We start from the raw sequence: 57671 nt of genomic DNA, 5'->3' as shown, positions 1-57671 counted from the left end.
AGGAATAAATTGGGCAAATACATCAAACATAAATTACGATAATGGTGGTGTGCACATTAACAGTGGAATAACAAATTACTGGTTTTATCTTTTAAGTGAAGGCGGTCAAGGTGTAAATGATCTTAATAGCAGTTATGATGTTAAAGCTATTGGTATTACCAAAGCAGAGAAAATCGCCTACATAACGCTTACAGAGTATTTATCTCCTTCTTCAAACTTTAGTGATATGCGTCAGGCAACTTTAATGGTTGCAGAAGATTTATACGGATTAGGTTCTGAAGAATACAAACAAGTTACCAATGCCTGGTACGCTATTGGTATTGGAGCAGCTTATACAGACAAACAAATATCTCTTGTTTCTGTCGAAAAACCTTCTGCTGTTTGTGGTTCTTTAAAAGGGGATGAGCCTTTTTATATTAAAATTAAAAATACAGGATCTACTGTAATTAAAGCAAATGAGAGCTTAAATTACAAATTAAGATTGATGACACAAGGTTTTGGTGGCAGATTTAATGTTCTTTACACCAACGGTAGTACTATCAGTTTTACCAAAGATCTTAGTATAGGCGAAGAAACGACTATAAAAATTCAGGACAATATTCCTTATATCATTAGTGCTACTACAGTAAACTATGTAGAAGTAAAACTTGATTTTAAGTCTATCACAGATTTTGGACCAAAAGACGGAGTTACTTTTATTGGAACTTTAGTGGTTCCTCCGGCACAAAAAGATTTTGATCTTAAACTTATGGGGCTAAATCTTCCCGTGTACTCAGGAGAAGCTTTATCTGCCAATCATCCATTAGCAGTAACTGTTTATAATTTGGGCTGTCAGGATCTACCAGCTGGATCTCAATTAAAAGTTGGATACTTGAATACACTTTCCGGAGGCGAAACTATCTGGAAAGACATTACACTGGAAGCTGTTTTTAAAGGCAATTCAGAAATGATAATTCCTTTAGGTAATATTGATCTTTCAGCAGCTGGTTTGCATAATTATGAAGCTTTTGTAACCTATAGCCAGGATCCTATAACTACGAATAACAGTATTACAAATTCGGTTTATAATGGGGTTGTAACTCAATTTCCATATTTTCAGGATTTCGAAAAAACACCAGGCGGCTGGTATTCAAAATCAATACTTACGAATCAAAAATTTGTATGGCAGCAAACTTCTGTGATTTCATTTAGAGATACTAAATCGAAATATTTATGGGGTACTGTAAATTATGGCACTTCTGAAAAAATTCCGCCAAATTCTGATTTTACATTAGAATCTCCAATATTTGATTTCACCAATATTACCTCTCCATATGTTGAGTTTGATATGATTTATTTGTTTTATAAAGGATATGACGGATTAATTGTTGAATATTCTGAAGATAAAGGTCAAAACTGGAAAAAAGCTACAGGGATTGATTATCCAGAAACTTTGCAATACAATGATTTAGTAGTTGGTCCATGGTTTAGCGGAATTAATAATAATACTGATAAAAAACCAACAGGAATACGTTTAAATGAACTTGCTGGTAAAAAGGCCGCTATTCGATTTCGTGTAGTTACAGATAGTTATCCTAGTAATTTTTTAGGTGCTTTTATAGACAATATTCGTGTAAGTAATGCACCTTATGATTTAGAAGTTACGGCTGCAAAATTAGATGCCGGTTCCTGTACTGTAAACAATGATAATGTAACAATTAGTGCAAAGATCATTAATAATTTCGCAACCGCTAAAGAGCAGGTCAATGTAACAGTTAAAATTCTTGATAAAGAAAAAAATGAAGTTTTTTCTAATACTGAAAAAATGGCCTTAGTATTTACAAAATATAGAGATACGCTAACATATTCTATTTCAAATATTAATTTAAAAAGTATTGGTAAAAATACAGTTACGGTTTCAGTTTTCCCTGAAGAAGTAGCTCAGGAAGTTAAACCAGAAAATAATTCGATAACATTTGGTTTCGATAACTGGAATAATAAAGATATGAAGATAGATTCATTGCCTTATACAATGGATTTTGAAGATATCACCCAATACAAAGGGTGGAGAACTTCTGAAAATAATAATAGCGGAGGATGGAAATATGGAACAAGTACTGATTTAGAATCTCCGGGATGGCCTCTAAAAGAGCATACACATTTTATGGCGAGCAATGATGACAAATGCAATTGTGATGCATCAAATGATATGTTGATTTCTCCAGTATTAGATTTAAGCAAGTATAAAGAAGCACATTTGTCATTTGATGGTTTTGGAGACGGACAAAGACTTTCAGACGGATATGTAAAAGTAAGTACTGATGGAGGAAAGACTTGGGAACAGGTGTTTAAAATGTCTTATATCAATAACTGGATAGAATATCACGTAAATTTAACTCCATATGCAGGGAAATCTTGTGTTCTGGTTGCATTTGTACACAATGATAACGGATTGTTTGCCAATGGTTTTGCAGTAGATAATATTAAAATCAAAGACACGGCAGATTATTTACAGCTCTCCAATTTAAGTGTACCAGAAAAGGTATATGAAAATGTGCCATCACATCAATTTTTTATAAGTGCAAAGAATTTATCTTACAGTACAGTTAATAAGGCAACTATCGAATATCAAATTACCCAAGATGATACACCTGTGGGTAAACCAATCGTACTAGAAAGAAATGATCAGATATTTCGATATCAAACTATTGTTTATACAGTAGATGGTATACCGCAGTTACCAGCAGGAAATTATGGGATTACTGTAAAAGTAATTGCAGAAGGAGAACCAAAAGCGTTGGCAGAGGAGCTTATAGGAACTTTTCAGGTTTTGGAAAAAGCACCAACTTTAGATGTTGAAACTTTTTCTACTATATCAGCGGGATCAATATTTGGATCAAAAGGATTTGTTTCTAATCAAAGTGATGAAAATTATCCATGGCGAGCAGTTGTTAAACCGGATAATGCAAATCTGGGTCTTCCTAAAAAAGATCATACTGGCGATATTGCAGCGCAAATGCTTTACAATCAACTAGAAGGTTATGCAGCTTATGGAGAATTAATCTCTCCGTTGTATAATTTATCTGAAAACACAACTGCTTTAGAATTTTATTACGGACTTGAAAGTAATTATAATAATGCCTTTATTATAGATGTTAAAACTGCAGGAGGCGAATGGAATGAAATATGGAGAGTGTCTAAACAAGGATTTTATAAAGACACTCAATGGCAAAAAGGGATAGTAAATTTAAGTAAATATGCAGGTAAATCTGTCATGCTGCGATTTAGACATGCCAAAGCAAGCGGATATTCTTATATGGTATTAGATGATTTAAAAGTAATCACGGATCCTATTTTAGATTTATCTGTACAAATATTGTCGCCAAAAGATGTATGTGGCGGGTCTGAAGTTAAAGTTAAGCTGACCAATGAAGGACAAATTGCAATTCAGGAAAAGGCAATTCAATTAAATTTAGAATATATCAATACAAATGAAACTATTTCAGAAGTGATTGAAGCAGCGATTCCGGCAGGTGAAAGCATAGAATATATTTTAAAAAAACAGCCTAAACTTGATACAAGTGGTGATTCTCATGTATTTAATATTATTGCAAAATTAGATAATGATCTTATTCCGCAAAACAATGAAATAAAAAACTATATCTATCAAGAGGTATCCGGAGATTTCAAAATATTTGATAATTCAGTAATTCATGGATATGAAGGTAAAAGTTTATACATCGATGCAGCGACGAATTTTAGGGCTAATAAATTAGAAGTTGTTTCCTATAAATGGAATACCGGTGATGTTTCTAATGGTATAGAAATCAATAAAGCAGGAGATTACACAGTAACATTAGTAATGAAAAACGGATGTAAGCTGACAGAAACCATAACTGCAACATTTGATACTTTCGAATCTGAATTGGAAAGTGGAGAGCTATGCGGTCCTGAAGTTGTTTTGTCTCCCGGAAAATACAAATCTTACGAATGGTTTGATGGCTCAACAGAACCAACTATTACGATAACAGAAAGTGGAGATTATTATGTAACGGTTTACAATGAAAATGGCATCGGTAAAATTGTTAGTACTACCATTTCAATTCTTGAAAACAATATCATACCCGAGATTCAGGTTGTAGGGAATAAAAAATTAACTGCTTCGGTTGAAGCTGTTTCCTATCAATGGTTTCTAAATGAAAGACCTATACCAAATGCAACCGAAAAATCTATAATCACAATTTGGGAAGGAAATTACAGCCTTCAGATAACCAATAATAATGGATGTAACAGTAAATCAAGTCCATTTGATTCAAAAGGTATGCTTGTTGGAAAAATAACAAATCCCTTTAGAGTATTTCCTAATCCGGCAGCTGATACGGTAAATATCTTTTTGGCCGATAAAAATGAAGGAGAAGCACAAATCAATATTTATGCAATGGATGGTAAAGCATTGTGGAATAAAACTTATGCAAGTATTCCGGCAAATATAAATGTAAGCGAATTAAATCCTGGAGTTTATGTTTTAGACTGTATCATAAATGGCAAGAAATATACAGCCAAAATCATTAAGAAGTAACAGCATTAAAGATAGATAAGGTAGCTCTCATTTTTGAGAGTTACCATTCTTAAACAAAGAAATACTATGAAAAAATACATACTAATTTTAGGCGCACTTTTTTTGGCGTGACTGTTATGGGACAAACTGAAAAAGTAAAACTAGGCGTGAAAGCAGGTTTAAATATCTCAAATCTTACTGTTGATGAAAGCGAATTGAATTCATCAGGTAAAACAGGGTTTACGGCAGGAATTATGGTCGAAATTCCTATGGCGAAGAATTTTTCTCTTCAACCTGAATTGTTATACAGCCAACAAGGAACAAAAATCACTTTTTCTGATGAAGAAGTAGCAAATTCTCACTATAAAAGTACTATTGAATTGAATTATTTAAATATTCCCGTAATGTTGAAATATTACGTAATAAAAGGATTAAGTGTACAAGCCGGGCCTCAAATAGGAATATTATTGAAAGCTAATAATAAATATCAGGATAACTTTTTGGGTTATGAAAATCAAGGGAGTTTTAATCTAAAAGAGTATTCGAGCGGTATAGATACTTCTGTAAACTTCGGTTTGGGGTATCAATTAAAAAATAAATTTTATACAGATGTAAGATATAATATTTCTTATTCTAATGTATTTAAAGATGGAAATGCAAATCGTTACATCGATAATAATATGAAAAACAAAGTTTTTCAAATAACGCTTGGTTATTTTTTACAATAATTCATTTTTCATTTTTGTTGAAAAGGAAGCCGTCTCTTTTTTGAGATAGCTTCTTTTTTTATAATTACAATTTCATTACGATCAAATAATACAACATTGTAACAGGAATATTAGACAAGAGAATTAAAATTTTAACCGCTATGTCTTTTCTCTGTTCTGTGAGTTCAATAAACTTATCAATAAGATGGAATAACATTATAGAGTTAAGTACTATTGCTGATGCCACAAATGGAAAAGCAACAATTAAAATATTCGGATTGGCATTTGTAACAATATAAAGTACAAATAAAATGGTGCTGACAATAAAACTGCCGATAGCCAATTCTGTCGATTGTTTTTCTTCAAAAGGTTTTTCAGTTGTTTTCATAAAATTAAATTTTAAATGTTTTTTGAATTGATTGAACAGGAATTAACAGCATTTTTGAAAAATCCAGATAATGAAAGGGAAGAGCTTGTTTGCCTCTTTTATATTGCTGAAAAAAATAATTGATATGGCGCAGATAAAAAGGAGTGCCCGAAAGAATAACCATAAATAAATACAAACTTCTTTTCCCGTTTCCTAAAAGATAATATTGCATTCCGATTTCATCAGCAACCGAAATTCCAGTGTTTGTTAAAACATGAATAATGTCGTGATCTTCCAGTTTTGGCTGAATATCAAAATGATTTTTGTAAAGGAAATTACCCAAACCAAACCCAAGAGAATCTACTGGATATTGTAATAATTCATCCTTATCAATTTCCCACGGAATACTCTTTTTAAAATACTTTTGATATGGTTTTCTGGACCATTCATACATTTTTTCAATAATATAATCTTTCATATAATAATTTTAAAAGTTCTTTGAAATTCAAAGTAAAATAATAAATAAAAAAGCTAATTTGAGTTTTAAATTAGCTTTGTATGTTTTTTTAATAAGTATCGATTACAGTTTTTAACAAATTAGAATCGGCTAGGTTAGAAGGTGAGACTACTTTTTCAGTAAGCGGAATATCATTTCCGTATCTTTCCTTTAATATTTTTTGAACTCTTTCATCTTTCAAATTAAAATCTTTTAATTCCTGTAATGGACACAATTCGATACCGGCTCCCGTTTTATATATTTTCCAGACCAATTCAGAACAGTAGATTCTATTATCCGTCCATTCAAAATAAGCATCATATTCTTTACCGTTAAATTGCTGTCCATAATCTTTCATCTTTTGTAAAGTACTTGCAGTCAAAATTTTTTCTGCATTTTTCAATCTTTTTACAACATATTTATTTTCCTTTCCGTGTTTTATCCATTCATCCAGCAGCGTTATTTTTACGGGCTGAACAGCTTCAAAAACAAATTTCCTGTCATTGATAAAGAAGATAATTCCGCAATGCGAAAATTTCGAGTTTGTCGCAATTCTCACCGCTTCACATTGCTTAGATTCTGAAGTTTGAAAAATAATATCTCCATCCTGAACTTTATCAGATAGCGTGGTTTGTGGTTTTGTTCCAGAAAACGGATTGTTAGGAAATACCAACGTTGCCACATACAAAGCACAGCAAAAACTAATTAAAAATGTAGTTCCTAAAAAGATGTATTTCATTTTTTTCATGTTGAATTTTTAAATCCTAAATATACTTTAAATTCCATCATTTCTTATTTCAGTTTTTTAATATTAACTAAAAAAACAAAAGCTATATAAAGTACTTTGAAATGCAAAGTAAATAATAAAAAAATAGCTGCCAAATAAAATGACAGCTATTTTATAAATATATTTTAAGAAATATTAGATTCTAAATATACCTCCAACAGCAATAATACGCTGAAAGAAGAAAAAATCTTGAGAAGCTTTATCTTCACTACTTGTTGTAGTTCTAATATCCTGCATGTTAATGTAACCACCTTTTAACTCTCCCTGAATGTAGAAGTGTTTGAAAAAAGTAACGTTGATACCTGCTTTTGCAGAAACACCATAACCAGAAACGTGAAAATCATCATGACGCTCTTTTCCTAAAAGTGTTGTATTTGTTTTAGGATATAAAACTCCTGCACCCAAACCTTCAGTTAAGTTAATTTGAACTTTATCAATGTTCGGAAGACTAAACAATTTCGAAATATCATCAAATCTTGAAACCTCAGTATTAATATAGTTCAAACCATCAGTATGTTCGTAAATTAAAAATGGAGTACCACCGTTAAGAGTACCGCCACCTTCCATAGCACCACCTTGAGACATGTCTACAGGTGTATTGTTGTAATTTCCATTGTAAATTGAACCAGCCTGATCTGCTGGCAAATTGATGTCTCCGGTAACATTTGCAATTTGATTTTGTGACATTACATATTTCATGTGGTCAACACCAATTGTAACACTATAATGATCACTAAAAAAATAACCTAATCTCAAATTAGTTTGCGGAATAGTCATGTTTGCAGGATTAATATAATCGACATGCCAGCCTTTCGGTTTGTCATGCGCCTGCATGTTATCAACAGTAAAATTATAATCTTTTCCTCTAAAAGTTACATCAGACTTTGAGTAGCTTTCTCTATTTCCACCCCACATTACAAAGAACTTTCCTTTATTGTGTGCTGTATATTTATTTTGTATTGCAATTTCTTCCTGAGCAAATGTATTTACAGCAAAACACATTAAAAAGAAAGGCAAGAATAAAAATTTATTTTTCAATGAATTGATTGTATAATAAAAATTAAAAGGCGTTTACAGTTTTTCTTATGGCAACTAACTTAGTCATTAGATCTTCAAAATAGTCTAAATGCAACATGTTAGCACCATCACTTTTTGCATTAGCAGGGTCAAAGTGTGTTTCGATAAAAATACCGTCAACACCCACAGCAATACCCGCTTTGGCAACAGTTTCAATCATATCAGGTCTTCCTCCGGTAACACCCGCAGTTTGATTAGGTTGTTGTAATGAATGTGTAACATCCAAAACGGTAGAAGCATATTGTTGCATAGTAGGAATTCCTCTAAAATCAACAATCATGTCCTGGTAACCAAACATTGTACCACGGTCTGTAACCATAACATTCTCATTCTGACAGTCTAATACTTTTTGTACAGCATGTTTCATGCTTTCTGGACTCATAAATTGTCCTTTTTTCAAGTTCACCACTTTTCCTGTATTTGCTGCAGCAACAACAAGATCAGTCTGGCGTACAAGAAAAGCAGGAATTTGTAAAACATCTACATATTGCGCAGCCATCTCAGCATCTTCATTAGTATGAATATCCGTTACGGTTGGAATATGAAAAGTTTCAGAAACTTTTCTTAAAATTTTTAATGCTTTTTCGTCACCAATTCCAGAAAAACTATCAATTCTCGAACGGTTCGCTTTTTTAAATGATCCTTTAAATACATAAGGAATCTGAAGTTTGTCGGTAATACCAACTAATTTTTCAGCAATCCTGAGAGCCATTTCTTCTCCTTCAATAGCGCAAGGTCCCGCCAATAAAAAGAAATTCCCACTATCAGTATGCTTAATTTGTGGAATATGTTGTATGTTCATAATATGATTTTTTGACAGTGCAAAGGTAGTTATGATTTATGAATACAAGATGAAGATTTAAGATTATTTTAAGAAGCCTCCCGATAGCTATCGGGACTGCCCGCTGCAATCTTTTTCTCCAAACCCTTTTTTTCTAGGTCTTTGCAGGAGCTTCCGCTGGTCGCTCTGCAAAAACCAGAAAAAATAGGCTTTCTCAAAAAAGGATTTCCGCTGCTATCAGGGCTAGAATTGTAGTGGAATTATAGGATTTGATTAGGAATATCTCTTCAAAACAGTTTCTCAATTATACCTTCAAATTAAATTCTGTTTCCAAAATAGCATCCAACTGATCATCTTCAAAAGAAATAATTTCGGCAATCCCGTTTGTCACTGATTTTAACGAATTTTTTGATAATATTTTTTTGCCCAACGGATTTTGTAACACAACAATTAATTTTTGGGTAAAAACCGAATCCGGATGCGAGTAATTGTAATAATTGGCAGGTTTAAAATCGATCCATCTTTGAGGATTAAGATCAAACGAATAGAGATTAGACCATTCTTTGCCGATTAGAATTTGCAGTAAAAATTCATTTTCTTCAGTTTTGACCAAAGTAAAAGTGTCAAAATCATGCTGAATCTCAGTTCTAATTTCACTCAGTTTTAAAGGTTTTCTAATACTGTTGCCGCCAAATCCCAAATCAATCAGATATTCTTCGTTTTCGATGGTAGCAACTATGGCCAAATGTGTTTTAGCATTCGGATCTGGATTTACCAAAGGGCGAACCGCAATATAATAATGCGGAAGACCAATTTCCTGAAGCATTAACGAAAAGATACCATTAATTTGATAGCAATATCCGCCACGTTTTTTAGTCACAATTTGGTTTACAATATCATCACCAATTAAGGAAATAACTTTTCCGGCCTGTACATCAATATTTTCAAAAGGCACACTAAATATCTGGCTTTGCATCAATTTTTTTATGCCTTTTAAATTCAATTTAATTTCTCCCTCAAAATTAATTCTCTTTAAATATTGCTGTAAATCGAAACTTGAAGCTTCAATTTTATGGTTTTTTGATTGTTCCATTTTATTTTTTTTGCATTTTATGAATACAATCAAAATTAAGGCATTTATGTAAGTAAAGAGATAATTTAACTTATTTTTCAAGGATTTTCAAAGTGATTGATTTCTATAAGTTTATAAAAAAAACTTAATCATTTTCAATTTCCCATGGCTAGCGCGAGCGTCCCGCTCGTGCCCGCAATCAAAATCAATTTAGATCTATTTGTAAAACAGTATGGTTATTTTCAGAATAATTTCGAGCAGAGCTGTATTTCCAATCTACAGCATCAGTTACAAAACCTGATTTTACTGGATTTTGATGAATATAATCAAGTTTTTGTTCAAAGACTTTTAATGACCAGATTTCAATTGGGTGATTGTCTTGTTGCCAAAATTGTCGATTTTTAACATTACTATTCTTTTTTCCGGCACGCTCCATCATCCAAAGCATCCATTCCTTTCTGCTTTCCTGGGGATTTTCTATAATTGCCTGAATAAGTTTTTTAGAAGTAAAACCTTTAAAATCTCTCATTAAACCAGATGGATCTCCGTTTCCTGAACGAAAAATTAAATGAATATGGCTAGGCATAATACAATATCCATAAATTTCCATTGCCTTATTCTTTCGACAAAAATCTAACGATTCAATTACTGTCCAAAAATACTCCTCTCGAGTAAATACATCAATCCAATTGACAGTTGCAAAACTTATAAAATATGCGCCTGTTTTTTCTCCAAATTTATATTTAGTACTCATATTTTTATTCAGCATGCGGGCACGAGCGGGACGCTCGCGCTAGCGAAAACAAGGAATTAATAATTTAAAATCTACTCCTTCTTCAAACTCAATCCCATCGGAACCATCAAGATTCCTTTCTCATAAATATTCAAATAAAGTATAACAGGTTTTTTTTGACCTTCCCATTTTAGTTCATAAACATTTAGGAATCCGGCACCCATATCGCTTCGTTTGGTCGGGAAGGGACAGCAGGTTTCTAATCTTGAATACGTGATTTTTTCGCCATTTGGTCCGGCTAAAGCATTCAGGAAACGAGTTTCGTTTAAAGCCTCGTCTCTCGTATTTCTGAAAAAAATATTGATCGGATAATCAGGATCATAACCGTATTTTTTGTCTTTACTAAAAAGCGTAATAACAAAAGTATTGTCTTTCTTTAAAACTAAATCAGGAGCATTGTCATCTACATTTTTCAAAGTCGATTTAGTACTTATACACGAAGTTGCAGTTATAAGTAAAATGATAAAAAAGCTATTTTTTTCATGGTTTAAGAGTATTGGTCGTACAAATGTAAAAGTAAAATAGTTTTGCCACAGATTAAGGAATTAAAAAAGAATAAAATAATTTGTTATAGGCGTAAATCTGTGTAATCTATGTCATCGACTTTAAAATTAAACTAAATTATTCTTCCTTTTGTGGATTCAGTTCTAATATTCCAAGTACAAGCAGATATTGTGCCACAAGATAAGTAAGCATAATAAAAAACGAGCCTTTTTCTATTGAAGTATGAAACTTATCAATTGCCAGAGTACTATCAGAAATGACAAAAATAACAGCCCCGTAAAAAACATATTTGTTTCCCGGTTTAGACCAGCTTAAAAAACCATTAAAAGCAAATAAAAGCATAGTTGAAATCACGAATGCATAAATGATTACAGGAACTTTTAAACTGCCCAAAGTTGGCAGTAAAAAAGAAATCATTCCTACGACATAAAGTAAAATAATAAGACATCCAACTCTAAAAACTATATTGTTTCTAATTTCAACGGTTTTTTGTTTGTTAAAAAGTGTACAATATAGGAGATGCGAAATCAGAAAAGAAGCTAAGGCCAGAATAAAATAAATTTCAGCGATATCTGCAAATAATAAAACAATATCGCCAATCCAAGAAAATGCTAATGCAGCTAAGAGTAAATTTCGCGACGGGAATCTTTTGTAAGCGTAAACCGCAAAACCTAATAACGGAATCAAAGTAGGTTTTAAATACAGATCCAAATATTCATATCCCAAAAGCAGCGCAAGCAAATAAATAAGGCTGATAAAAAATAAATTTTGAAAAATAAGGTGTGTTTCATAGTCATCAGGAATTGAGTGTTATACCGGGGGAGATTTAAAATCGATAGCTACAAAATAAATTGTGGCTATAAATGAAAAACTTAAAAAACTTAAAATGATGTAATTTGAAAATGGAAAAACCTGATTTAGCCCAAACCAGTCGCCATAATAAGAAATGATTGCAATGACAATTACAAAACGGAAACCTTCCCAAAAAATTGCATATTTACTTTTATCCATTAATTCACTATAACTGTAAATCGTTATCAGGATAAAAAAGCCATAAACAAAGATACTGGGCAAACCAATTTTGGCAATATTATCAAATAAATAAGTGACAAACAAAAGGGTAATCAACATTTGAGTAACCGACCAATAAACTAGTTTTTGTGAATTTTGAGTTCCGTATTTTTCAAAATCATACACATTTTCAATTTTATGGACAGGATATTTTTCTTCAAAATTTTCTGGTCGCCAGCCTGTTGGTTTAAACCAAATGGTAAATTTATCTTTCCAGTTTTCGGCACGCCAGGCATCTTTGATTAATAAAATAAGATGTTGGAAATTGATCTTAATCGGATTCCAGGTTTGCGCCGGTCTTGTAATGCCAAATACAGGCGGAACATCATCCATTTCTGCCTGAAAAGTACCAAAAAGTTTATCCCAAAAAATAAATATTTGAGAATGGTTTTTGTCTAAATATTCGGGATTTATAGCATGATGAACACGATGATGCGAAGGGGTTACCAAAATGTGCTCTATAAAACCCATTTTTTTAATATGTTTGGTATGATACCAAAATTGTAAAAACAAATGCAAAGGCAAAGTAATCGCGATCACTGTGGCCGGAACGCCCAATAATGCAGCAGGAATCAATAAAAAAGTAAATAAATTAACCAGACTCGCAATAGGCTGACGCAATGCACAGGCTAAATTAAACTCTTCACTACTGTGATGAATCGCATGTTTGTTCCAAAGAAAATTTATTTGATGTGCCAGTCTGTGGCTCCAATATCCGTAAAAATCAATAACAAAAAAGGCAATACAATAAGATAAAACAGAAGCTTCAAGATGGAAAACGGCAATTTTAGAAACCAGCCATTCATATGAAATAAAAGTCAGGCTTAAACCCAAAACATCCTTTACAGAATTGGTAATTCCGGAACTGATGCTTGAAACACTGTCAATTAAAGGCGCAGTGTCTTCTTTTTTATAGATGCCGTATATTTTTTCAATTATAATTAAAACTAAAAAAATAGGCGTAGCGATAATTAATATCTTTCCATATTCTTCCATAAAAAAAATGTTATAAAATATTCAAATATAGAATATTTTATAACATTTTTTAAATTATTCACAATTAAACAATCTCTGCGCTAAGTCCTGCTTCTAAAAGCTGTGTACATTGAGGTTTAAGTTTGTCCATCGGACCTGTTTTTACCGTGCATTTTCCGTTGTAATGTACAATTAAAGAACATTGTTCTGCTTGCTCAGGTGTATGATTACAAACGCGCATTAAAGTATCGATAACATGATCAAAAGTATTTACATCGTCATTATAAACAATGATCTCGTTATTAAAACCTGTCGCTTCTTTCTCGCGAACTCTTTCTCTTACTTTTTCTTTAGTACTCATGTTTTTTAGGTTTTTGTACTGTTTGTAATTACTATCTAATTTACGTATTTTAATGAAACCCAGTTGTTTCTTTGAAATTTTTTAACATAAGTCAAACCTTTCTCCGTGCAGGAAGCATCAATAAACGGAATATCTTCTTCATAAAAACCGCTAAAAAGTATAATTCCTTTTGGGTTTAAAGAATCAACATAACTTTGCATATCGTTTAGCAAAATATTACGGTTGATGTTGGCAATAATCAAATCGTATTTTTTTCCGGCCAATAAAGCGGCGTCACCTTCATAAACGGTAATGTGTTTGCAGTTATTGCGTTCAGCATTTTCTATAGAATTCAAATAACACCAGTTGTCAATATCAATAGCATCAATTGGCTGAGCGCCTTTCATTTCGGCCAGAATGGCTAAAATTGCAGTTCCGCAGCCCATGTCTAACGTTTTTAAACCTTCAACATCCATTTCTAATAAATGCTGAATCATCATGTGCGTTGTTTCATGATGACCGGTCCCGAAACTCATTTTTGGTTCGATTACAATATCAAATTCAGCATTGGTTTTTTCATGAAAAGGAGCGCGTACGTGGCATTTTCCGTCAACATCAATCGCTTCAAAGTTCTTTTCCCATTCCTCGTTCCAGTTTACCTGATCGATTTCTTCAACGGTATATTCAATTTTAAATTCTTCAGATTCTAAAATATAAATGTCATCCAGAATATTCTCATCCCACAAATCTTTCTTCACATAAGCCGAAATTCCGGTTTCTGTTTCTGTAAAAGTTTCAAATGCTTTTTCGCCTAATTCAGCAATTAAAATTTCTGATCCGGGTTCTTTCGGTTCAATCGTAAAATGATATCCTAAATATATATTCGACATAAATAATTTTTTTGCAAAGGTAAGAATCCAAAGTTGAAGTTCTTTAAAAATAAATCATATTCTCTAGAAGATTAATGTTAATTTTGATTCAAATTTCTACTAATTTAATTTATGAAGAATATCATTTATATTTTACTTTTTGCAGTTTTAAACGGCGCTTCGTGTGAGAACGACCACGAAGTAATCCGATCTTTTTGTTATTGGAAAACTGATTTAAATTTTCAGAAAGAAGATGATTCTTTAATGAGAGAATTGGATGTAAAACACCTATATGTTCGCTTTTTTGACGTAGATTGGAATCCGTATGCAAAAGAACCTTTACCGGTGGCAACAATTGGAAATGTCAGTTTAAACGAAAGCAATCCTGATATTACACCAAGTGTTTTTATTACCAATGAAGTTGTTTTACAATCGACTAAAAAGCAATTGGATAGTTTGGCGGTTAGAATTGCACAACGCGTTAATCAAATTGGTGTAAAAATGAACGAAACAAAAGCAGATGTAATCGCTAATGCAATTGTTTACCCCAAAGATTATTACAAACAAAAAGACTATAAACGAATTAATTACGATTCGATAAAAGCGTTAGAATTAGCCAAATTAAAAGTTGATTTTAAGGAAATTCTAATTGACTGTGATTGGTCTGAAAAATCTAAAGACAATTATTTTTATTTATTAAAACAAATCAAAAAAGGTTTTCCAACAGCGCAAATATCTGCTACAATAAGACTTTGGCAATATAAATTTGCAGAAAAAGCCGGAATTCCGCCAGTAGATAAAGGTTTGTTGATGTGCTATAATTTGACAAAACCAGACGATTTTAAAACCAAAAATTCAATAGGAACAAGCAACGAATTGGCGCAATATATTACACACGGCGAATATAAACTCAAACTCGATATTGCGTTGCCGTTATATAGCTGGGCAGTTGTTTTTAGAGGAAATCAGTTTAAAGGAATTTTATCAGATTATGATCAGTTACTGAAAGATTCGATAAAATTGAAGAAATCAACTGAATCTAAATATGTTTTAGAAGATGATGTTTTGGTTGGGCAAACTTATTTGCGAAACGGAGACGAGATTAGAATCGAGAAAATTTCTGAAGAAGAATTAGATAAAATGATTTCGATTGTAAAAGATAAAATTAAGATTGATAATCAAACCAAAGTGACGTTTTTTTCTTTTGATAAAAAATACATCAACGATTATGGAACCCAAAATATATCCAGCTGTTATGCGCGTTTTTAGTAGTTTACTTTTTCTTTTAAGCCTTCAGGTTTCATTTGCCTGCGGATGGAGTGTTTCGCCGGAAACCAGCAGATTGGTATTGTTTAAAGCACAACGAGAAGGTTTTTTTAAACTCACGCCGTTTTATTATTCTGCAGATTATTACTATTCGACAAATACAGTTTCGGGCGTAGATCAGGAGCTGAATTGTTTAGAATGGCAGAAGAAACTTGGCAATCAAATTAACCCAAAAGATGTTCACACGATTTTGTACGAAACAGATGCTGAACAATTTGAAAATGCTTTTGAATCTAAATCATTAAAAAAAGCGTTCGAAAAAAACACTTTTATTGAAGCTTTATTGTTGCCAAAAAACAAAGTCTTTTTAAACTATATTTTATTTGCTAAAAAACTTGAATATAACAGTAATATCGATGTAAAATGGGAATCCTGGGAACAAGTTGGTTATAATAGCAAGGATCATAAACTAGCAGATTTAGAAGATTTCGAAAAGAAAATTAAAACTGCAAAAGATCCCTTTTTAAAACAGCGTTATGCTTTTTTAATTCTCAGATATAGTTTTTACGCTCAGGATAAAAATGAAGTTATTCGCTTATACGATACTTATTTTGCAGAAAATAAAAATACAATTCTTCAACCTTGGGCTTTGTATTATAAAGCCTTATGTATTGATGATTTGCCTTTGCAGAATTATTTATTGAGTAAAGTTTTTGCTACTTGCGAAGAAAAATCATTTGCCGTTTTACAGCATTATAACTGGAAATTAACTGCCGAAACTTTGGCTTTGGCCCAAAATAATGAAGAACGAAGTGTAATTCTGTCAATTGAAAGTTTTCGTAATCCGGCTCCCGATTTAAAAACAATCAAAGAAGTTTACGAATTGAGTCCGAATAGTTTGAATTTAAGTTTTTTAATTGGGAGAGAAATCAATAAACTCGAAGACTGGATTTTTACACCACAATATACCACAAACGGAACCCCATCGGTTGTGTTTGAAGGAACGGACTGGTACGGAGATTACGTCAATGCTAAAAATGAAAATTTCAATAAAGATATTCTGTATTTAAGAGAGTTAGAATATTTTCTGATTGCTATTCGAGAACAAACGTCTGGTGAACAAAAAAAGTATATAACCGCTGCAATTGCACAGCTTTGCTTTATGGATGATGATATCGAGTTGGGAAAAAAATATACCAATATGATATCTGATAAAGCCAATGCATCGATACAAATGCAGAAAAATATTCAGTTGGCATTAGTTTCCTTAAAACAAGATGATTTGAAAAACGAAACAGTGCAAAACCAACTTTTTAAATATTTTGATGCTATTGAAAATTTAGTTGAAACCGATAACGGATTATTCAAAAACTTATACAGTTTATATAGAATAGCAAGCGGCGAATTCTATAAAAAAAATGATTGCGTTACAGCAGGTTTATTAATGATGAAATCGGATCTTAAGAATGAAGGAGAATATTCAGGATATTATAATACTCCTTATTTCTATAACTACATTGGTTATTTTGAACGAACTGCAACCGTTGAAGACGTTGATAAATTGATTGCATTACAGCAAAAAGAAGATAAAACACCCTTTGAAAAATACATTTGTTCCGGAACAATTGCACCAAATGTTGATTATTACAAAGATCTAAAAGGAACAATTGCTTTCAGAAACAATGATTTAGAATTGGCTTATGAAACCTTTTCAAGTATGCCCAAAGATTTTTGGGAGAAGAATTATTCCTTTACAGATTTTCTAAATGAAAACCCTTTTACACCCAAAATTCTGCAAAAACAAGAAGAACGAAAATTTGATTACCGTTTTAATAAAGCCGAATTTATTGCAAAATTAATTCAGTTGAAAAAGCAAAACACAGCGTCGGGCAATCTGCAATTGGCAAATGCGTATTTTAATGTTTCTTATTTAGGAAATTCCTGGATGATGGTTGCCTATGACTGGACATCTGGCGAATCCTATGTTGATTATGTTTATGGAGATAATTCTGAAAAAGAAAAAACATACCAAAAAGGCAATTATTACAGTTTAACAATGGCAAAAATGTATTATGAAAAAGCCTTGAAAATGTCTAAAAATAAAAATGAAAAAGCTCTGGCCAGTTTAATGATTTTTGAATGTAATTATTACAATCATTATGCTACTATTATTTCTGCCGAAGAAGAAGAAAAAAATCCATTTAGAGCAGGGAAGGAGCTTGTAGATTTTTATTCACTTTATAAAACAACACCAACTTTTAAAAAGTACAATTGCCCATTGTTGCAATCATTTATAAACTAATTTTTTTCCACCATATAAGTTATATAAGTAAATATAAGTATGATTTTAAACTAAACTTATATTTACTTATATAACTTATATGGTTTAAAAACATAAAAAAAGCGCTCACATGGTGAACGCTTTTATAATATAACAGATTTTAAAATCTTTTTAATTTTGTAATCTGGTGGCTAAAATGTTTTAGATAGCCGTTACAATTGCTAAAAAGTCTTCTGCTTTTAAAGCAGCACCTCCAATTAAACCACCATCTACGTCTGGTTTACCGAAGATTTCTTTAGCGTTATCAGGTTTTACAGAACCACCGTATAAAATAGAAACTTCATCAGCGATATCAGCTCCAAAAGCCTTACGGATTGTTTCTCTGATAAATTCGTGCATTTCCTGCGCTTGTTCAGGAGAAGCAGTTTCTCCGGTTCCAATTGCCCAAACTGGCTCATAAGCTAAAACAACTTTAGACCATGATTCTTTTGCAATATGGAAAATTCCGTCACGCAATTGGTTTTCAACAATGTTGAAGTGATTTCCAGATTGACGATCTTTTAGTTCTTCACCAAAACAGAAAATTACAGTCATATCATGTTTCAAAGCTGTATCAACTTTGCTTGCGATCAATGCATCTGTTTCGTGAAAAATAGCACGACGCTCAGAGTGACCAAGAATTACTGTATTTACACCAATACTAGTTAGCATGTCTGCAGAAATTTCTCCTGTAAAAGCTCCGCCTTCCGCTTGGTGAACGTTTTGTGCAGCAACACCAATAGTTGTATTTTTTACTTTAGCAGCAGCTGCTTGTAAATTTACAAATGTTGGGGCAACAATTACTTGCGCAGTTGTTTGTGCTGGTATTTTTGTAATTAATTCACTTAATAATTCTTCAGTTTGTCCTGCGTTTTTATGCATTTTCCAGTTTCCTGCAACAATCTTTTTTCTCATTTTGGTAGTTTTTATTATTCTTTTTTTGTTTTTTATTCTTGTATTAAATTGAATCCAGCATTGACATTGAATTTTGAAATTGTCATTACCATTCAAATTTTATTTTAAACCTTTTAAAGTTTCATTGATTTTATCAAAATCAGTTTCTATGGCGCGGTATAATACAATTTTACCAGTTTTGTCAACGACAATGTATCTAGGAATCCAATCAAGATCAATTGCTTTTCCAAAAACACCTTTCATACCGTCGTTCATCATAAAATGATCGCCTTTTAATTCGTGTTTTTCAATTCCGGCTTTCCATTTGTCAGCCGTTTTATCTGCCGAAAGGAATAAGTAAGAAACATCAGGATTATTCGACTGAAGCTCTTTTAATTTAGGCATTGCTTTTACGCAATCACCACACCAGGAAGCCCAAACTTCGATAACCAAAGTTTTTCCTTTGTATTTTTTAAGAATGTTCTTGAAAGAAGTCTGACCTCCATCAAGGGTTAATAATTTTTCAGACAAAGCTTCTTTTGAAAAACTTGTTTTCTGAGCTTGTGAACATGAAAAAGTAATAAATGCAATAACAATTAGCGCTATTTGTTTCATATTAAAATAATATTTGTAATGTACTTTAAATTGCTTTTCAGGAAATGAATCTGCAAATTCAAATCAGAGCAATTTCATAAATTAAGGTTCCGAACAAAGTTAAACAAACAAATCGAATGCCAAATGGAGATTAACAAAATTTGAAGACTCGTTTATTTTATCACAAAACGGGAAATTTCGGTTAAAAAAAGCGCTTTGAAATCGTAATAGTTCACTTGAAAAACTTGAAATTATATTATATTCCGGAAAATGTTTTCTAAAGAAAATGAGAAAAAAGATATTTTTAATGAAAGAAGGATTTTTTTGAGCCAAAAAACGTCAGATTAAAGCAAAAAAAAGACTTCAATAAAATTTTCTAATTTAGAATTTACTGAAGTCTTTTAAATATGATTTTTAGAATTTAATTCAAATCATAATTACCATTTGCCCATTTCTTGCTTGGAACAATCCATTCGTCTAAAGCTTTATATAAAAAACCGTGTTTTAGATTGGTATGCAATTGGATTTGCTTGAAATGATTTATTTTTAGTTTGGAAGTTTCTTTTCGTTTTGTAGCATCAACACCATAAATATCTGATTCTTCATAAATGGTCAGTATATTTCCACAGAAATTAATATCCGGAATTTGTTCGATATCGCTGTCCATAAAGCATCCAATAAAAACAAAATTTACATCTGGATTAGCTAACAAAGTAGAAACATATTCTGCAATATAACCACCTTTTGAAGTGCCGATTACTGTAATTTTATTTGGAGGAATACCTTTTTTAAGAAGTTTTTTAATTTGTTTTACTGTTTTTTCAGCATAGTCATATGCATTAGTGTTTTTCTTTCTTTTTTCGCTGATAACAATAAAATTATCTTTTTTAAATGAATCTATAATCTCGTTATACTCTGCTTTTCCATATTCAGGATGGGCAACACTTAAATCGTTTTCTTCGACAAATTTATTATGAAAGAAGAAGATGTAGCGTTGGTCTTTGTTTGCGGTTTCCTGGCTAAAACCCACAAAACCGGAAAGTATAATTATTAAAGAAGTAAAAAAGAATCTTGGTAATTGTTTCATAAATAAATTTGTTTTTGAAATAGTTTTAACAAATATAAAGAACAAATTATGTGATTTATTTTTCTTACTTAATTATTTGCACAAAAAAACGCCAATTCAATTATATAGAATTGGCGTTTTTTTATGTTTTCTAATTTGAATATTTTATAACTTCAAATCATCAACATCATTATAATGAACTTTCTGAATCACAGTTCCGTTTTCTAAAACCACAATACTAGGATTTGCTCTTTCGATTGTTTTTAAAGTTGTAGCATCGCAGAAATAAAAATCGACATTTAATCCATATTGTTTTTTAGCTTTTGCAATTTCATCAGCTCCGGAAGCAGTCATAGCGATAACTTTGTATCCTTTTGATTTTGCCTCTTTATTTACATCTTCCAACTTTTTCATTCCTTCAGGATTTGATAAAGTCAAATCGTAGGTTACAAAAATCAATAATTTTGGTTCTTTCAGCAATTCTTCTTTATAATCAGAATCGTCTTTTGTCATCGAAAAATCATGAATTGGCGGAACATAACCTTCTGTAATTACTTTATCCTTTCTGTCAACAAAAGTGGCACCTTCCGGAATATTGGCTAGATCTTTTTCTGTAAATTCTTTATCAACACCATTTACTTTGTAGATAAAAGTCATTTCAACTACCGATTTTGGTGCACCTTCCGGAATTTCCATACCTTTCTCGATGTTGCTTCCTACTTTAAACGGACGGAAATCTTTTATAGGATTATGGTTTAAAACCCAAACAGCCATAACAACACATAATACGATAGCAATTAGCGTAATAATATTGGTAACCGTCTTTGAGAATAAACGTTTTACCAGCTTTTTATTGATGAATAAAATCAGAATAAAGAAAAGTAAAACAATATCTTTTGTAAACGATTGCCAAGGAGTTAAGTGTAAAGCATCTCCAAAACATCCACAATCTTTAACTACATCAAAATAAGCAGAGTAGAAGGTAAGGAATGTGAAGAAAACAATTAAAAGCAATAAAGCCCAAATGGTAAGTTTTGATTTGTAACCCACCAATAACATTACGCCCAAAACTACTTCTAAAATCACTAAAAAGATCGCCAAACCTAAAGCCAAAGGTTCTAAAAATGGCATATTGAAAACCGGCTCACTAAAATATTCTGCCAATTTATAAGAGAAGCCAACCGGATCATTCAGTTTAATTAATCCTGAAATGATAAATAATACGCCGACAAATAATCGGGAGAATTGAGTAATGATGTTTTTCATGGGGGAAAGTATTAAAATTTAAATCTCAATAAAGAAATTCCAAAATCCAATTCTATAACTTGGGTTTTGGAATTTAAAAATTGGAATTTTATTTGTTTATAGGATTTAGGATCAAAGCAAAAACAGAATAATTAATCATATCCTGATAATTCGCGTCGATGCCTTCAGAAACTAAAGTTTTGCCTTTATTATCTTCAATTTGCTTTACGCGAAGTAATTTTTGCAGAATCAAATCCGTCAATGAACTTACTCGCATATCGCGCCACGCTTCGCCGTAATCGTGATTTTTGGCTTCCATTAACTCTTTGGTTAACTTAACTTTAGCGTCGTATAATTCGGTTGCTTTTTCTACATTAAGATCAGGTTGGTCAACAACGCCTAATTCTAACTGAATCAGGGCCATGATCGAATAATTAATGATCCCGATGAATTCTCCTTTTTCATCTTCATCAACTTTACGAACTTCGTTTTCCTGTAAACTTCTGATTCTTTGTGCTTTTATGAATATCTGATCGGTTAATGATGGCAATCTTAAAATGCGCCATGCACTACCATAATCTTTCATTTTATTGATAAATAAAGTACGGCAAACCGTAATTACATTATCAAATTCAAGGGAAGTATTCTTCATTTATTGCTGTATATTTGCTAAAATTTCTTCAAAAATAAGGATAAAATTAAAGAGTTTATGAAAAAAGTTTCAAGTTTAAAGTTTCAGGTTGAAGTAGATTGCGCAAGCTGAGTAACTTGAAACCTGAAACAAAAATAACTTGAAACAAAAGTTGTGAAACTTGAAACTTGAAACCTGAAACAAAAATAACAAGAGATGCTAATTAACTGCAAAGGCCAACTAATTGATTTGTCGATTCCTAAAGTAATGGGAATTTTGAATGTAACGCCAAATTCTTTTTTTGACGGTGGAAAATATAGTAATGAAGACGAAATAATCTCACAAGTAGATAAAATGCTTTCAGAGGGAGCAACATTTATTGATATTGGCGCTTATTCAAGCAAACCAAGTGCCGAATTTGTTACCGAACAGGAAGAAATTGACCGAATTGTTCCTGCCATTGAATTAATTTTAAAGCATTTTCCGGAAGCTTTATTATCAATCGATACTTTTAGAGCCGAAGTAGCAAAAGCAAGTATAGAAAGCGGTGCAGCAATTATAAACGATATTGCGGCAGGCGAATTAGACGATAAAATGTTTGATATGATTGCAAAATATAATGTTCCGTACATTATGATGCACATGCGTGGAAACCCGCAAACAATGCAGAGTCTAACGCAATATGAGGACATTGTAAAAGAAATACTTTTCTATTTTTCTGAAAAAGTAAAAAAAGCAAGAAGTCTCGGAATTAATGATTTAATCTTAGATCCCGGTTTTGGTTTCGCCAAAACAACCGATCAAAATTATGAAGTCATGCAGAAAATGGAACTTTTTAATGTATTAGAATTGCCAGTTTTAGTCGGAATTTCCAGAAAATCAATGATTTATAAAACGCTTGGTAGTACAGCGCAAGAAGCCTTAAACGGAACAACGTTTCTGAATACCATTGCATTGACAAAAGGAGCTAAAATTTTGCGTGTGCACGATGTAAAAGAGGCGACGGAATGTGTGACTTTGTATAATAAAATGAGTTTGTAAGTTGAATTTAAACGGTAGATTTGTCATTTCGACGGAGGAGAAATCACATCCAGAGAGCGACGTACTGTATGTCTTCACTTATGTGATTTCTCCTCCGTCGAAATGACATACTTTGTGTTAAAAAAAACAAATAATATGAAATACTTTAGTTTAATTATCACTCTTTTACTTTTTTCCTGCGAAGAAAAAAAGACGTTCTACTTCCAAAATCAAATATTTCAATCGTTAAAAACGTCGAAGATCTTTCACCAATTTACATCTTTTTTAAAATTGATGGAAAAGATACAATTGCAGAAGTAAACCGAAAAAACAGCATTATTTCAACCAACTGGATTTTCAATGTTGACAAACGTTTACCGTTAAGATTGGTAATTCCGGAAGTAATAAAACTACAGGAAAAAAGCGTGGCGAAAAAGCACACAAAAACGAAAAAGCCGAGAATTATTATTCCTACGCAGATTCTGTTGGAAAGAATTTAGCCTTTTTGCCTTTCACGAAAGTGTATTATAAAATGGAAAAACCAAATAAAGAAAATTTTGTATTTCGTTTTAGAAAAGGAAAAGAGCAAGTTTTGATGGGAAATAAGGAAATAAAAATATCAGAAATATTACAACGTTTTTATAGTATAAAGTTTGAAAGGGTGCCGGATGTCGTATTTTTATTCGATAAGAACATGAGTTATGAAGAATATATCCAACATAAAATTTTACTGCAAAAATATGTGTCATACAATCTTGATAAGCTTCCTGTAGAATTCATCTTCTAAACTTGAAACAAATAAAACCTGAAACTAAAAAAAACAAAGCTTTTCTATTGATGATGATAAGGTTCATTTCTTAAAATCGTAAAGCCGCGATACAATTGTTCGATAAAAAACAAGCGAACCATTTGATGCGAAAACGTCATTAACGAAAGCGAAATTTTACCTTGTGCTTTGCTGTAAACCGTATCGGAAAATCCGTAAGGACCACCAATTACAAAAACCAAAGTTTTGATTCCCGAATTCATTTTCTTTTGCAATTCTTCAGAAAAACCAACGCTGGAGAAGTTTTTACCGTTTTCATCCAATAAAATCAACTGATCTGTCGGCGTTAATTTGGACAAAATCAATTCGCCTTCTTTTTCCTTTTGCTGACTTTCAGATAAATTCTTTACGTTTTTAATATCCGGAATTATCTCCAAATCAAATTTGATATAAAACGACAAACGCTTGGTATAATCGTCGATTAAAGTCTGCAACGATTTATTGTCGGTTTTGCCAATGGCTATAAGTTTGATATTCATATTTCTATTTTGTTTTTTGCCACTCCCGATAGCTATCGGGATTCACGAATGAGTACGAATTAAAAATAAATAATCTGTGTTAATCCGTTCAATCAGTATAATCAGTATAATCAGTGGGCTATTTTTTATTCTCAAAAACGGTTTCAAAATGTTCTACAATAGGAAACGGTTCATAATAATGATGCAAAATATTTTTCCATTCCAGATAAGCTTCAGAAGTTCTAAAACCTACGGTATGATTTTCGAGTGTATTCCAGTCAACCAATAAAAGATATTTATTTTCGACTTCAAGACATTTCTGTAAAGTATGACCTAAATAGCCATCAATTGATGAAATGTATTGACTTGCTTTTGCAAAATCAATTTCAAACTGATTTGTTAAATCTGGTTTTACGAAAAGGAATGCGGCTTCTAGAATCATAATTATATTTTTTTACGCAGATTTAAGCAGATTTTATTTTTGATATTTTGTCATAAAAAATCTGTGTTAATCTGCTTGATCTGTTTAAAATCTGCGTGCAATTTACACTCAGATTATAAATTTAGTTTTTAGAAAATTTCCCTTCAAAAGTTTTAAATCTATTATCCAAATCTTTGATTAATTGCTTTTTAACCGCTTCATCCTGAATAAAACTGTAATTAATACTGTTGTAAACGTATTGTTTTATAGTCGCGTATGAAACATCAGGATATCTTTTTGTTAATAAAACATATTGTTCCGTCATATTGGTTCTTAAAATTCCGGCATCATCGGTACTGATTACAATTGGTACATTAAATTCTTTGTAAAGTGTAAACGGATGACGGCTATCTTTTACCTTCAAAATAAACTCATTACTAACTAAATTAATCTCAATTGGAATATTGTTTTTTGCCATGTAACGTAATAAATCATATGAATTTGCTTCGTATGCAATATCAACTCCGTGACCAATTCTGTTTGCTCCGGCAATATGAATCGCATCGTTAATATGCCAGGTTAAATCTTCTGGAAGAACCAAACCTAAAGTTAATTCGCCCGCGTGAAGTGTGTATTTTACGCCTGGAAATTTTGAGTGGCAATATTTAAAACATGACCATATGTAGCCAATAATCTTTCATAGAATTTTCACCGTGTTCCGGTGAAACGATGTTTACGCCCGCAACCAATTTGCTGTCGTTGGCAGAGATAAATGCAATCGTCAGATTCTTAAATAAATCAACAGGATCCATAAAACGAAGTACAAAATTTTGATAACGCATGGTAAAACGCTCATCATCAATTTTTAAGTCTTTATGAAGTTTTGCTATAAAATTAGTATTGAAATCTGTTGCATATTTTTTAGCGTCTTTTTTCTGAAGTGATTTATACAAATCGTCTAAAAGTTTTAGAACTGCTTTTTCATCTTTTTGAGATGAAGCCTGACGCAATTTCGAATTAAAATCAGATAAATCAGCTACATTCATATCGCACGGAATCGTTGATAACTGTGTTTCGATATAACTTACATTTTCTGCAAGGGCGCGTTTTTTTAATTCGAGCATTCCTTCGGCAAAATGACCTTGTATAGTTGGTTCAAATTTTTGAAAAGAGTCAAAAAACTGATCATCAGAAGGCACAGAACCATTATAATCTTTAACCGACCAGGTTTGCATTACTTGCTGTTCGTAAAAAGCCAGTTTGCCTTCGTTTTTAAGGGAGGAGAAAGTGTGCCAATTCCCAATTTCAGGTTTTGTTTTTGAAACTGCCATCGTTTCTATATTCAGATAAAAATCTTCTGCAATAGCTCTTTCCAAAAGAGGTTCTGCATAAATTGATCCCGAAAAATGATGGTGTAAATCGCCGCCTTTAGGCATTTGCTGAAAAAAAGCTGTTAAGAGAGCTTCGTTATTTCTGATTTTTTCTAAATAATTTTCAGCCGATTGAGAAAAGCCGATTTGCGCTATGAAAAAAAGAAAAGTGTAATTATCCTTGACATACTCTAAGTTTAAATTACATGCAAATGTAAGAGTTTCGGAGGAGATTAAAAAATTTGATTTAGGATGCGGGTTTAAGGTTGCGAATTTAACCGCAGAGATCACAAAGTTTTTTCGCAAAGTTCACAAAGTTTATTGTGGAGTGTTTGTAGAAAAGTTGGCAAAGTTCACTAAGCTTTGCGCCATTTTTGTCATCTTGACGGAGGAGAGATCACACTAGTAGCTCGACAAAGATTGGTGATTTAGATTACGGAGTTTCGAGTGTGATCTCTCCTCCGTCGAGATGAGATGTAAGACGTTATAAAATGCGAAAGACGCACTGCTGTGCGTCTCTACAATAATATTCGTTAGAAAAACCTCTGAACCTTTGTACCTCTGTAACTTTGAACCTTAAGAAAACAACACATCACGAATTTCCTCAACCTTATCAAAAACGCTTTTAGCAAAAGGACAAAGCGGAATAATTTTTAAATTATTGGCTCGGGCATATTCTACAGCGGCCATAACAAGTTTTTTACCAACGCCTTTTCCATTAAATTCTTCACTTACTTCCGTATGATCGATGATAAATTTTGAATCTCCAGCCCAAGTATACGTCACTTTTCCGGCTTCTTTTCCGTCTTCTACAGCTTCAAAATAGCCTCTTCTTGTATCGTTAATTTGTTGAATTTCCATGGTAATTATATTAATGTGGTTTTAATTTCGATTGAATGTGTAAGTGTTTTATGAATTGGGCAACTATTTGCTATTGTTTCCAATCTTTGTCTTTGTGTTTGGTCGACTTCGCCAATTACTTCAATTTTTCGAGTAAATAAAGATACATTTCGATCAGAATCTCTTTCAAAATCAATTTTGACATTTATTTCAGATACATCCCATTCTTTACGATTGATGTACATTCGCAAAGTAATTACGGTGCACGAAGCCAATGAGGCAGCCAAAAGTTCTGTTGGATTTAAGCCTAAGTTCTTCCCGCCCAATATTTGAGGTTCATCAGAAATTAAAATATTTCCACTGGCAGATGTTACTTCCGTTCGATACAAACGCGTATCAATTTGTGCAGATATAGTATCCATATTATTTGATTTTAGGTTCTGGTAAAGGCACAAATTCAGTTTCGCCCGGAACTTTTGGAAAAGTTTGTTCTCTCCAGTCTTGTTTGGCTTTTTCGATTAGGTTTTTATCCGAAGAAACAAAATTCCAAAAGATAAAATGTTCTTCAGGAAATGGTGTTCCGCCAAAAATATAAACAGTAGTATTTTCTGCTAATTCAAACTCACATAAAGTGCTATCGCTTGTAATTAAAATTTGTTTTGGCTCATAGACATGTTCTCCGCTTTTAATGCTTCCTTCCAAAATATACAAGCCGCTTTCGCCAAATAAATCTTTGCCAATATTTATTTTTTTAGCCTCTGTACTTTTAATTTCAATAAAATATAACGGACTATAAACAGGAACAGGCGATTTTTTTCCAAAGGCTTCTCCGGCAATTAATTTGTATGAAACGCCATCTTCTTCCCAACTCGGAATCTCATCGGCTTCTATATGGGCAAAATTCGGATCCATTTGTTCTAATTCTTTTGGCAAAGCAACCCAAATTTGTAAACCGTGAAGCATTTTATCCGAATGTCTTAAATATTCCGGTGTTCTTTCAGAATGTACGATTCCTTTTCCGGCTGTCATCCAGTTTACGGCGCCCGGTTTTATTTCTAATTCTGTTGCTAAACTATCGCGGTGCATAATACTTCCTTCAAACAAAAATGTCAATGTAGAAAGCCCAATGTGCGGATGCGGAGGAACATCCATATTTTCATGATCACTTAAATGTGCCGGTCCCATATGATCGATAAATACAAATGGCCCAACGGCTCTTTTTTCACGGAACGGCAATAATCTGCCTACCATAAAATTGCCAATACTGGCAGAACGTTCTTCGATAATTAAACTGATATTTGACATGGTATTTGTTTTAGTTGAAAGCAAAATTACAGTTGTAGTCACAATCTGCAACTTAATTTAGATTAAGAAACTTGTTTTTGAATTATAAAAGTAAGGAAAATCATTTATTAAGTTTTTAGGAGTTTATTAAATTTTGATTTATCCTTGAAAGTCTCGGAGAGAGGAAATGTTTATAGAAAAAATAAATGACAAAGTTACATTAAAAACCCCATCGGGGTGAAATAACTGTAGTCTGATATCGCTCCGCTGGAGCTTTCTGCTAAAATGTTATTGTTTACTATAAATATTATACTCCGCTGGAGTAAGATTGACTAATTGAAATTATTCAACTAATTCAAACTCCAATGCTTCACTTTCAGTTCCGTTAATAATAATAGACAATTGATGCATTCCTGTATGGAAAACCCTCGTTGTAATCAGTTTAAAAGATTGATTTCTCTCAACTTTGGTTAATTGATTGGGCTGATAAATTTTCTCACTGATTTTAAAGACTTTTTTTGCCAAATGTCCTTTTGATTTTTTGTAATGAACGGCGTATTCCAAACGAATTGTTTTGGCCTCGTTATTTTTATTATTTAAGTGAAATTGAAACTGCAGATAATCTCCAACTTTCACAATTGGCGTTTTGATTTCAAAGTTAGAAAGTTCAATATTTGTGCTTTCTAAACCATAATGGCTCAGAATTTCAGGATGACCTTGTTTTAATAAAGTTCTGCAGCCGTGTTTGATAATCGCGTCGGTTTCTTTGCTTAAACCGCGCCATTTCTTAGCAATTTCTAATACAATTTCAGGATTATCTTTTACAATATCATTTAAGTTATTGGCAACACTTCGGCGTACATATTCTGACGGATCATTTTTAAGATTTTCTAAAATTGGCAGAATAGAAGCAGGGTCTTTTTTCAGAAACGGAATCGCCATTGCCCACGGTAATCTTGGACGGCTTCCTTCACTTGCCAAACGTCGCACATGATGATTTTTATGAAATGACCATTTTACCATTTCGTCTATCATTTTTTCCTGATATTTTAAAATAAAAGGGCGAACGGCAAATTCGCAGCTTATAAATTGTGTGATAGATACTAAGGCTTTTGCCGAAGTTTTAAAGTCGTCTAAACCGTAAGTTTCTATATAATCAGCAAAAAAGATGAACGCCAGATTTCCGTCGGTAAAATTATTTTTCTTTAAATTTTCGATGATTTTATCAATTAGAGAAACCGCTTCAGGGAAATTTTGAGGCATGAATTGATGCAAAACAACTGTAGTATGTTTCATGCGTTCTTTCCATTCCTTTTGGGCAAAATTGTTTTCGTAAATGGCTTCGATGAATTTTTGTTTATCGAATGTTGAATGTACTTCGGCAACGGCCTGACCAAATTTTTCGTAAAAAGTAACGGAGTAAATATCTTTTATTAATCCCATGATTTTGTTTGAATGAACTTCAAAGATATTTAATGTTTTTTGTTTTGAAACATTAAGTTTTTATTTTTTGAACCATTAAAAGATTAAGAAAAATTAAGCTTTATCCTTAATGAAACTCAATATCCTAATGGTGGAAAAAAGAAGTATTTATTGTGTTAATTTTTTTTCGAAGAGTCTAAATTTTCAAATCCACAAAATATGTTCTACTTTAGCATCTTATAAAAAATTAATAAAAAATGATTAGCGATATACAATTTCAAACGGAATTACAATTATTAATTAGCAACGCAATTCGCGAAGATGTTGGTACAGGAGATTATAGCTCATTGGCCTGTATTCCTGAAACGGCACATGGTCAGGCTAAATTATTAGTAAAAGATCAGGGAATTATTGCCGGTGTTGCAATTGCTAAAATGATTTTTGAATTTGTAGATCCAAAATTAAAAGTGAAGACTTTTATTGAAGATGGAACGCATGTGGAATATGGTGATGTGGTTTTTGAAGTTTCGGGAAGTTCGCAATCGATTTTAAAAGCTGAAAGAGTTGTTTTGAATACCATGCAGCGTATGTCTGCAATTGCCACAAAAACAAGTCAGTACGCAAAACTTTTAGAAGGTACCGGCGCAAAAATATTAGATACCCGAAAAACGACACCAAATTTTAGGGTTGCAGAAAAATGGGCAGTAAAAATTGGAGGCGGAGAAAACCACCGTTTTGCGCTTTATGATATGATAATGCTAAAAGACAATCATATTGATTTTGCAGGCGGAATTACGCTTGCAATTAAGAAAACAAAAGAATATTTGAAGACCAATAATTTAGATCTGAAAATTATCGTTGAAGCTAGAAATTTAGACGAAATTCGTGAGATTTTATTAAGCGACGGTGTTCATAGAATTCTAATTGACAATTTTAATTATGAAGATACTAAAACAGCTGTAAGTTTAATTGGTAATAAATGCCAAACAGAATCTTCAGGAAATATCAATGAAAAAACAATTCGTGAATATGCTTTATGCGGTGTAAATTATATATCGTCCGGAGCATTAACACATTCTGTTTACAACATGGATTTGAGTCTTAAAGCTTTCTAATGAAGTTATGAGTTTTGAATTATAAGTTATGAGTGAGGTTTGCAATCTAAAACCTGAACTCTAAAATTAAAATCATAAATATGTCCCAAGAGATAGAAGCCCGGATTGAAAAAGTTCCTGTATTGCGTTCTGTAGTAAGGCTTTTAAAGCAGATAAAATTACCGTGGTTAGAAGGCTTTTCTTTATACGATTTGCTCGAAATGTATACTTTAGGTATTCTTGAGGGTGCATTTTCGTATCATGCGAGTGCCGTTTCGTTTAGCTTTTTTATGGCGTTATTTCCTTTTGCACTGTTTATTTTGAACTTAATTCCATTTATTCCAATTGATAATTTTCAGGCAGATTTTTTGTTATTTGTGCAGCAAAGTGTTCCGCCAAATACCTACGATGCTATTAATAAAATTATCAGTGATATTTTAAATAATAGTCACTCTGGTTTATTATCGTCAGGATTTTTACTTTCTATTTTTTTAATGGCAAATGGTGTAAACGGAATTTTAAGTGGTTTTGAATCGTCCAAACATGTTTTTGATAAACGCGGTTTTTTTAGTCAATATTTAGTGGCTTTGGCGATTTCACTTGTAATGACCATTATATTATTTGTAACCGTGGCTACAATTGTTGTTTTTGAGGTCTTTATTCAAAAAACAATTATTCAGGATGTGTTAAGTGATAACATTCCGCTGATTATTTTAGGGCGATATGCGTTTGTTTTGGTAATGATTTTGGTAACGTCTTCAATATTATTACGTTACGGTACAAGACAATACAATAAAGTGCCTTTTATTAGTATTGGGTCAGTTTTTACAACGGTCTTAATTGTTATATCTTCGTTCTTTTTTGGGATTTGGGTTATAAAATTCTCAAAATACAACGAACTTTATGGTTCTATTGGCACATTATTAATTCTAATGTTTTATATTTGGATAAACTGTATGATTCTGCTTTTAGGGTTTGAATTGAATGCTACTATCAGAAAATTAAAACAAAAAAAATAAATAGTATGAAAAATTGGATGTTAACAATTGGATTGTGTTTTCTAACCTTAGGCACAATTCAAGGCCAAAGTGTCATTGGAAAATGGAAAACAATTGATGATGCGACTGGAGAAGCTAAGTCAGTAGTAGAGATTTATGAAAAATCTGGAAAAATTTATGGTAAAGTAGCAGATATACTTCGTGCCGATCATAAAAAAGATATATGTGTCAAATGTGAAGGTGCAGATAAAAACAAACCTATTTTAGGAATGGTGATCATTAACGGACTTAAAAAAGATGGTTCTGAATATAGCGGAGGAACAATTCTGGATCCTACAAACGGAAAAAAATACAAATGTTATATTGAACTTGAATCTGCCGATAAACTAAAACTTCGCGGTTATGTTGGGATTTCTATCATGGGAAGAACCCAATACTGGACGAGAGTAAAAAATTAATTTTATAATTAAAATGCGAAAATTAGCATCAATAATTTTATTCTTAGTTGCGCTGTCAAACAGTTTTGGACAATCTAAGAATTCACCATTACAAATAAGTCATCTTACAGGTGACTTTTATGTTTATAGGACCTTTCATGATTATAACGGAACTATGATTTCTGCGAACGCAATGTATCTTGTTACAGATAAAGGAGTTGTGCTGTTTGATGCACCATGGGATAAATCGCAATTTCAACCTTTGTTAGACACTATTAAGGCAAAGCATAATAAAGAAGTAATTATGTGTTTTGCAACACATTCTCATGATGACAGAGCGGGAGGTTTAGACTTTTACAGGCAAAAAGGAGTAAAGACTTATTCAGGTAAATTAACTGATAATATTCTTAAAAAGAATAACGAGAAAAGAGCTGAATTTATAGTTCCTAATGATACTATATTTACTGTTGGCCAGCATACTTTTGAGGTATATTATCCGGGAAAAGGTCACGCACCAGATAATATCGTGGTTTGGTTTGATAAAGAAAAAGTACTTTACGGAGCTTGTTTTATAAAAAGTGCAGATGCAAAAGATTTGGGTTATCTGGCTGATTCTGATGTCAAAGAATGGAAAAAATCAATCGAAAAAGTAAAGACGAAATTTAAAAATCCAATCTATATTATTCCGGGTCATGAAGACTGGACAAATACAGAATCGCTGAATCATACTTTGAAATTGGTTGATGAGTATCTTGCTCAGAAATCTTCGGCTAAAAAATAATTTTTAATTCCATAAATATCTACATGTTTTTTGTCGAAGTCGTTCTACCACTTTCTCTAGCCAAAACCTTTACATATCGTATTTCTGAGGCTGAATTTCATTTCATTAAAAAAGGAATAAGAGTCGCGGTGCCTTTTGGTAAAAGTAAAATCTATACGGCATTGGTAATTGATATTCATGAAAATGCTCCGACTTTATATGATGCCAAAGAAATTCATCAAATTTTAGACGAAAAACCTATTGCAACCGAAATTCAGATTAAACACTGGCTTTGGGTGGCGAATTATTATATGTGCGGCATTGGCGATGTGTATCGCGGTGCTTTCCCAAGTGGATTATTGCTGGAAAGTGAAACAATTATTTCGCATAAAACAGATGTTGTTGTAAATCAAAACGAACTTTCTGACGAAGAATTTTTGGTTTATGAAGCCTTGCAGCAACAGAGTTCCTTAAAAGTTCAGGAGATTATTTCAATTTTAAATAAGAAAAATATTTTGCCGGTTCTTCAAAAAATGATGGCCAGGGATATTATTGTTTTAGAAGAAGAAATAAAAGAAAGTTACAAACCAAAATTGATTCGCTATGTAAAATTGCATAGTAAATACGAATCTGATGAAGGTTTGGGACAATTGCTTGAAATATTAAAAAGCGCCAATAAGCAAAAAGAAATTGTTTTGGCTTTTTTCAATTACGTGCTTCAGAGAAGAAACCAATAACAGTAAAGAAACTGGTTGAGATTTCGAAATCTACTTCTGCAGTAATAAAAGCGTTAATTGAAAAAGAAATTTTTGAAGAGTATTTTCTGCAACACGACAGGATTTCTTTTGATGGAAAAGCTTCAGAAAAACAGTTGCAATTAAGCGATGCCCAAGAAGGTGCTTTTACAGCAATTAAAGATAATTTTCTGGAAAAAGAAGTTTGTCTGCTTCATGGTGTAACATCAAGCGGTAAAACAGAAATTTACATCAAATTAATTGAAGAATATCTAGAAACGGGCAGACAGGTTTTGTATTTACTGCCTGAAATTGCGCTTACGACTCAATTAGTTTCTCGTCTTAGACTTCATTTTGGAGACAAAGTGGCGGTTTTTCATTCAAAATACAGCAATAACGAAAGGGTAGAAGTTTGGAAACAAACACTCGAAAATTCTGAAAAAGCACAAATTGTAATAGGAGCAAGATCGGCTTTGTTTTTGCCTTTTACTGATTTGGGTTTATTGATTGTAGATGAAGAGCATGAGCAGACTTTTAAGCAAACAGATCCGGCGCCTCGTTATCATGCGCGGGATGCAGCAATTGTTTTGGCTAATTTTCATCAGGCAAAAGTTCTTTTGGGGTCTGCAACGCCAAGTATTGAAACCTATTTTAATACGCAAACTGCAAAATATGGTTTGGTAACGCTTACAGAACGTTATAACAATGTTCGAATGCCCGAAGTTGTTTTGGTAGATTTAAAAGACAAACACTTTAGAAAAAAGATGACTGGGCATTTTAGCGATCTTTTAATCGAAGAAATAGCCGAAGCTTTGTCATTGGGTGAACAGGTAATTTTATTTCAAAACAGAAGAGGATATTCACCTATTATTGAATGTATGACTTGTGGGCATGTTCCACATTGTCAGCAGTGTGATGTGAGTTTGACTTTTCATAAAAATAAAAATCAATTGCGTTGCCATTATTGCGGTTATTCGATTGCAAAACCAACGCATTGCCATAGTTGTTCGAGTATAGATTTGACAACGAAAGGTTTTGGAACAGAACAAATTGAACAGGAGTTAATTTCTCTTTTTCCGAATGCTAAAACCGGAAGAATGGATCAGGATACAACGCGGGGCAAATATGGTTTTGAAAAAATTATTGATTCCTTTAAAGGCCGCGAAATAGATATTTTGGTAGGGACGCAAATGCTGGCTAAAGGTTTAGACTTTGATAACGTAAGTTTGGTGGGTATCATGAATGCCGATAATATGCTGCATCATCCTGATTTTAGAGCTTTTGAACGCAGTTTTCAAATGATGACACAAGTTGCGGGGAGAGCAGGAAGATCAGAAAAACAGGGTAAAGTCGTGATTCAGACTTATAATCCAAATCATAATACAATACAGCAGGTTACTACGCATAATTATGCAGGTATGTATAAGGAACAATTGTATGATCGTCTGATCTATAGGTATCCTCCTTATTTCAGAATTATAAAGTTAACTTTAAAACATCGGGATTTTGATAAATTAAAGGAAGGTTCTATGTGGTTGTATCAGGTTTTGAGTCAAAATCTAAGTATGCCCGTTTTGGGACCGGAAGAACCTGCAATTAGCAGAATCAGAAATGAATATATCAGGACGATATTAATTAAGATTCCGCAGGAACTACATTTAGGGAACACAAAAAAAACTATTCAGAAGATGTTGAATAGTTTTGAGGCGGTTGCTCAATACAGAGCTATAAAAGTTACTGTAAACGTCGATTTTTATTGATTAAGAAGATGTGGAGAGTGCTTTTACCAAATCTTCTTTTTTGTTTCGGCTTAATGGAATTTTGGTAATTCCAATTTCGGCAAATTTGCTGTTGAAACGTTCTACTTTATCAATATTAATGATATAAGACTTGTGTACCCGGATAAATTTATCTTTAGACAGGTCGTTTTCAAAAGATTTCATTGTTGAAAGAACCAAATTACTATCATCTTCGGTAACAACTCTTACGTAATCTCCAAAAGCTTCAATCCATTTGATTTTGGCTGTAAAAATTTTAAGTTTTTTTAGATTGCTTTTGATAAAAATATGTTCGCCTTCTTCTTCTTTTACCTCTTTTTTAAGTAGATGCATATCAATTGCTCTTTTTACAGAAGCATTGAATCGGTCTACTGCAATAGGTTTTTGCAGATAATCGGTGGCATCATAATCAAAAGCTTTTAGAGCATATTCTGCTTTAGAAGTTATAAATATAATTTGTGGTTTAGTTTTTAATCCGTCCAGAAAATCAAAGCCATTTATAACCGGCATTTCTATATCAAGAAATATTAAGTCTATATTATTTAAGGAGATACAGCTTTTCGCCTCGATTGCGTTCGAAAAGTCACCAATTAAATGCAAGCCTGGGTGATTATTGACTAATTTAGCAATAATTGTCCTCTGTATAGAACTATCATCTACAACAACACAATTTAGTTTCATAACATTTAAATTTATATAAATCAGGATAGCAGTAGTAAATATATTAATTTTTTTAGGAAAAAAACTAAAGTAGATCTTTATTTTTTACTTTACATCGAATAAACGTAAAAAAGAGTTGTTTATTTAAATATAATGATTACTTTTGCACCCAATTTTAACAAATAAATATTGTATTTATGAATCATTATGAAACTGTTTTCATTTTAAATCCCGTTTTATCTGAAGTTCAGGTGAAGGAAACAGTAACGAAATTTGAAGAATTTCTTACTAGTAGAGGAGCTGAAATGGTGTCAAAAGAGGATTGGGGTCTGAAAAAAATGGCTTACGAAATCCAAAACAAAAAAAGTGGTTTTTATCACTTATTCGAATTCAAAGTAGCTGGAGAAGTTCTAATTGCTTTTGAAACTGAATTTAGACGTGACGAAAGAGTTATGCGTTTCTTAACTGTAAGTTTAGACAAACATGCTATTTCATGGGCTGAAAGAAGAAGAGCCAAATTAAAATCTACTAAAGCTTAATTATTATGTCTACAATAGAGCAATCTGCAAAAGGAAAAAAAGACGGAGATATCAGATATTTAACGCCTTTAAACATTGAAACTAACAAAACTAAAAAGTATTGTCGTTTCAAAAAATCAGGAATCAAATATATCGATTATAAAGATGCTGATTTCTTATTGAAATTCGTTAATGAGCAAGGAAAAATTCTTCCTCGTCGTTTAACTGGAACTTCATTAAAATACCAAAGAAAAGTTTCTGTAGCTGTAAAAAGAGCTCGTCACTTAGCTTTAATGCCATACGTGGCCGATTTATTAAAATAATTAAAAACTCTAGTCGCTGGTTTCTGTTATGCAGAACCTAACTTCTAAAATATAAGGACAACAACATGGAACTTATTTTAAAACAAGACGTACAAAACTTAGGATTTAAAGATGATGTAGTATCAGTTAAAGCTGGTTACGGTCGTAACTTTTTAATTCCTCAAGGATTCGCGCATTTAGCTACACCTTCTGCAAAGAAAGTTTTAGCTGAAAACCTAAAACAAAGAGCACACAAAGAAGCTAAAGTTGTTGCTGATGCAAAAGCATTAGCTGAAACTTTAAAAGCTCTTGAAATTAAACTTACTGCAAAAGCTGGTGGAGAGAAACTTTTTGGTTCTATCACAAACATCGATATTGCTGAAGCTTTAGAGAAATCAGGTAATGCTATTGATAGAAAATTCATCACTAGTGGTATCGTAAAACGTACAGGAAAATATTCTGCTAGCATCCGTTTACACAGAGATGTTATCGTTGATTTACCATACGAGATTATCGCTGAAAAATAACATTTTGTTAACTTCTTGTTAATAAAATATAAAAGCCACTCTAACGAGTGGCTTTTTTTGTCTAATTTTGAGGGAAATAACTCACTCAAAACTAAGAAAATGAAAAAAATCTTTGCATTATTGTTATGTTTGCTGGCCTTAACCGCGGTCACGGGACAAACAACAACTTCGAGTATTAAGGGTATTGTAAAAAGTTCAACCAACGAACTATTGCCTGGTGCTAGTATATTAGCCATTCATACTCCGACTGGGGGTAAATATTCTGCCGTTTCAAATGAAGATGGAAGGTTTAATATTTTGAATATGAGAATTGGAGGACCTTACAAAATTGTTGTAACTTTTGTGGGCTTTCAAGATCAGGAATATAATGATATCTATCTTGATTTAGGAAAACCATTTAATATAGATGTTCTGCTTGCAGATGCGAGCCAGGCGCTGGAAGAAGTAAAGGTTGTTGCTAAAGACAAGGTTTTTAAAAGCGGAAAAACAGGTGCCGAAACTACAATTGGCAGAAGAGAATTAACGGCACTACCAACCATTTCAAGATCTGCAGAAGATTTTACACGTTTGGAGCCAACTGCTAGCGGCGGATCTTTTGGAGGAAGAAATGATCAGTATAATAATTACTCTTTAAATGGTGCGGTATTTAATAATCCGTTTGGTTTGGATGCTGCAACTCCCGGAGGGCAAACGGGCGCTCAGCCTATTTCATTAGATGCGATCGAACAAATTCAGGTGGCAACCGCTCCTTATGATGTTACTTTATCCGGATTTACTGGAGCTTCTGTAAATGCAGTTACAAAATCCGGAACAAATGAGTTTCATGGTACTGCATATGCTTTTTACAGAAATCAGGATCTGACCGGCGATAAAATTAAAGGAGAAAAAATATTTGTGCCAACATTAGAACAAACTCAGGCAGGTTTTAGTTTAGGAGCTCCTATTATTAAAGATAAATTATTCATTTTCGGAAATTTTGAAATTGATAAAAGAAGCGATTTAGGTTCAAATTTCGTTGCGAATAATAATGATGGTGTTACAGGAATTAACGAATCAAGAGTTTTGGAATCTGATTTAATTGCGGTTTCTAATGCTTTGGCAGGTTTGGGATATAATACAGGAGCTTATCAGGGTTTTATTCATGAATCAAACTCAAATAAAGGAATTATTAAAGTCGACTGGAATATCAGCGATAATCATAAATTGGCGGTTATTTATAATTTCCTTGATGCTTCAAAAGATAAACCTGCGCATCCAACAGCTCTTGGTTTTAGAGGACCGAATGCTTCAATTTTACAATTTCAAAATTCCGGATATCAAATTAATAATAACTTAAGTTCTTTTTTAGTTGAATTAAACTCAAAATTCAGTGAGAAAGTTTCGAATAAGTTTCAGGCAGGATATTCGCATTTTAATGACTACAGAGTTCCGTTCTCTGTTCCGGCTCCTGTAATTAATATTCAGGATGGAGCGGGTTCTAATTATATTATTGCTGGTCATGAACCATTTTCGATCAACAATACTTTAGATCAAAAAGTAATTCAAATCACCGATAATTTGACTTATACAGTTGGAAAACATGCTTTTACTTTTGGAACTTCTTTTGAAAAATTCGGATTTAAAAATTCATTTAATCTGGGTGGTTACGATAACTTTGGAAATCCGAATGGTTATGCGGGAACTTTTTTCACTCCCTATTTCACAACACAAGATTTCTTAAATGATGCTGCTCAGCCTTATGCAACCAGTATCATAGCGCAAAACCTTCAATATGCTCAGGATGTTTTTAATACCAAAAGTAACTTTGAAGTAGGTACTGATGGTGGATGGAAACTGGCGGAATTAAATGTAGGACAATTGGCCTTTTATGCACAGGATGATATTAGTGTAAGTGATGATTTTAAATTGTCTGTAGGTTTAAGAATTGATAAACCGTTGTATTTTAATACAGCAGATTTGATTCAGAAATATATAGATACTGATAATGGAGGTTCTAGAAGAGATAATAGTATTGATTATTATAATCCGCAGACAGGTCAGGCTGTTAAATTGATTTCTACAGATTTACCAAGTGATAGAATTCTTTGGTCGCCTAGAATTGGATTTAACTGGGATGTAAAAGGCGATGCTACTTCTCAACTTCGTGGAGGATCTGGGATTTTTACAGGAAGAATTCCGTTTGTTTGGTTAGGAAACCAGGTTAGTGGTGCCGATGACAGTTTCTTTCAAATTATGGATCCGGATTATAAATGGCCACAAGTCTGGAGAAGTAGTTTAGGATTTGATCACAGATTTGAAAGTAATTATATTGTAACAGTTGATTTATCTTATAATAAGGATATAAATGCGGTTCAGGTTCAAAACTGGGGCTTAAAACCGCCAACCGGAACTTTAGCTGGTGTTGACAACAGAGCCATTTATGTTGCTGCAGATAAAGGAGCAAACAATGCTTATGTAATGACAAATTCTGATAAAGGAAGTGCTTTTAATGCTTCTGTTAAATTGCAAAAAACTTTTGAAAACGGTCTGTATGCAAGTGTAGCTTATAATTATTTAAAATCTAAAGATGTAAACTCTATTGAAGCTGAAATTACGGGAGATGCTTTTTCTTTTAATCCTGCATTAGGAAATGTAAATACTGCAGCGCTTTCGAATTCTAAATATGGAGATAATCATCGTTTTATAGGGGTTGCATCTAAAAAATGGAAATACGGAAAAGATAAATGGGCTACAACAGTTTCAACTTTTCTGGAATATGCTCAGGGCGGACGTTTTAATTATACCTATGGAGGAGATATTAACGGAGATGGTTCAAGTGTTAATGATTTAATTTATATCCCTACAACTACAGAAATTGCAACGATGAATTTTAGCGCTCCAGGACAAGGAGAAGCTTTTGATAAGTTTATTTCTCAGGATAAATATATGAGAGACAGAAGAGGACAATATGCAGAGCGCTATGGGGCAATATCTCCATGGAGAGGAAGATGTGATATTAAATTATTACAGGATTATAATTTCAGGGTTTCATCTGCATCCGAAAAAACGAACACGATCCAGTTTAGTATTGATATTTTGAATTTTGGTAATTTACTTAATTCTGATTGGGGAGTTGTTCAGGTTCCTACGAGTGTTCAGCCAATTGGTGTTACAGTTGCGGGAAACACACCAACTTATACCTTTAATAATACGCAAACCAAAACGTTTAGTTATGATGCCAGCTTAACATCCAGATGGCAGGCTCAATTTGGTATCAGATATATCTTCTAGTAAGTAAAAAAAGTTATAAATTTGCCCTCGCATTTGTGAGGGCTTTTTTTATGGATTAAAATTAGTTATAATCTATTTAAGCTTTTTTAAAGCGTTTAAATCAAAGAAAAAATAAATGAAATACGCAAGATTAACAAAAGAGCAATTTGATGAATTGCACGCAGAATTTGCTAGTTTTTTAGCAACTCAGGCAATTGATAAAGCTGAGTGGGATTCTATTAAAGAAAATAAGCCGGAAGTGGCAGAACAGGAGCTGGATGTTTTTTCTGATTTAATTTGGGAAGGTGTTTTGTCGAGAGCTGAATTTTTAGAGCATTTTTCTAAAAATCACATCTTTTTGTTTCAATGTTTTGAAACTCATGTTCAATCAATAGTATTGAAATCATTAGTTCCGGATACTGATTTTTTAACAAAAGAAGGGTTGCAATGGCTGAGCGATAATATGTTTACTGAAACAATTGAAATGAAAGTAGGTAAGAAAGTTTTTACTGAAGATAGAAATGCCTCAATATTTGAATTAATTCAGCAAGGGGCTTTTTTAAGTGACGGACAACTTTTTAAACAAATTAACACGATTATTGAATCGTAATCGTTGTAGTTAAAATTAAAAAAGGTAAATGGTTGATGTTAAAATATTTACCTTTTTTAGGTTGTTTAACTTTTGTTTAAACTTTTTTGTTTTTTTTACCCCGTATTTTTACCTGTTTTTTTCGAATTGTTTAAAAATGTCATCTCTACACTTGTTATTGTAGGTTTTACTTTTCAATTTTTTGTATTTATGTTGATTTTAAACATGTTACCAAATTAAAAAAGTAATCATAAACTTACATTTTTGTATTTTTACGAAAAAATATGGTTTTATTTATGATTTCTATAACAGTCCTTTTTTTGATTTAATGCCTTGATTTTATTGAGATTTATATCTTTTTTGTTTTTTTGAATTTTAGTAATTTAAAAAAGATAAGAGTTTTGTACTTGTTTTATATTTAGGTTTTTCTTAATTTTAGTAAAGGAAAAAAGTTAAACAAAATGGGTTTGTACTTTTTGAAATAAAAAACAAACAGCAAAGGCATAATTGAATTGGTTAAAAAAAATGAACTTAATTATTGTTTTTGAGGTTGATTAAAAGCTGAAGATTTAATATAAACTTAATTCATTTACTTATGGAATTGAAATTTACTCTTTTTATCAAGTTTGCATTAGGTATTCTTATTCTTCTGTTTTTATTTATTTCTCTTTTGGGTAAAATTCAATTTACTCCAAAATCTATTTTTAATTCATTGGCAAATTTGTTTTATAAATTTAAACATAATAATAGCTTTTTATTTCCAAACCCCAGTAGAGGATTTGTTAATGAACAGCATTGTTGCGTTTCATTTTAAATTCAATGTGTTTTTGCATAAAAAAATCATGATTCAATTTTAGAACCTAAATTCTAAATAAACAAATTGTAGATCGCCTAATCAACTTTCTATAATATTGGATCATACTCTATATTATTAAACTCCCCCGCATTACTTAACCTATAGTTTTCTTTATGAAAATTAGTTCAGGTACAAATCACTCCGTTTGGAAGATTGATTCAGATCAATATTTCCTAAAGTTTTGAGACATCTTTTATTCGTTTGGGATAAAAAGTGCTCTTTAGTATATTTTGATATATACTAAACAATATAATTTTTATAAAATCTAATTTAAAATTTTAGTTAGGTAAGGTTTTAAATTTCGGTTTAACTAGTTGATTATTAATTTTTTTATGATTGCTTAGGCATACGTGCCTATCGCAACAGGTGTTTTATTGTCCATTTTCTAATCTTCCAAATTATGAAAAAATTCTTTACTTTTTGTAATCTCATCTTCCAGAAGAGATTGTTAGGACTACTTTTTTTATTACTTCTATGTAATAATGCATTTGAGCCGACCTTTTGTAAACCAGCATCAAATACGAATAGTATTTCTGGTGTATGCATTGGTTCAAGTGTAACGAACTCTACAGATGCCTACGCGAAAGATGTAGGCTTAACATTATTCGTTGTGGATAAAAATTCTCTTTAGTGTATTTTGATATACGCAATACAATTTTTTACAAAATCTAATTTAAAATTTTAGTTAGGTAAGGTTTTAAAATTTGATTTAATCAATTGATTATTAACGTTTTTTATAATTGCTTAGGCATACGTGCCTATCGCAACAGGTATTTTATTGTCCATTTTCTAATCTTCCAAATTATGAAAAAATTCTTTACTTTTTGTAATCTCCTCTTTCAGAAGAGATTGTTAGGGCTGTTTTTTTTATTACTTCTATGTAATAATGCATTTGGACAAACCTTTTGCAGACCAATATCCAACACTAATAGTGTTTCCGGGATCTGCCTTGGTACAAGTGTAACTAACCCTACAGCGGCCTACGATAACGACGCAGGCTTAACGACATTTACAACTCTGAGTACAGTCGTCGGAGTATTGTGTTCTGCTCAGGAAACTTTGGTTCTCAATCAAACAGCAAGGGCAGGCGATCAAATTGTTTTGTATGTTGGTAGTGGTGCAGGTTTGCTTAATCTGTCCTTATTATCTACAGGTACAATTCAGCCTAAATTGAACGGTACAAATTCCGGAACTGCAGTAGCGATAAATAATCCGCTGCTGAATCTGGCATTATTACCGGGAAACACTATTGGAGTATTAAGATATACGCTAACAGGTGATACCAATCAGGTTCAAATTCAGTTAGGAGGCTTAGTAAGCGTGCTGACTGATTTAAGAATTTATGATGTTCGTTTAGAATTTGCTCCTCCAGCAGTAACAGGAGGTTTAAATCAAACGATTTGCTCTGGAAGCTCAACTACATTAACAGCTACTCCGGCTGCCGGAACTACAGTAGCATGGTATAGCTCACCAACTTCGACTACAGCTTTGGCAACTACAAATTCTTATGCTACGCCAGTTTTAACTGCTAATACTACTTATTATATTGGTGTTACCAGAGCAGCGGGCTGTGAAGGAAATGAACGTGTACCTGTTGTAGTGAATGTGTCAAATCCTGTTGCTCCTGCGATTAGTACAACCGGTACGGCAATTTGTTCGACTGGTGCAACACAACAAACTACATTATCAGTTGTTAACCCAATTCCGGGAACGACTTACAATTGGTATAATGTAGGTTCGGGAGGTGTGGCTTTAGCTTCAGGAATTACTTACTCTCCAACTGTTCCTTTGGGAACTACAAGTTTTTATGTTGAGGCTGCAATAGGAAGCTGTTTGAGCCCTGCAAGAACTCAGGTAGATGTAATTTCGAATGCTGTTCCTGCTCTTCCAACGGTTTTAACGCAAAGTGTTACTATTCAATCTGGACAAAATGCTACATTAACCGCGGCAACTCCTCAGGCGGGAGTTACATTAAATTGGTATGATGTTGCAACAGGCGGAACGGCACTGGCTATAAATACTCCAACTTATACAACTCCGGTTTTAACAGCAACAAAAACTTTTTATGTTGAAGCTCAAAGTGCGGCAGGAAACTGCGTAAGTGCAACAAGAGTTCCTGTAACAGTAACAGTTATACCATCAGCTTTAGGAGGATGTTTAGAAGCCGGCAGTCAGCAAACACTTCAAAACGGTTTATGTTTGCTATGCAGCAGTACGAATCCTAATAACTCTGTTGACGGAAATAGCGCAACAGCAGCTAGACTTACGATTCCCGTTGGTTTAATTAACGGATGGGTTCAACAGACCTTACAATTTAATAATCCTGGCAAAGCGGGCGATATTGTTGATGTAGAATTAGAATTGCCTGGCGGACTTGCTGATCTTCAATTATTAGGAGCGGTTAGTTTGGCAACTTATAATGGAGCAACTTATAATAATGACAGAATATCAGTTACGAATCCGCTGGTAACTTTACAATTATTATCAGGTGATCGTTTTAGAGCCAGTGTAGTTGCAGGTGCTAATTTTGATCGTGTTGAAATTCGATTAGGAGGTTTGGCAACTGTTTTAACAAGTTTAGATATTTATCAGGCAACTTACAGATACAAAGCACCAACTATTACAGGAAATACAACTATTTGTAGTGGGCAAACAACCACCTTAGTTGCGAATATCGCAGTTGGTGAAACTATTAATTGGTATAGTGCAGCAACTGGCGGTTCATTACTTGCTAGTACCGCTGCTTATACAACACCAGCTTTAACAGTTCCAACGACTTATTATGTAGAGATCGCAAGAAATGGCTGTGTTAATAGTGAGCGTTTTCCGGTATTAATATCTATTGATAATCCGATTGCTCCGGTTATTTCCGCAGGCGGTACAACAATTTGTAGCGGTCAGACGACTGTATTAAATGTCGATACTCCAGTTGCAGGAACTGTATATACTTGGTATGATGCAGCTTCAGGCGGAAACTTATTATTTACAGGAAATTCTTTTACAACACCGAATTTAACTGCCAACACAACTTATCATGTTGAAGCCGGAATTGGAAGTTGTTCAAGTGCCATCCGTACTTCGGTTACTGTAACGGTTAATCCGTTACCGGCAACACCAATAGCGGCTTCGTCCAGTGTAATTATTCAATCAGGGCAAACTGCAACTTTGCAAGTATCAAGCCCGGATTCTAACGTTACATTTGATTGGTATAATGTACCAACTGGAGGAACAGTATTACCTGCCGGAACAGGAACAGCTACTTATACGACTCCTGTTTTAACGGCAAATCAAACTTATTATGTAACTGCCAGAAATACAACTTCAACTTGTATTAGTAGTACCAGAACGGCGATTAATGTTATAATAAGTAACACTGTAAGTACTTGTTTGCAGGTAAATGCCCAGGTAACTTCAAGAGGTGGACTTACGGGATGTTTATTATGTGGTTCGGCAAATGAAGGAAACTCTATTGATGCGAATTCTGCAACAGCTGCAAATCTTTCAGTTCCTCTTGGGTTAGTAAATGATTACATACAACAAATGCTAACATTTTCTACGGCAGGACACGCGGGCGATATTATAGATGTAGAATTAGGAATTCCAGCCGGAATTGTAAATGTAACTGCTCTTTCTTATATTAGCTTAAGAAGTTATAATGGAGTAACTCCAAATGCTGATCAGGTTAATATTGGATCATTAATTGATGTTCAATTATTATCATCTACTCGTTTAAAAGCTAGTTTTGTGGCAGCAGGACCTTTTACAGCTGTTGAAGTTAGACTGGGTGGCGTGGCTACTTTATTAACAAGTTTAGATATTTACGGAGCTTCTTACAGATTCAATCCTGCAACAGTTACTGGTGCTGCGTCTTCAATTTGTAGCGGACAACCGGTAACTTTAGCAGCTAGTTCAACAGTAGCAGGTGAAACATTTACCTGGTATGATGCTCCAAGTGCAGGAACTCAGCTTTCAGCTACAGCATCATATACTACACCAAATTTAACAGCAACAACAACTTATTATATAGAAGCAACACGTGACGGAGCTTGTACTAATAGCGTTCGTCAACCTGTAACGGTTACTGTGGCGCCATTTGCAACTGCTGCAGATGTAACGATAGTAAGTCCGCAGGAAGCTTCATGTGCTGGAGAAGTTACATTATCTCCTACATCGCCTTTGGCAGCAGCGCAATTTAGATATTATACAGATCAAAATAAAACACAGGAAATTATAACAGGAACTTCTGTTGCAGCGCAGCCGGGAGTAACTTTTACAAAAGATCCAACAACCGGAGCATTAGCAATCGCAGGTTTAAATGCTGCGGGAGCTCCTTATAATTATTATGTTTCTGTTTCAAACAGTGCAACTTGTGATAATGACATCAATACTTTAAAACAAGTAGTGGTTAATTTTCCAACAGTTACACCTTTAGTAGTAATTGGTACACCTTTAGTAGGTTGTGGTACTGTAAATTTAGCAAATGCCATTACAGGTTTTGATACATCAGGAAACACAACATATACTTTTTATGATCCATCAAATAATGTTTTACCTGCAAATGCTGCAGCAAATATAAATACAAGTGGTGTTTACTCAATTCAGGCTCAAGGTAACGGTGTTACATGTCCATCTGCTATTTTACAAGTAACAGTGACTATTAATCCGTTGCCAAGTTTGGTTGTAACACCTTCAATTTCAGTAAATGTAGGAGCTACAGTAGCATTAAATGCAACATCAGACGGAACTTTGGCCTGGTTTGATCCACAAGGAAATCCTGTAGCCGGGCCACCGTATACAACAGGTGTTTTAAATACTCCCGGCATCTATACTTATACAGTAGTTGCTACAAGCGCTTTAAACTGTACAGTTACAGGAACGGTTTCTATCAATGTTATAGATCCTGCTGCTTGTCAGTCTTTAACCGAAAGAGTTTATGCTACTGCACAGACTTCCGGTTCGATTGTAACAGGAGGGGTTTCTAACGGAATAAATGCCGTTGACGGAAATCCGCAAACATTTTCGACTATTACAACAGGATTAGGACTTTTAGGAGTTGGTACAACCTGGCAAACTTTAACCTGGCCTGCAAATATTGCAAAAGGAACTCCGGTTACTATTAAATTAGGATCTGAGTATAGTGCAGTTGCAGTAGGACAAAACCTATCAGTAGTTGGAACTTTGAACGGAGTTGATATTGGACCTTTACAATCTGTTTCGGGATCATTATTAAACTTATTGTCTGGTGATAATAGTTTCGAATATACTTTTGTTCCGGCAAATGGTTCCGGACCTCAGGCTTATAATGGAGTGAGAATTCAGTCGGCTTCTTCTTTAAGTGTTGCACAAAACACAAAAGTATTTGATGCTTATTACAATATATCTGTTCCAACAGTTACCTGCACACCTGGAGATATTCAGGATATTTATTACGGAGCAACAGATTTAGGCCTTCCAATAGGAGCATTAACCGCTACAGTTGGAGTTGCTGATTCATTTAACGTTGCTGATAATGATATTACCACTTTTGCAACAATGTATAGCGGAGTTGGTGCTTTGGCTGCAGCCGATTTAACAGTAGCCTTTAAAACACCGGCAATTGCAAGTGATACATTAAGAATAGTGGTTTCAAAACCAGGTGTTTTATTAGATGTTAATTTATTGACAGGATTTAGTATTCAACGTTACTTGGGTAATGTTGCAGTAGGAGCTCCTATTCAAAATACAAGCACACTTTTAAGCGTAAGATTATTACCGGGAAATACAATGTCAATGGTACTTGTGTCTTCTCAGCCAGAGCCTTACGATCGCGTTAGAATTCGTTTTGGAGGAGTTGCAGGAGTTTTAGAATTCCTTAGAGTTCATACTGTTGAGCGTGTAGGAAATACAAAAGTCATAGGCAGCGATCTTAATAATAAAGTAACAGTTTGTCCGGGATCACCTGTCACACTGCAAATTCCGGCCGATGCCTGTTCTACTTATAAGTGGTACGATTCGCCTACGGGAGGTTCTGTAGTAGCAACGGGAGTTACTTATACAATTCCAGGCACATTGGCTGCAGGAATTTATAAATACTACGTACAGCCTGTTCGTTATGGTTGCGAAACTTTTGCAAGAGGAGAAGTTACTGTTGAGGTTAGCGCTTCAACTCCTGAAAATGCTTTAACAGATATTACGTTAAACGGAGCTCTGACAACTTCAATTTGTTCTCCAACAGGAACCGTAACTTTAGCAACGAGCGTAAGCGGAACAGCAACCTTAACAAATCCAATTTACTATTGGTATAGTTTTGACGGAACAACAGCTCAGTTAATTCCAGGAGAAACAACTCCACAATTAGTTGTGACTGGTTTAGTGCCCGGAACATATACTTATTATGTAGGAGTTAGTTCAGATGAATTTTGTCAAACTGCTGAAGCAGACAGAAAACAAATAACATTTACAATATTGCCTCCATCAAATGAAACTGATATTTCAGTTGATGATATAACAGTTTGTCATGATGTAGCTGCGGTATTGACACCAACAGCACCTACACTAACAAATCCGGTATTTACATGGTATTTAGATAATGCTAAAACACAACCAATTACAAATGGAGCTGTAATAAGTGGAGCAACTTATACAATTGATGCAGCCGGAGTTTTAACAATCACAGGTTTAACCCGTGCTGTAAGTCCGATTACTTATTATGTGGGCGTTTCAAGTGATACAACTTGCGAGAACATTGCAGGAACACTTCAGGCTGCTACTGTAATAATAAACGATCCGCTTACACCAACCACAACAGATGATACACAAGATTTCTGTTTGGTAAATGCGCCAACAGTTGCCAATATTCAGGTAAACGAACCAAATGTAGTTTGGTATAGTACCGCAACAGGCGGAACAGCGATTCCTCCAACAACAGCTTTAACAAGCGGTGTTTATTATGGAGCTATTCTAGATCCTGTAACCAATTGTGAAAGCTCAGTTCGCTTAGAAGTTACAATAAACGTAAGTGATCCTGGCACACCAACCACTACAGACGATACACAGGATTTCTGTTTGGTAAATGCGCCAACGGTTGCCAATATTCAGGTAAACGAAGCCAATGTTGTTTGGTACAGCACTGCAACAGGCGGTGTAGTAATTCCATCAACTACAGCTTTGTCAAACGGAATTTATTATGGAGCTATTCTAGATCCTGTAACCAATTGTGAAAGCGCCGTAAGATTAGCAGTAACAATTACAGTTACAGATCCATTAACACCAACCACAACAGATGATACTCAGGATTTCTGTTTGGTAAATGTGCCAACGGTTGCCAATATTCAGGTGAACGAACCAAATGTAGTTTGGTATAGCACTTTAACAGGCGGAGTGGCAATTGCGCCAACCACCGCTTTGGCAAACGGAATTTATTACGGAGCCATTTTAGATCCTGTAACAGGTTGTGAAAGTTCAGTTCGTTTAGCAGTAACAATTTCAGTTACGGATCCGGGTACACCAACCACAACAGATGATACACAAGATTTCTGTTTAGTGAATGCGCCAACAGTTGCCAACATTCAGGTAAACGAAGCAAATGTAGTTTGGTATAGCACTTTAACAGGCGGAGTGGCAATTGCGCCAACCACAGCTTTGGCAAACGGAGTTTATTACGGAGCTATTCTAGATCCTGTAACCAATTGTGAAAGCGCTGTAAGATTAGCAGTGACAATTACCGTTACAGATCCGGGTACTCCAACCACAACTGATGATACACAGGACTTCTGTTTGGTAAATGCTCCAACAGTTGCCAATATTCAGGTAAACGAAGCCAATGTAGTTTGGTATAGCACTGCAACAGGCGGTGTAGCAATAGCATCAACTACAGCTTTGGCAAATGGAATATATTACGGAGCTATTCTAGATCCTGTAACAAATTGTGAAAGTGCAGTAAGATTAGCAGTAACAATTACAGTTACAGATCCGTTAACGCCAACCACTACAGATGATACTCAGGATTTCTGTTTGGTGAATGCACCAACGGTTGCCAACATTCAGGTAAATGAACCAAATGTAGTTTGGTATAGTACAGCAACAGGCGGAACAGCACTTGCACCAACAACAGCTTTAGCAAACGGAATTTATTACGGAACCATTTTAGATCCTGTAACAGGTTGTGAAAGTTCAGTTCGTTTAGCAGTGACAATTTCAGTTACAGATCCTGGTACGCCAACTACTACAGATGATACACAAGATTTCTGTTTAGTGAATGCGCCAACAGTTGCCAACATTCAGGTAAATGAACCAAATGTAGTTTGGTACAGCACTGCCACAGGTGGAACAGTCCTTGCACCAACAACAGCTTTGTCAAACGGAATTTATTACGGAGCTATTCTAGATCCTGTAACCAATTGTGAAAGCGCTATAAGATTAGCGGTAACAATTTCAGTTACGGATCCGGGGACACCAACCACTACAGACGATACACAAGACTTCTGTTTGGTAAATGCACCAACGGTTGCCAATATTCAGGTAAACGAAGCAAATGTAGTTTGGTATAGCACTGCAACAGGCGGTGTAGCAATTCCATCAACTACAGCTTTGGCAAATGGAATATATTACGGGGCTATTTTAGATCCAGTAACCAATTGTGAAAGCGCCGTAAGATTAGCAGTAACAATTACAGTTACAGATCCATTAACACCAACCACAACAGATGATACACAAGATTTCTGTTTGGTGAATGCGCCAACAGTTGCCAATATTCAGGTAAACGAGCCAAATGTAGTTTGGTATAGCACTTTAACAGGCGGAACGGCAATAGCATCAACCACAGCTTTGGCAAACGGAGTTTATTACGGAGCCATTTTAGATCCTGTAACAGGTTGTGAAAGTTCAGTTCGTTTAGCAGTAACAATTTCAGTTACCGATCCTGGTACGCCAACTACTACAGATGATACACAAGACTTCTGTTTGGTAAATGCATCAACGGTTGCCAATATTCAGGTAAACGAAGCTAATGTAGTTTGGTACAGCACACCAACGGGCGGAGTTGCTATTGCGCCAACCACAGTTTTAGCAAGCGGGGTATATTACGGAGCTATTTTAGATCCGGTAACCAATTGTGAAAGCGCTGTAAGATTAGCAGTAACAATTTCAGTTACGGATCCGGGTACACCAACCACAACAGATGATACACAAGATTTCTGTTTGGTAAATGTGCCAACGGTTGCCAATATTCAGGTGAACGAGGCAAATGTAGTTTGGTATACAACTGCAACAGGCGGTGTAACAATTCCATCAACTACAGCTTTGGCAAACGGAATATATTACGGGGCTATTTTAGATCCTGTAACTAATTGTGAAAGCGCTGTAAGATTAGCAGTAACAATTACTGTTACCGATCCATTAACACCAACCACAACAGATGATACACAAGACTTCTGTTTGGTGAATGCACCAACAGTTGCAAACATTCAGGTAAACGAGGCAAATGTAGTTTGGTACAATACTGCCACAGGTGGAACAGCAATACCAGCTACAACAGCTTTGGCAAACGGAGTTTATTACGGAGCAATTTTAGATCCTGTAACAGGCTGTGAAAGTTCAGTTCGTTTAGTAGTAACAATTACAGTTACAGATCCATTAACACCAACCACTACAGATGATACACAAGACTTCTGTTTGGTAAATGCAGCAACAGTTGCCAATATTCAGGTAAACGAAGCCAACGTAGTTTGGTACAGTGCCGCAATAGGCGGAACAGCACTTGCACCAACCACAGTTTTAGCAAGCGGGGTATATTACGGAGCGATTTTAGATCCGGTAACAGGTTGTGAAAGCTCAGTTCGTTTAGTAGTAACAATTACAGTTACAGATCCAGCTACTCCGACGACAACAGATGATACACAGGATTTCTGTATTTCTAATGCGCCAACAGTTGCCAATATTCAGGTGAACGAAGCAAATGTAGTTTGGTATAGTACATCAACAGGTGGAGTTGCAATTCCATCAACTACAGCTTTGGCAAACGGAATTTACTACGGAGGAATTTTAGATCCGGTTTCAGGTTGTGAGAGTACTTCAAGATTACTTGTAACAGTAACAATAAATAATCCTACCGCAACACCAACAACTACAGATGAAACACAGGATTTCTGTTCAATAAATGCACCAACAGTTGCCAACATTCAGGTAAACGAAGCAAATGTAGTTTGGTACAGTACTGCAACAGGCGGAACAGCAATACCAGCCACTACAGCCTTAGCAACAGGAATATATTATGGAGCTATTTCAAGCACCATAGGATGTGAAAACCCTGTAAGATTAGCAGTTACGGTAAATGTAAATACACCAGGAATTGTTACTACAACAGATACAACACAGGAATTTTGTTTATCAGCAGCGCCAACAGTTGCTAGCATTCAGGTAAACGAGCCAAATGTAATTTGGTATGCTACTGCAACAGGAGGAACTCCATTAGCAGCAAATACAGCACTTACTGCAACGACCTATTATGCAACAACGGTTAGCAATACAACAAATGGTTGTGAAAATGCGACACGTTTAGCAGTAGAGGTTAGTTTCATAAATGATGCTTCATATCAAATTACGGCAAGTGACGATACACCATGTGTTTTCCAAGGCGTAACCTATTCAGTAGCAAATGGAAAATCCGATTATGTTTGGTCAATTACAAGCGGAACCGGAACGATAACTGCTGGTGGAGGAACTTCAGACGGATCAGCAACAATTTCATGGGGAGATGTTGGTACAGGAACAGTTTCCGTAACCTACACCAATACATGCGATGAAACTACTACAAAAACACTAAATGTAACAGTAGCGACATGTTCAGATCTTACGATAACGAATACAGTTAGTAATCCTACTCCTAATTTTGGTGAAGAAATAGTATTTACAATAACAGTTAATAATGTTGGCGAAGGAACTATTCTCAACACAATTGTTAGTGATTTAATTCCTAGTGGATATGAATTAGTTTCAACTTCTACATCAAGCGGAGTGTACGATCCTTTAACCGGACTTTGGACAATTCCAACTTTGAATGCAGGAGAAAGCGAAACACTAGAAATCAGAGTAATTGTGATGCCAAACGGTGAATATACAAACGTATCAACGATCGAAATTTCAACTCCTTTAGATGTTGATCCAACAAACAATACGGCCTCAGCTTTTGTAGAACCAGTTTGTTTAACGGTTTACAATGAGTTCACGCCAAATAGTGACGGAGCAAATGATCTTTTCAGAATTGATTGTATCGAATCATATCCAAACAACGAATTAAAAGTATATAACAGATATGGTGCATTAGTATACAGCAAAAAACATTATGAAAACGATTGGGACGGAACAGCAAATGTATCCGGAGTTATAAATAGAGGAGATATGTTGCCAACAGGTACTTATTTTTATGTGATAGACATGGGAGACGGAAAGGTTAAAAAAGGATGGTTATCTATCATGAGATAAGCACCATAATTAATCCTCTAATTAATAAACTAAATAAGTATCGTTATGAAACTATATATAAAATCATTAGAAACATATTTAATCTTAATATGTTCTATTATAACATTTAGTGCAAGTGCACAACAAGATCCGGAGTATACACAATATATGTATAACACTATGGCCGTAAACCCTGCTTATGCAGGGTCTACAGGAGCCTTAGAAGCAACACTTTTGTATCGTTCACAATGGATTGGTATTGATGGCGCGCCAGAAACACAATCCTTCTCGATTCACGGACCACTTGCCAATGAAAATATCGGTTTGGGATTAAGTGTCGTTAATGACAAAATTGGTCCGTCTGATGAACTGTATCTTGATGGAAATTTTGCCTATTCAGTACCTCTTGGTTATGAAAAAAGATTAGCCTTCGGACTTAAAGCCGGTATGAGAATGCTAAATGTAGACTGGTCTAAAGGAAGATATTACAACCAAAACGATGTTTTATTAAACCAAAATATCGACAACCAAATGAAATTAGCGGTTGGAGCAGGGATCTATTATTATACAGATAAGTGGTATTTAGGAGTTTCAATTCCTAATTTTATAGAAAACAACTATTATGATGATGTACAGGAATCAGTAGATTATGATCGTTTACATTATTATTTAATGGGAGGATATGTTTTTGATTTGAATCCGAATTTAAAATTCAAGCCTGCATTTTTAGTAAAAGCAGTGAGCGGAGCACCGCTTACTGCTGATGTTTCGGCGAATTTTATGATTGCAGAGAAATTTGTAATTGGTGGAGCTTATAGAACAGATGATTCTGTAAGCATCCTGGCTGGTTTTCAAATCTCCAGAAGTTTTTACATCGGATATGCTTTTGATTACACCGTAAGCGAATTAAACAAATACAACGACGGTTCGCACGAAATCATATTGCGTTATCAGTTTAACAAAGGCGAAAGTAAAATTAAATCTCCTCGATTCTTCTAAAAGTAAATCCCATGAAAAAACTATATATCCTAAGCCTGGTATTGAGCTTCACGATTTGTTTAGCTCAGACTACCAATTTAAAAAAGGCCGATGCGTTGTTTAAAAATTATTCTTATGCTGATGCTTCAAAAGCATACGAGGAAATTTTGGCAAACATCAAAAATCCTTCGGCACAAACGTTAAAAAACGCTGCAGACTCGTATTACTTTATTTCCGATTCAAGAAATGCATTGAAATGGTACAAAAAGTTATATGAAGCCCAGGGAAATAATTTAACAGATATTTACTACCTGCGCTATATTCAATCGATGAAAGCCGTAATGGATTACGATGAAGCAAACAGGGTTACAAAAGAATATCTCGATAAAAAAGGCGACAAAAACGAGATCAACCGATATCTGGTTCAAAAATACCAGTTAGACAGTCTATCGAAATCAAAATCGCTTTATGAAATAAAAAACCTTGCTATAAATAGCAGTAAATCTGATTTTGGAACGACTTATTTTCAGGACAAAATTGTTTTTACTTCTGCGAGGGATACAACAAAATTTAGCGAAAAGTTGTACACCTGGAACAATCAGCCATTTCTGAATTTATATGTTGCAGAAAGAAACCCGGCCGATGCAAGTTTGTTTAACGAAACGGTATTTTTACCAAATGTTATGTCAAAATATCATGAAGCTACAGCCACTTTTGATGCCAGCGGAAAAACAATTTACTATACCTCTAACATTGTCAAAAAAATAAATTGGTTATAGACGAAACTAAGACCAATAATTTTCAGATTATAAAAGGAACTTTAGATGGAAATAAATTGGAAAATCCGCAAAAAGTATTTTTTGATAGCAATGAGTATTCGGTTGGGCACCCATCTTTAAGTGAAGACGGACAATGGCTTTTCTTTGCATCAGATATGCCAGGGGGAGTTGGTGAAAGTGATTTGTATTTTGTAAAAATTGCAGCAGACGGAACAATGAGTTCGCCACAAAACCTGGGACCAAAAATTAATACTATTGGTAATGATGTTTTTCCATATTTCAGTAAAGGAATACTCTATTTTTCTTCAGACGGACATTACGGATTAGGAGATCTTGATATTTATGAAAGCAAATTTTTACCTGACGGAAGTTTTTCAAGCCCAAAAAATCTCGGACCTCCAATAAACAGTAATAAAGATGATTTTGCTTATATAATTGATAAAACAGGTCATGCAGGATATATGTCTTCCAATAGAGAAGGAGGAAAAGGCGATGATGATATTTATTCCTTTATAAAAGGAGATCCGGTTTGCAACCAAACTATTTCCGGAATTGCAATCGACAGAAAAACCAGAAAACCGCTTACAGATGTTACCATTATGGGATACAACTCTTTCAGCGATGTTTTGGGAGAAGTAAAAACCAATTTTGAAGGTAAATATGCATTGGTAGTTCCGTGCGGAAAAACAGTTAAAATGATAGCAGCAAAACCGAATTACAGCAGCGACGAAAAAACGGTAGAAACCACAAATGAAAACGAAGGTGAAATTCCGAACATTAATTTCGAACTAAGTAATTATGATGATTTGGTTGTGAAGAAAAAAGGAGTCGAAAAAGTCGACGTAAACCCAATTTATTTTGATTACGACAAATCTGATATTACCCCTTTGGCAGTTGAAGAATTAACAAAAGTAGTTTTCGTCATGCAGAAGTTTCCTAATATCCGTATCAAAATTGAATCACATACAGACTCTCGCGGAAAAGACGCTTATAACTTAAAACTTTCAGATAACAGAGCAAAATCAACCCGTGATTATCTTATTTCACAAAATATTGATGCTTCACGAATTGAAAGTGCCATTGGTTATGGCGAAAGCCGATTAATCAATAAATGTAAAAATGGAGTAAAATGTACAGATGCAGAACATGTACTAAACAGACGTTCTGATTTTATCATTATCCAAAAATAAAACCTATTTCTATTTAAAACTTTTTTATCAGTCCTGATAAATGTTAAAACCATTTGGAAGTTGGTTTTTGTTTGATTCTTTTTAAGATTTGTTGATTCTTTTAAAGAATAATGGACAAGAAGAAAATCAAGTTGCATCTTTTTGCAACTTGATTTTTGATTTTAAAACTTTCAGGTTTTTAAACGCTTTTCAACAAAAATATCCTAATTTTGAAGTTACAGTTATTCTAAATTACAATCAGCACCATTTTAATATTTTTATGAGTATTCAAGACACAATTCAGGCTTTAAGAAACGAACTTAACCAACACAATTACAATTATTATGTACTTGATAATGCCACAATTTCAGACTATGATTTTGATATTAAATTAAAGGAGCTGCAGGATTTAGAAAATAAACATCCCGAATTTTTTGATGAAAATTCCCCAACGCAAAGAGTAGGAGGAACAGTAACCAAAAATTTTAAGACCATTGCACACCAATATCGCATGTATTCTTTGGATAATTCTTATTCAAAAGAAGATTTAGTCGATTGGGAAAACCGAATTCAAAGAGTTCTGGGAAATGTTGATTTACAATATACCTGTGAATTAAAATACGATGGAGCGTCTATAAGTATTTCATACGAAAACGGAAAATTAGTCCAGGCTTTAACCCGCGGAGACGGTTTTCAGGGTGATGAGGTTACAAATAACATCAAAACCATAAAATCTGTTCCGTTGCAATTAAAAGGCGATTATCCGGATAA

The 57671-nt window shown here is 33.8% G+C and carries 46 protein-coding genes and 1 pseudogene (2 of these 47 cut by a window edge); 21 read left to right on the top strand and 26 right to left on the bottom strand.

Annotated elements, in window-relative coordinates:
• Together ACZZZT_RS18810 and ACZZZT_RS18805 are read left to right on the top strand one after the other, a co-directional pair.
• A protein-coding gene (locus tag ACZZZT_RS18810; RefSeq protein ID WP_463461527.1) for a M4 family metallopeptidase crosses the window boundary here: on the top strand, positions 1–4558 show its 3' portion. Its footprint begins 1577 nt before the window's first position; only the last 4558 of its 6135 coding nucleotides appear in the window; its start codon lies beyond the left edge, outside the window; it ends in the stop codon at positions 4556–4558.
• A gap of 107 nt (positions 4559–4665) precedes the next feature.
• The gene (locus ACZZZT_RS18805; protein ID WP_463461526.1) at positions 4666–5265 is read left to right on the top strand and encodes a porin family protein; all 600 of its coding nucleotides are present in this window, start codon (positions 4666–4668) and stop codon (positions 5263–5265) included.
• Between the two features lie 64 nt (positions 5266–5329).
• On the opposite strand, the gene ACZZZT_RS18800 is transcribed toward ACZZZT_RS18805, so the two are convergent.
• The 12 genes from ACZZZT_RS18800 to prmA form a co-directional block, all read right to left on the bottom strand.
• Positions 5330–5632, bottom strand: a complete 303-nt coding sequence (locus ACZZZT_RS18800; RefSeq protein ID WP_463461525.1) for a hypothetical protein — start codon at positions 5630–5632, stop codon at positions 5330–5332.
• Between the two features lie 4 nt (positions 5633–5636).
• Complete coding sequence (locus ACZZZT_RS18795) at positions 5637–6089, bottom strand: hypothetical protein (protein ID WP_463461524.1); 453 nt, start codon at positions 6087–6089, stop codon at positions 5637–5639.
• Between the two features lie 88 nt (positions 6090–6177).
• A complete protein-coding gene (locus tag ACZZZT_RS18790; RefSeq protein WP_463461523.1) occupies positions 6178–6855 on the bottom strand; it encodes a YiiX family permuted papain-like enzyme in 678 nt (225 codons plus the stop codon).
• Between the two features lie 174 nt (positions 6856–7029).
• On the bottom strand, positions 7030–7932 hold the full coding sequence (locus tag ACZZZT_RS18785; RefSeq protein ID WP_463461522.1) for a hypothetical protein: 903 nt from the start codon (positions 7930–7932) through the stop codon (positions 7030–7032).
• Positions 7933–7954: 22 nt separating this feature from the next.
• A complete protein-coding gene (gene kdsA / locus ACZZZT_RS18780) occupies positions 7955–8773 on the bottom strand; it encodes a 3-deoxy-8-phosphooctulonate synthase (protein WP_463461521.1) in 819 nt (272 codons plus the stop codon).
• Positions 8774–9056: 283 nt separating this feature from the next.
• Entirely contained in the window at positions 9057–9845 is a 789-nt protein-coding gene (locus ACZZZT_RS18775; protein WP_463461520.1) for an arylamine N-acetyltransferase family protein, read from the bottom strand.
• A gap of 184 nt (positions 9846–10029) precedes the next feature.
• Complete coding sequence (locus ACZZZT_RS18770) at positions 10030–10578, bottom strand: REP-associated tyrosine transposase (protein WP_463461519.1); 549 nt, start codon at positions 10576–10578, stop codon at positions 10030–10032.
• A 71-nt stretch (positions 10579–10649) separates the two neighbouring features.
• Entirely contained in the window at positions 10650–11114 is a 465-nt protein-coding gene (locus tag ACZZZT_RS18765) for a 2-dehydro-3-deoxyphosphooctonate aldolase (protein WP_463462466.1), read from the bottom strand.
• A gap of 124 nt (positions 11115–11238) precedes the next feature.
• Positions 11239–11832: a lysoplasmalogenase gene (locus tag ACZZZT_RS18760; RefSeq protein WP_463461518.1), complete on the bottom strand. Its 594-nt coding sequence runs from the start codon at positions 11830–11832 to the stop codon at positions 11239–11241.
• A 99-nt stretch (positions 11833–11931) separates the two neighbouring features.
• A complete protein-coding gene (locus ACZZZT_RS18755) occupies positions 11932–13188 on the bottom strand; it encodes a sterol desaturase family protein (protein WP_463461517.1) in 1257 nt (418 codons plus the stop codon).
• A gap of 64 nt (positions 13189–13252) precedes the next feature.
• A complete protein-coding gene (locus ACZZZT_RS18750) occupies positions 13253–13528 on the bottom strand; it encodes an ATP-dependent Clp protease adaptor ClpS (RefSeq protein WP_029269514.1) in 276 nt (91 codons plus the stop codon).
• A gap of 35 nt (positions 13529–13563) precedes the next feature.
• Entirely contained in the window at positions 13564–14397 is an 834-nt protein-coding gene (prmA, locus tag ACZZZT_RS18745; RefSeq protein ID WP_463461516.1) for a 50S ribosomal protein L11 methyltransferase, read from the bottom strand.
• A gap of 111 nt (positions 14398–14508) precedes the next feature.
• On the opposite strand from prmA, the gene ACZZZT_RS18740 reads away from it, so the two are divergent.
• Together ACZZZT_RS18740 and ACZZZT_RS18735 are read left to right on the top strand one after the other, a co-directional pair.
• Positions 14509–15645 carry a hypothetical protein gene (locus tag ACZZZT_RS18740; protein ID WP_463461515.1) on the top strand — a complete coding sequence of 379 codons (1137 nt, stop codon included), beginning with the start codon at positions 14509–14511 and terminating at the stop codon, positions 15643–15645.
• Positions 15605–17944 carry a hypothetical protein gene (locus tag ACZZZT_RS18735; RefSeq protein ID WP_463461514.1) on the top strand — a complete coding sequence of 780 codons (2340 nt, stop codon included), beginning with the start codon at positions 15605–15607 and terminating at the stop codon, positions 17942–17944. Before ACZZZT_RS18740 ends, ACZZZT_RS18735 begins: the two co-directional genes overlap by 41 nt.
• A gap of 180 nt (positions 17945–18124) precedes the next feature.
• Here the strand turns inward: ACZZZT_RS18735 and tpiA are convergent, their stop codons facing one another.
• The 5 genes from tpiA to ACZZZT_RS18710 all read right to left on the bottom strand — a co-directional run bounded on the left by tpiA (position 18125) and on the right by ACZZZT_RS18710 (position 22413).
• Positions 18125–18877, bottom strand: coding sequence for a triose-phosphate isomerase (tpiA, locus tag ACZZZT_RS18730; RefSeq protein ID WP_209562267.1), 753 nt, complete (start codon positions 18875–18877; stop codon positions 18125–18127).
• Positions 18878–18976: 99 nt separating this feature from the next.
• Positions 18977–19471 carry a TlpA family protein disulfide reductase gene (locus ACZZZT_RS18725; protein WP_463461513.1) on the bottom strand — a complete coding sequence of 165 codons (495 nt, stop codon included), beginning with the start codon at positions 19469–19471 and terminating at the stop codon, positions 18977–18979.
• 400 nt (positions 19472–19871) lie between these two features.
• Positions 19872–20537: a dienelactone hydrolase family protein gene (locus ACZZZT_RS18720; RefSeq protein WP_463461512.1), complete on the bottom strand. Its 666-nt coding sequence runs from the start codon at positions 20535–20537 to the stop codon at positions 19872–19874.
• Positions 20538–20681: 144 nt separating this feature from the next.
• Positions 20682–21782 carry a BT_3928 family protein gene (locus ACZZZT_RS18715; protein WP_463461511.1) on the bottom strand — a complete coding sequence of 367 codons (1101 nt, stop codon included), beginning with the start codon at positions 21780–21782 and terminating at the stop codon, positions 20682–20684.
• Between the two features lie 88 nt (positions 21783–21870).
• Positions 21871–22413: a DUF1599 domain-containing protein gene (locus tag ACZZZT_RS18710; protein WP_463461510.1), complete on the bottom strand. Its 543-nt coding sequence runs from the start codon at positions 22411–22413 to the stop codon at positions 21871–21873.
• A gap of 195 nt (positions 22414–22608) precedes the next feature.
• Between ACZZZT_RS18710 and folP the strand changes: the two genes are divergently transcribed.
• Together folP and ACZZZT_RS18700 are read left to right on the top strand one after the other, a co-directional pair.
• Positions 22609–23433, top strand: coding sequence for a dihydropteroate synthase (folP, locus tag ACZZZT_RS18705; RefSeq protein ID WP_463461509.1), 825 nt, complete (start codon positions 22609–22611; stop codon positions 23431–23433).
• A 511-nt stretch (positions 23434–23944) separates the two neighbouring features.
• Positions 23945–24199, top strand: coding sequence for a hypothetical protein (locus tag ACZZZT_RS18700; RefSeq protein ID WP_463461508.1), 255 nt, complete (start codon positions 23945–23947; stop codon positions 24197–24199).
• 44 nt (positions 24200–24243) lie between these two features.
• Here ACZZZT_RS18700 and rlmH read toward each other — a convergent pair whose 3' ends face one another.
• From rlmH to ACZZZT_RS18660, 8 genes are all read right to left on the bottom strand, one after another.
• A complete protein-coding gene (gene rlmH / locus ACZZZT_RS18695) occupies positions 24244–24717 on the bottom strand; it encodes a 23S rRNA (pseudouridine(1915)-N(3))-methyltransferase RlmH (RefSeq protein WP_029269532.1) in 474 nt (157 codons plus the stop codon).
• A gap of 118 nt (positions 24718–24835) precedes the next feature.
• Complete coding sequence (locus ACZZZT_RS18690; protein WP_463461507.1) at positions 24836–25138, bottom strand: antibiotic biosynthesis monooxygenase family protein; 303 nt, start codon at positions 25136–25138, stop codon at positions 24836–24838.
• A gap of 121 nt (positions 25139–25259) precedes the next feature.
• A complete protein-coding gene (locus tag ACZZZT_RS18685) occupies positions 25260–25718 on the bottom strand; it encodes a hypothetical protein (RefSeq protein ID WP_463461506.1) in 459 nt (152 codons plus the stop codon).
• A 64-nt stretch (positions 25719–25782) separates the two neighbouring features.
• Entirely contained in the window at positions 25783–26553 is a 771-nt protein-coding gene (locus ACZZZT_RS18680; RefSeq protein WP_463461505.1) for a hypothetical protein, read from the bottom strand.
• A gap of 510 nt (positions 26554–27063) precedes the next feature.
• Positions 27064–27348, bottom strand: a complete 285-nt coding sequence (locus ACZZZT_RS18675) for a GNAT family N-acetyltransferase (RefSeq protein WP_463461504.1) — start codon at positions 27346–27348, stop codon at positions 27064–27066.
• A 5-nt stretch (positions 27349–27353) separates the two neighbouring features.
• Positions 27354–27749: an OsmC family protein gene (locus ACZZZT_RS18670; RefSeq protein WP_042564328.1), complete on the bottom strand. Its 396-nt coding sequence runs from the start codon at positions 27747–27749 to the stop codon at positions 27354–27356.
• Between the two features lies 1 nt (position 27750).
• On the bottom strand, positions 27751–28632 hold the full coding sequence (locus tag ACZZZT_RS18665; RefSeq protein ID WP_463461503.1) for a pirin family protein: 882 nt from the start codon (positions 28630–28632) through the stop codon (positions 27751–27753).
• 321 nt (positions 28633–28953) lie between these two features.
• Complete coding sequence (locus ACZZZT_RS18660; RefSeq protein WP_463461502.1) at positions 28954–30054, bottom strand: DNA alkylation repair protein; 1101 nt, start codon at positions 30052–30054, stop codon at positions 28954–28956.
• A gap of 236 nt (positions 30055–30290) precedes the next feature.
• Between ACZZZT_RS18660 and nadC the strand changes: the two genes are divergently transcribed.
• From nadC to priA, 5 genes and pseudogenes are all read left to right on the top strand, one after another.
• On the top strand, positions 30291–31148 hold the full coding sequence (gene nadC, locus ACZZZT_RS18655; RefSeq protein WP_463461501.1) for a carboxylating nicotinate-nucleotide diphosphorylase: 858 nt from the start codon (positions 30291–30293) through the stop codon (positions 31146–31148).
• A gap of 80 nt (positions 31149–31228) precedes the next feature.
• The gene (locus ACZZZT_RS18650) at positions 31229–32146 is read left to right on the top strand and encodes a YihY/virulence factor BrkB family protein (RefSeq protein WP_463461500.1); all 918 of its coding nucleotides are present in this window, start codon (positions 31229–31231) and stop codon (positions 32144–32146) included.
• Positions 32147–32151: 5 nt separating this feature from the next.
• Positions 32152–32583, top strand: a complete 432-nt coding sequence (locus tag ACZZZT_RS18645; RefSeq protein WP_042564334.1) for a DUF2147 domain-containing protein — start codon at positions 32152–32154, stop codon at positions 32581–32583.
• A 13-nt stretch (positions 32584–32596) separates the two neighbouring features.
• Positions 32597–33343 carry a subclass B1 metallo-beta-lactamase gene (gene bla-B1-FLAV, locus ACZZZT_RS18640; RefSeq protein WP_463461499.1) on the top strand — a complete coding sequence of 249 codons (747 nt, stop codon included), beginning with the start codon at positions 32597–32599 and terminating at the stop codon, positions 33341–33343.
• A gap of 23 nt (positions 33344–33366) precedes the next feature.
• Positions 33367–35816 (top strand): annotated as a pseudogene (gene priA / locus ACZZZT_RS18635) (replication restart helicase PriA).
• Here priA and ACZZZT_RS18630 read toward each other — a convergent pair.
• Positions 35817–36515: a LytR/AlgR family response regulator transcription factor gene (locus tag ACZZZT_RS18630; RefSeq protein WP_042564338.1), complete on the bottom strand. Its 699-nt coding sequence runs from the start codon at positions 36513–36515 to the stop codon at positions 35817–35819. It abuts the pseudogene before it with no gap.
• 176 nt (positions 36516–36691) lie between these two features.
• Here ACZZZT_RS18630 and rpsF point away from each other — a divergent pair, with 176 nt between their 5' ends.
• The 10 genes from rpsF to ligA form a co-directional block, all read left to right on the top strand.
• A complete protein-coding gene (gene rpsF / locus ACZZZT_RS18625) occupies positions 36692–37033 on the top strand; it encodes a 30S ribosomal protein S6 (RefSeq protein ID WP_007810575.1) in 342 nt (113 codons plus the stop codon).
• A 5-nt stretch (positions 37034–37038) separates the two neighbouring features.
• Entirely contained in the window at positions 37039–37335 is a 297-nt protein-coding gene (rpsR, locus tag ACZZZT_RS18620) for a 30S ribosomal protein S18 (protein WP_002987043.1), read from the top strand.
• A gap of 65 nt (positions 37336–37400) precedes the next feature.
• Positions 37401–37841 (top strand): 50S ribosomal protein L9, encoded by a 441-nt coding sequence (gene rplI, locus ACZZZT_RS18615; protein ID WP_042564339.1) that lies wholly within the window; start codon positions 37401–37403, stop codon positions 37839–37841.
• 99 nt (positions 37842–37940) lie between these two features.
• Complete coding sequence (locus ACZZZT_RS18610) at positions 37941–41111, top strand: TonB-dependent receptor (protein ID WP_463461498.1); 3171 nt, start codon at positions 37941–37943, stop codon at positions 41109–41111.
• A 115-nt stretch (positions 41112–41226) separates the two neighbouring features.
• Complete coding sequence (locus tag ACZZZT_RS18605; RefSeq protein WP_042564341.1) at positions 41227–41700, top strand: DUF6495 family protein; 474 nt, start codon at positions 41227–41229, stop codon at positions 41698–41700.
• 1639 nt (positions 41701–43339) lie between these two features.
• Positions 43340–53995: an Ig-like domain-containing protein gene (locus tag ACZZZT_RS18600; RefSeq protein WP_463461497.1), complete on the top strand. Its 10656-nt coding sequence runs from the start codon at positions 43340–43342 to the stop codon at positions 53993–53995.
• Positions 53996–54040: 45 nt separating this feature from the next.
• A complete protein-coding gene (locus ACZZZT_RS18595; protein ID WP_073393716.1) occupies positions 54041–54973 on the top strand; it encodes a PorP/SprF family type IX secretion system membrane protein in 933 nt (310 codons plus the stop codon).
• 11 nt (positions 54974–54984) lie between these two features.
• A complete protein-coding gene (locus ACZZZT_RS18590; protein WP_463461496.1) occupies positions 54985–55731 on the top strand; it encodes a tetratricopeptide repeat protein in 747 nt (248 codons plus the stop codon).
• Positions 55722–56921, top strand: a complete 1200-nt coding sequence (locus tag ACZZZT_RS18585) for an OmpA family protein (protein WP_463461495.1) — start codon at positions 55722–55724, stop codon at positions 56919–56921. The genes ACZZZT_RS18590 and ACZZZT_RS18585 overlap by 10 nt, the downstream gene beginning before the upstream one ends.
• A gap of 259 nt (positions 56922–57180) precedes the next feature.
• A protein-coding gene (ligA, locus tag ACZZZT_RS18580; RefSeq protein WP_463461494.1) for an NAD-dependent DNA ligase LigA crosses the window boundary here: on the top strand, positions 57181–57671 show its beginning. Its footprint extends 1516 nt past the window's final position; only the first 491 of its 2007 coding nucleotides appear in the window; its start codon is at positions 57181–57183; its stop codon lies beyond the right edge, outside the window.

The organism is Flavobacterium sp. AC274 (assembly GCF_979258275.1).
The sequence above is the reverse complement of the archived record's forward strand: the minus strand, read 5'-3'. Positions and strand labels throughout refer to the sequence as shown.

Bases quoted from the DNA above. Each gene is read 5' to 3' on its own strand.
- ACZZZT_RS18800 (WP_463461525.1), bottom strand. From the start codon at position 5,632: ATGAAAACAACTGAAAAACCTTTTGAAGAAAAACAATCGACAGAATTG.
- ACZZZT_RS18795 (WP_463461524.1), bottom strand. From the start codon at position 6,089: ATGAAAGATTATATTATTGAAAAAATGTATGAATGGTCCAGAAAACCA.
- ACZZZT_RS18790 (WP_463461523.1), bottom strand. From the start codon at position 6,855: ATGAAAAAAATGAAATACATCTTTTTAGGAACTACATTTTTAATTAGT.
- kdsA (WP_463461521.1), bottom strand. From the start codon at position 8,773: ATGAACATACAACATATTCCACAAATTAAGCATACTGATAGTGGGAAT.
- ACZZZT_RS18775 (WP_463461520.1), bottom strand. From the start codon at position 9,845: ATGGAACAATCAAAAAACCATAAAATTGAAGCTTCAAGTTTCGATTTA.
- ACZZZT_RS18770 (WP_463461519.1), bottom strand. From the start codon at position 10,578: ATGAGTACTAAATATAAATTTGGAGAAAAAACAGGCGCATATTTTATA.
- ACZZZT_RS18755 (WP_463461517.1), bottom strand. From the start codon at position 13,188: ATGGAAGAATATGGAAAGATATTAATTATCGCTACGCCTATTTTTTTA.
- ACZZZT_RS18750 (WP_029269514.1), bottom strand. From the start codon at position 13,528: ATGAGTACTAAAGAAAAAGTAAGAGAAAGAGTTCGCGAGAAAGAAGCG.
- prmA (WP_463461516.1), bottom strand. From the start codon at position 14,397: ATGTCGAATATATATTTAGGATATCATTTTACGATTGAACCGAAAGAA.
- ACZZZT_RS18740 (WP_463461515.1), top strand. From the start codon at position 14,509: ATGAAGAATATCATTTATATTTTACTTTTTGCAGTTTTAAACGGCGCT.
- ACZZZT_RS18735 (WP_463461514.1), top strand. From the start codon at position 15,605: ATGGAACCCAAAATATATCCAGCTGTTATGCGCGTTTTTAGTAGTTTA.
- tpiA (WP_209562267.1), bottom strand. From the start codon at position 18,877: ATGAGAAAAAAGATTGTTGCAGGAAACTGGAAAATGCATAAAAACGCA.
- ACZZZT_RS18725 (WP_463461513.1), bottom strand. From the start codon at position 19,471: ATGAAACAAATAGCGCTAATTGTTATTGCATTTATTACTTTTTCATGT.
- ACZZZT_RS18720 (WP_463461512.1), bottom strand. From the start codon at position 20,537: ATGAAACAATTACCAAGATTCTTTTTTACTTCTTTAATAATTATACTT.
- ACZZZT_RS18715 (WP_463461511.1), bottom strand. From the start codon at position 21,782: ATGAAAAACATCATTACTCAATTCTCCCGATTATTTGTCGGCGTATTA.
- ACZZZT_RS18710 (WP_463461510.1), bottom strand. From the start codon at position 22,413: ATGAAGAATACTTCCCTTGAATTTGATAATGTAATTACGGTTTGCCGT.
- folP (WP_463461509.1), top strand. From the start codon at position 22,609: ATGCTAATTAACTGCAAAGGCCAACTAATTGATTTGTCGATTCCTAAA.
- ACZZZT_RS18700 (WP_463461508.1), top strand. From the start codon at position 23,945: ATGGAAAAACCAAATAAAGAAAATTTTGTATTTCGTTTTAGAAAAGGA.
- rlmH (WP_029269532.1), bottom strand. From the start codon at position 24,717: ATGAATATCAAACTTATAGCCATTGGCAAAACCGACAATAAATCGTTG.
- ACZZZT_RS18690 (WP_463461507.1), bottom strand. From the start codon at position 25,138: ATGATTCTAGAAGCCGCATTCCTTTTCGTAAAACCAGATTTAACAAAT.
- ACZZZT_RS18680 (WP_463461505.1), bottom strand. From the start codon at position 26,553: ATGCCTAAAGGCGGCGATTTACACCATCATTTTTCGGGATCAATTTAT.
- ACZZZT_RS18675 (WP_463461504.1), bottom strand. From the start codon at position 27,348: ATGGAAATTCAACAAATTAACGATACAAGAAGAGGCTATTTTGAAGCT.
- ACZZZT_RS18670 (WP_042564328.1), bottom strand. From the start codon at position 27,749: ATGGATACTATATCTGCACAAATTGATACGCGTTTGTATCGAACGGAA.
- ACZZZT_RS18665 (WP_463461503.1), bottom strand. From the start codon at position 28,632: ATGTCAAATATCAGTTTAATTATCGAAGAACGTTCTGCCAGTATTGGC.
- ACZZZT_RS18660 (WP_463461502.1), bottom strand. From the start codon at position 30,054: ATGGGATTAATAAAAGATATTTACTCCGTTACTTTTTACGAAAAATTT.
- nadC (WP_463461501.1), top strand. From the start codon at position 30,291: ATGATTAGCGATATACAATTTCAAACGGAATTACAATTATTAATTAGC.
- ACZZZT_RS18650 (WP_463461500.1), top strand. From the start codon at position 31,229: ATGTCCCAAGAGATAGAAGCCCGGATTGAAAAAGTTCCTGTATTGCGT.
- ACZZZT_RS18645 (WP_042564334.1), top strand. From the start codon at position 32,152: ATGAAAAATTGGATGTTAACAATTGGATTGTGTTTTCTAACCTTAGGC.
- bla-B1-FLAV (WP_463461499.1), top strand. From the start codon at position 32,597: ATGCGAAAATTAGCATCAATAATTTTATTCTTAGTTGCGCTGTCAAAC.
- ACZZZT_RS18630 (WP_042564338.1), bottom strand. From the start codon at position 36,515: ATGAAACTAAATTGTGTTGTTGTAGATGATAGTTCTATACAGAGGACA.
- rpsF (WP_007810575.1), top strand. From the start codon at position 36,692: ATGAATCATTATGAAACTGTTTTCATTTTAAATCCCGTTTTATCTGAA.
- rpsR (WP_002987043.1), top strand. From the start codon at position 37,039: ATGTCTACAATAGAGCAATCTGCAAAAGGAAAAAAAGACGGAGATATC.
- rplI (WP_042564339.1), top strand. From the start codon at position 37,401: ATGGAACTTATTTTAAAACAAGACGTACAAAACTTAGGATTTAAAGAT.
- ACZZZT_RS18610 (WP_463461498.1), top strand. From the start codon at position 37,941: ATGAAAAAAATCTTTGCATTATTGTTATGTTTGCTGGCCTTAACCGCG.
- ACZZZT_RS18605 (WP_042564341.1), top strand. From the start codon at position 41,227: ATGAAATACGCAAGATTAACAAAAGAGCAATTTGATGAATTGCACGCA.
- ACZZZT_RS18600 (WP_463461497.1), top strand. From the start codon at position 43,340: ATGAAAAAATTCTTTACTTTTTGTAATCTCCTCTTTCAGAAGAGATTG.
- ACZZZT_RS18595 (WP_073393716.1), top strand. From the start codon at position 54,041: ATGAAACTATATATAAAATCATTAGAAACATATTTAATCTTAATATGT.
- ACZZZT_RS18590 (WP_463461496.1), top strand. From the start codon at position 54,985: ATGAAAAAACTATATATCCTAAGCCTGGTATTGAGCTTCACGATTTGT.